This is a genomic window from Paenibacillus sp. 01T443 (assembly GCF_056398325.1).
Window position 1 is genome coordinate 230686 of record NZ_JBFTPE010000005.1, and the last position, 57671, is coordinate 288356.

Below are 57671 nucleotides of genomic sequence, written 5' to 3' on the forward strand. Positions count from 1 at the left end.
CTTGCATTTACGACACAGCCCGACGAAATCGTCGTTCACCATTTAGCGACATGTCTCCGGTGTGCTTCTTCATTAGCAAATGCAACGGGCATGGACTATGAGAGGCGACAAGTCTTCGATCTTCCCGCCCCTGCTATCCGAGTAACCGAGCATCGCGCAGAAAAGAAATGCTGTCAGGTATGCGGACTAGAGCAGAGAGCCGCGTTTCCAAAACAGGTAAGTGCCCCGATGCAGTATGGTGACGGAATCATGTACTATGCAACGCCCATTTACTGCGGGAGTGCCTGGGGATTACCGAGCATGACGGGCAAACATGGTCACAGCAAATGGTCGAATTGCTGCAAGAGAGCTGGAGGCTTGCAAAGTCTTTTAGAGCGGAGCAAATGGCCATTCCCGAAGATGTTCTTGGCGCTATTCGGGACCATTACGATTACATTCCGTTTGATAATAACCAAGCTGAACGAGACCTTCGGATGGTGAAGGTAAAACAAAAGATCTCCGGCTCATTTCGAACGATGTCGGGTGCCATATATTCGCTAGAATGCGGAGCGTTATTTCCACCCTCATTAAACAACAGATTTCTGTACTATCCTCACTCACTTCTGCACTAAGTGGTCAACTTCAATTTTAATGAATCGGAGCTAAGTAGTAACCTTTTTTGTCAGTAATGAAAAACTTTGCATCAATTGTGCAATATTATCCGATGTTTCATTTAGATTTAAATGCTCATTTCACAGGCGATTTTTCAGGTGAAGCTAGTCTGACCACTTCCATTCTATTGCTTATGATGACTAGTGTTATATGCGTAGGATGCAGCTTATGGAGGATAAAGACAAGGGATTTCTCGTAAATAAATAGACAGAACGGTAGAAGAGCTGTCTCTCCCTGACCAGATGCATACAGCTGATAAGAGGTGCAGGATTGGCATACAGACAAATAAGGAGCGGCCCACTAACCCGAGGACGCTCCTTATTCTATAGTCGATGAGCGCTTAAATTAGAAAGCCGCTACCTAGGGATTACTGTTTTGCTTGGCTTCCTTTTTAATTTTCAACCATTGGCTAAAAAATAGCAGAAGACAGCCTAAAAAGAGCAGAAGTCGGAAGTACGATATTTCACTGTGATCCATCCATCCTGCTATTAAATCATACCCATACACAAGACTTAATCCCCCGCCGATCATCATCCATATTTTATGATGCATGTCCTAGTCCCCTTTGATAAGGTTGTCACGAACAATATATACCAATTCAGCCGGTGTGATCAACCACATGTAATATCCATATATCTACATTTGGACCACGCAAAACCACTTTCGGAAAATACCAATCTATTTTTCGTTGCTTGCGGTCTATTGTGTCAAATATACTTTATCTACAAATAGGAAATAAGTCCCTGATTCTAAAGTATTGGTACCCTAAAATAAGCAAGGAGTGACCTCATGCAGCTCATACGTATATTAATTGTAGAAACTGATCCAGTATGGCAGAAATGTATTTCCAACTACTTGTCACTTATAGAAAATTTTCAAATCATCGATTGCGTGGATAGTAAGAAAAGCGCAATAGAACAACTCCCGCATGCCGACCTTGTACTAATGAAACTACATCACTCCGACAACAAGCTTGACGGCATCGAATTAGCAATGGAAATGAACGTTATTAAACCAACAAAAATTATTCTAATGACAGAGGACACAAAGAGAGAAACCATTCTAAAGGCATATAATGCGGGGGCCGTACATTGTTTACCCCAAACCAACTATTATGAATTACCCCATATCATTAGAACTGTCGTACTAAATGGAAATCCAATTGAAGTACTACTAGAAGATTATGCCAAGCTGAAAAAAGACGCCATTCTTAACCAATTATCGCCATCTGAGAGAGAAATCTTCGAATTACTGGAACGAGGTTTTACGCAAATCAGCATCACCCAAACTTTACATAAAGCAGAGAGTACTGTGAAAAACCAAGTGAGCAGTATTTTAAAAAAGATGAAAGTTCGTACCACCAAGCAAGCCATTGAAAAAATAAAATCCAATTACTATAGTAGTGAATACGCATGAAAAATAGTAGAAATAACATAATGAAGCTGTCCATTCCTCGTAATAGAATACATTATTCAATTGGGAATGATGGTGTATAGCTCAATAATAAGCTTATTCCTTGGAAGAATATTGTCCTTTATAATTTGAAGGAGTCTGATCGTTTCGATAATAGGTTCTCGTTAGAAATAAAGACAAATCATCAAATATTACGAGGGATTATCCACGCTGATTCGAAAACCAGAGTACTTGATTTACTTCAAAATAACATCAAGCAGCTTTAATGGGCATATGAGTGCTGACTGCAGACCACCCCGGTCCCCTTTGATTTATGTAGATAACTCTGAGACCAGCTCGCCGCTCTCCAACAGCATGCGATCCTTCGTATGAGCTTCGATAATCCGTTTGACGAGCAGCTCGAACGCTTGCTCAATGACCTCATCTTGCCTTGCAAAATTTTCGGCCGTCAGCAGGTTGCCCGGATCGATCACAACGCCGATTGAAGCCTTCGTTCATTCCTCATTTCGGTTACCAAGTTTTTGTCCTCGAGCATCTTCGGACCCCTTATTGTCTCGGCATTGTCCTCATCAACAAGGATTGGCCGTTTGCTGTGAAACTCTGGATGACGAATTTATCTGCCATCACGATCTTGCTTATGAATGAATATTCGGATCAAGGACCTGAGCCCGGGATCCTGCAACGCTATTCCGTTCTTACCTGTTTCTTCTCTTAACGAATCCGACGATAGGAGTCACTGAATGGGTCAATGAGTTAAAAATCACACCCATCTACGCAATTCTGAGCGGGTTCTCTCCAGATGATCTGACCGGAGTCAGGACGTTCTATGATTTCTTCGAACGCCTTTGGCCAGCATTCGATAAGAACCTGAGGCCTATCCTGCAGCGCAAACGCAAAGGCAGGAAGAAAGGCAAGAAGAGCTACACGATGAAAGGCGGAGCTATGTGGGAGGAAAAACGTTTATTTTTGTCTGACAGTTGAAACCAATGCTATGATTAAGATACATCCATCATTTCGCCTGGGAGGAAGCCGCATGACAAGCGAACGATTCGAACAGCCGGTCAACTCTGTCCTTGACGAGTTCACGAACCTGTTTTTGGCTGAATATCCGGTTCATTGCGAGCTTCGGATGGGACCGCTTGGCCGCAAGGAGCTGCACCATCACGATGGCTATGAAATTTATCTATGCTTACGCGGTACCGGCTCCTATATTGTGGAGGAGAATCTCTACCCGCTGCATGCAGGAACGCTCACCGTCATCGCTCCGCATGTGCTGCATCATCCGTTTTCCAAGCCGGGACAGGATTTTGACCGTTACGTGCTGTCCGTAAGCGACTCGTACTTGAATCGCCTCGACCAATCCTGTCCGGACATGAAGGAAGGAATCGGCAGCCTCCTGACGGACGGAGCGTCCGGCAGCCATTATTTCCTTCCTGCTCCGCAATTCGAGCATGCACGGCTGCTGCTGGAGGAGCTCAGCACTTCGCTCGCCTCGAACCAGCCTTGGCGAGAGCTCTCGATGCTGCGCTGCATGTCGGAGCTTGCGCTGCTCATAATAAGAAAGCATGAGGAACCGCTTGCGCAGCGGGAAATAATCTCCACCGATGAGAGGCTGATCGGAGACGTTGTCGCTTATCTAGTAGCCGCATACCGCGATGAGCTGCATATTGACGATCTGCTTCGTAAATTTCCTGTGTCGCGCTCCCGCCTGTTTCGTTTGTTTAAGGAAACGACCGGTTATTCGATCAAGCGTTTCTTGAATGAATACCGGCTGAACAAAGCAAAAGGACTGCTCGCCCAGACCTCCTTGCCTATGATAGACGTTGCCGGACAAACCGGCTTTGGAGATCTTTCGCATTTTTTTCACCAATTCCGCACTTCGACTGGAATGACACCGATGTCTTATCGGCGGCAGGCCGCGCTTAGCAGAACGCAAGGGTAAACGATTATCGCGGCTGCCTCCTGAAGCGGTTTAAGCCTATACATGATTAGGGTAAAGCCGAGCAACCGGAAGCTTCACCTCGTTGGTCCGGTATCGTTCCGTTGTTTGTCCCGGGGCGACGGATAACGCGACCGAAACAGTTTCGCCATCCATTTCGGCCGAAGCCTTGACGAGGTCCCCTTCCTGGCAGATCTGCGCGGCCGGCAGCTGCCCGGACTCATTCAGCCCGAGCTGGAACAGCCACACCGATTCCTGAACCGCATGAAAATCGAATTCGCGCTCATCCCCGCTATACAATACATAATCCGCATGAATCGCGTCATCCGTACGTTCGCAGCGCAGCTCCAGCTCCCCGTAATCGGAACGCTCATGAAGCAGCTTAACCGCCAGACTAGCCTCTCCAAGCCGCAGCTGCCATGCTTTGCCTTCATGTACCTCCGGCAACTCCAGCCCAGTCGTCACGCCGCCGATTTTCAAACGAATCCTTAGATCGCTTGACCGGAATCTACCGTTGATTTGATCCAGATCCGAGTGCCATGCTCCGTTATCCGTCAGTAAATTAAAACCGAACAGCACGTTCGTGCGCGCTTGTACGCCAGCAAACATCGCCGAGCAGAAATCACCGCCGTCCTTCAAAAATTGAAGCTGAACGTATACCGGCTCTCCTTCGACATTCACATAAGCGAGCATGTTCCGCCGCTGATTCCACATGACGCCTTTGCTGAATGTGCCCAGAGACAAGCGTTTATTCTGGAATAACGTCGCATAGACCTGATAGCCGGTGTCCGCCTCCATCAGTGTGGCTTCCGTCAGATAGCGGGTTTGAGCCGTTTGAAATAATCCGCGGTACGCCTTCGGACAACGGATGTTTTCTCCGAATTCGAAGCTTTCCTCGAGAAGCGCTTCGTACAGAAACTTGCGGTCATCCGGCTGCAGCAGCGTGCTGTAAGTCCGGCTGTGCGGCCCGCTCCACTCTCCCGTGCCAGCATGAAAATGCTCACCGGCCATTTTCCAAGCGAGCTCGATCAGCTCATTCGCGTAAGCAACTGCCTCCGCAGACGCCGAGCAGACGGCAATGCTGTGCAGCTCGCGGATCGAAATCGGCGTATAGCAAGGGCTGTTATATTCCGAAAACGTACCGATTCCTAACGTGAAATCATAAAACCGTTTGATGCGGGCCAGGCCGTACGCCTTATATTCATCATCTTGCAAAAGCTCGCCGCCGACCAGCGTAACGAATGCGCCCATGATCGCAATATTCGTGTAATGCGGACCTACGTTTCGTATAATGATAGCCCTGCACGCATGGGAAATCGCCGCTTCAATCTGCTCCGCCAGCTCCGTCCGCAGATGCTCCCTATGCTTCATCAATATAAGGATAAGCCGTTTGCCGTGAAAATCAGCCATGTTCCAGTCGGGCCGGTCCATTTGCTCAAGCGGCTCCTCGAAGAAATACGGCCATATCCCATAGGTGTCCGAGGCCGGATTCTTGTCCTGCAGCGGGACCACCCGCTCTAAAATCCCATTGGCTCTCGCAATATGCTCAGCCTCCCCCGATTCAAGCAAGTCGTAGGCGTAGCTGGCTGCTGAAAGCAGCGCATAGACCTCAGGGTGTTCGCTGCTCTTCAGCGCTGTATGGTAGGTAGCCGTTAGCGGCGTTCGGATGAGCTGCAGCGTCTCGTCATACGCTGCCGTTTGTCTTCGAATTCTTTCATCCAGCTGTTCTCTATTCATGAGACGATTCCCCTCTCCAAAGTGCTTCCGACAGAAGCATCAGCACTAATCCTTGCCCATAAAGCGTAGCATAGGTTGGTATGGCATTATACGCCTCAACGCTCTCCATCACCGGTGTTCCTCCAGATACGCCGGCCACGATGCCGTCTTCGCCAATATTCTCAATAATCGCCTTCAGCGCACGGCGAGCGGCTGTCTCGTAGCGCTCCTCCGGCAGAAGCCAGCCGCCATCGCTTGCCTTCCATAGCCCATATGCGATGCCTGCGCTTCCGGACACTTCGCGGTAATAATCCGGCTGATCGAGCACCGTACTCCACAAGCCGTCCTTGCGCTGAAACCGAACAAGTCCGTCCATCAAGCGGCGGTAGCGCGCCAACAGCTCCTCCGACACCTGCACGAGCGGCGCGATTTCCTTCAATATCATCGGCACGCCAGCAGCAATCCAGGCATTCGCCCTCGTCCAGCGTGCTGCGGACATATGGTTCGCGGTACTGCAGTTCCAGCCGTGGAACAGGACGCCGCTCTCTCTGTCCTCAAGCAGCGTCAAGTGAAGAAGCATCTGCTTCTGCGCTTCCTGCGCATAGGCTTCATTTTCGAGCATTGATGCCGTCCTCGCTAAAAAAAGCACAGCCATAAATACCGTATCCGCCCATACCTGCTCGGAGAATTCCACATTCTCAGTCACCGTATGCTCGAATGCCTGCTCTCTTGTGCGCGGCGCTTCCTCCATTAGCCACTTAGCGACACGCGCAGCCTCTTCCTTAAAGCCGTTATCTCCCGACACCTGGTACAAGGCGGGGAAAATCGCAAACGGGGCAATCGCGTTAATGACGAGCTCTGCCTCCTTTGCCATTTTGTTGCGCGCCGCCCATTCGGCCAAAAAACCTATAATAGCCGGATCGCCGGTCGTTTCGTAATAGTCCAGCAAACCAATGACGCCTACGCCCGGAACCCAATCCCACTTGTGAATGTCCATTCCCCAGTTACCGGTATAATCCCGCTTCATCTCGTTCCATACGTTCTCTGCATGTTGTTTTAACGACAATGCCCTCACGCCTTTCCCTTGATAATATGGTTATATTACCACTCTGATAGGGCTTAGCTCTTGGGCATGCGTCTTAAAAAAGCGGGGAAAAGTCCAGCTAATACTAACCGTGTCTTGCAGCAACGAATGCCCTTCTCCTCAATGCCGCGAAGCTCCGATTGCCCCTAGACAAAGGAGCCTGTCCCGTGTGATAATGACTTAAACGTTTAAGTCATTGATTGCGCTTTTGACAGCAGTGGCTGCTGCTCTTGGATGGCACTGTTAGCTTACTAGGCCGCATCGATTGATGAGGGAGCTGTTTTCACATTAAAAAAGCTACGCTTAAGGATATTGCAAAGCTTTCAGACGTTTCTGTCGCAACAGTCAGCTACGTACTCAATAACGTCACCAAGCAAACCATTCCCGACGAGACTAGATCCCGCGTGCTCGAAGCCGCGAAGCAATTAAATTATGTGCCTAATCTGGCCGCCAGATCGCTGGTGAAGCAAAAATCCGGCTTGATCGGCATTCTGATCAGCCGCGCAGAAAACGAAGGCTTTTGGCGACAGCTCCGTTACTCGCAATTTATAAACCGGCTGGAGCAGCTGCTCTCGAACTACGGCTACCACGTCGTATTATTTGGCCTCGATGCCGCAAGCCCAAAGCTCGATATCATCTCGGAACGCAAGCTTGACGGCGTATTCGTAGTCGATGTCAAAACGGAAAATTTCCACCTGATTTCAAGTCATTTTTCAGTTGGCGTACCGCTCATCGTGGTAGACAGCATCATCGACGATGCCTTATTTTATAAGGTTAACTATGATTACCTAGATGCTTTCGAAACGGTGCAGGCCACCACCTCCGTACAATACGAGTATGTGATCATTGATAATTTCAATAACAAAGAGCTCGTGGAGCATATTGCCACTGCTTCGAAAATGGGACCCGATTCTATTCATATTATGCAGAATGACCAAGCACTAGAGCTGTTTCTGAGAATGCACGAACATAAAAAAGGGATTATCCTGAACGAATTTGCAGCCATTTCGGCAGCCAAATATGTGGACCCTGCGAATTTAACGGTCATTTGCTCAGCAGGCTGTCCGGAGATCCTGCCTCTCTCCGCTGGCCGCTTCACTTTTGGAGATCGCAAGCCCGAAGCTGCTTTTCAGCTTATGCTGCAGCTGCTGAATGATTCAAAGAAAGGGCCGGAAAGCAGCTATATCTTAGTAAAAGCCGATAATGATTAATGACGTTACAAATTTTCATTTGATGACGATGACGGTGTTCGAATAGCAGATTTCGATCTGCTTTTTCCACGATAACTTAAACGTTTAAGTCGTTTGGTCGTTTTGTTGATGGTCCTGCTTACTGTTTAACGGTTTAAGGTAGACTACCAACGGAGTTGGTTAGCGAGGATTAATTTATTTGTTCCATACTTTCATTGAGGAGGCTGAAACATGCTTGAATTAGCTAAAGAATCCAAAAGCGGGACGCCGAATTCGACCCGGCAGCCGGGCAGTCATGCTGTGTCCTTATGGCGAAACCGGACATTTCTAGCGGTTTTCTCCAGCTATAGCTTATCGCTGCTTGGCAATACGTTTCACAGCATTGCCTTAAACCTTTGGGTGCTGCAAACAACCGGGAGCGCCAAACTCATGTCGGTCGTCCTTATCACTCATCTTGTCATCAGCATGCTCTTCGGCTCGTTCGCAGGCACTGTTGCGGATCGCGTGGACCGTCGCACCCTTATGTGGACAACGGATATTATCCGTTTCGTGCTTGTAGGGGCGATTGCCTTGCTCATTTTTTTGCCTCATATTCCGTTTGTCTTTATTGTCCTGCTAACTGCGCTTGTCGCATTTACCGGTGTGTTTCGAACGCCCGCTTTCCAAGCCTCGCTCATCGAAATCGTCGGTAAAGAACAGCTGACGCAGGCTGTAGGGGCAATCAGCATCTCAGACAATATCATTCGCATTTCCGGCTTTGCATTAGGAGGCATTGCCGTCGCTGCATTCGGCGGTGCTTTTGCAATAGCAATCGACGCTGTAACCTTCCTGCTCTCCGGCTTGCTGCTGCTCTTTGCAGGCAAATTTCCCTATAAAGCATCCAGGGACACGGCAGTATCCAAAAATTCCTTCAAGGAGGATCTCGCAGCCGGCTTTCGCTATGTGTGGAATGAGCCATTTGCCAAAGCCGCCGTTATGCTGCTTCCGCTTGTCATGTTCTTCTTTCTATCCACCTTCATGCTCATTCAGGTGATGGCCGTACAGGTATGGCAGGCTAAACCTTTCATTTTCGGGCTTATGGAAGCCTGTATTCCGCTAGGCTACGTGATCGGCTCCATTCTGATTATGAAGCTCGATACAAAGCTGAAAAGCAGAGGAAAATGGATCATAGGGAGTATGATCCTGATGGGGCCGTTATTCATCGCCATTTCGTTCATGACTGCGGCCGCCGCCGCGCTGCCGCTTATCCTGCTTGTGGGCTTCCTCTTCTCCTTCAGTACGACGATCATTTTTATCGTGCTCAGGGTAGCGATCGAACCATCCATGCAGGGCAGAGTGTTCGGACTAGTTGGCGCTTTAACGAGCGTTGCCCCGCCAATCGGCTTAGCCGTCTTCTCGACGCTGTCCGATCTTTACGGTCCGGCCGTCATTATAGCAGCAAGCGGCGCAGCTATGCTCTTGATGGGGATGATCGCCTACAATCAATTGAAAGCGATCCGCGACTTCGACTAAATGTAATCTAACCCTTCAATGAGCCTGCAAGCGCGCCGGATATAAAATAACGCTGGAGGAAAATAAACAACGCTATCATCGGCAGCGCCGTCACCACGACTCCGGCAAGCAGCACGGGGTAGTCCGTAATATATTCGCCGCGGAATTGCAGCATGGCGAGCGGCAGAGTAAGCTTATCTTTTCCGTTCAGAAGCAGCATCGGGAACAACAGGTCATTCCATACGATGACGAACAAAAAGGCAGCGGTTGCCGCAAGGTACGGCGCGCTGAGCGGAAGCGCGATACGCGCGAGCAGCGTCCATTCACCGGCGCCGTCGATCTCGCCTGCCTCCAAAATTTCCTTCGGCAAGGTTTTCATAAAACCGGATAGCATAAATACAGACAGGGGCAGCAGCACGGAGGCAGACACGATAATTAACCCCGTGAGCGAATTGCTCCAGCCCAGCTTATGCACAAAAGTGTAGATGGGAATCATATTGACTTGCGACGGCACCATCAAGCCAATTGCAAATAAGCCAAATACGGCTGCTCCCACACGGCGTCCCGATCGCATAATGCCGTAACCGATGAACCCGGCAAGCAGAAGCTCAAGACCTACCGTAGCCAGCGTAACGACAATGCTATTGCGAAAATATCCCCACATCGGCTGTCCGTCAAACAGCGCCTTAAAGTTGTGGAACGACAAGGATTCCGGCAGCCCCAGCGGATTCGCATAAAACTGCGGCGTTGTCTTTAATGACGTAAATAACACGATCAGCAGCGGGACGAGAATAACCGCTGCAAATAGCAGCAGCATGGACCTGCCTAACCATTTTAGAACCACATGAATTCACCTGCCTGCATACTAGTAGGATACGCGATCCGTCCGAAGCGCGCGGAATTGAAGAAAGGTTATGAACGAAATGAGCACAAGGAAATACACGGATGCCGTTGACGCTTTGCCAAACGTATAATTCATGAATGCTGAGTTATAAATGTAAGTCGATAAAATTTCGGTGGAATACGCCGGTCCGCCGCCGGTCATCGTAAACACGAGATCAAAGGCCTTAAACGATTGTATCGTCGTATAGGACACGACAATCGCGGCTGCTGGTGCCAGGAGCGGCCATATGACGCGGAAAAACAGCTGCAGCTTCGTCGCCCCGTCCAGCTTGGCCGATTCAACGAGCTCTTCCGGTATCGCCTGGAGTCCTGCGACGAACAAAATGATCATTTGCCCGATATGAGCCCATGCCTGAACGGCCGCAATCGAGAAAATCGCTATCCCCGTATCGCCCAGCCAGTTCTGCGTCCAAGAAGACAGTCCCACTGCCTCAAGCAAGCCATTTAACAGCCCAAGCGACGGATCATAGACGAAGGTCCAAATAAATCCGACCGATACCGATGACAAAATGGTAGGCACAAAATACAGCGAGCGCAGCGCGACATTCACCTTCGTTTGCTTCGAAAGCTGAAGCGCCAGCAACAGCGAAACGACTGTCTGCGCGATAACGACAGCGACCATAAACTTAATATTGTTAACGATGGATTTACGGAAAATAATATCCTTGGCTACATTGGCGTAGTTATCCGCACCGACAAACTGATAGGACGGCGATAAGCCGTCCCAATCCGTTAAAGAGTAATAGAAACCCGTTACCGTCGGATAGATGAATAGTGCGAGATACAGCGCAATGCCGGGCACGAAAAACGGTAACAGCTTCGCATACTTTTTCATCTGCTTATTTTCCTATCTGCTGGTCCACGATCGCTTGCGCGTCTGCCGCTGCCTTCGCTGGCTCCGTTCCGCCTAACACGGCTTGAATCGAGCTGGTGACCGCTTTTTGAACCTCAGCGTTTTTTATTGTGAAGCGTGGCTGGAAACGCGTTTTCTTCGCTGTCCATTCCGCTACGGCCTTCAGTTCATCGCTTGTATATGCGACATCCTTAATCGTTACGTTCTGGCCTGTGCCATTGGCATACTCTCCAGCAATATCCTTACGGCTTAGAAACTCAATAAATTTCTTCGCTTCCTCCGGGTGCTTCGACTTGCTGTTCACGGCGAGCATGAACGTCGTCGTATGAATCCCTTCGAACACCGCTTGGTCAGCCGGTACCGTAATCGGCGCAAGCAAACCTTGTTGAAGCTCCGGATTGTTTTTCTTATTGCCTACCAGCTGATAGGAGCCTGTTGCCAAAATCGCTGCTTTCTCCTGCACGAACAACGCGCCGGCCGCATCGCCCTTCGTTCCAAGCGCATCCTTCTGGAAGTAGCCCTTGTCGTTCAATTCCTTGAACTGGGAAAGCGTCTTAACCCACCAATCATCGGTAAGCTTTGCTTCGCCAGCTTCAAGCTTCACAAAAATCTCCTCATCCGGCGCATTATTCATCACCATTGGATTCATGAACTGCCCTGGACCGATATCGGCGCCCGGGAAAGCGATCGGTACGATCCCTTCCTGCTTCAGCTTCTCGGCCGCCGCAAGGAATCCGTCCCAATCCTTCGGAACTTCGATGCCGTATTTTTCAAACAGCTTTACGTTATAGATAGGAATGTTATAAACGAGCTGGTACGGGACCGCCAGCTGTTTGCCATCCTTTTGGCCCAATTCAATCAAAGATGGCGTGAAATTGTCCACGAAGGATGAACCGCTCAAATCGGAGAACAAGCCTGCTTTCGCGATGGCTTCAAACTGAGCGCCAGGAAATGAAGCGAACACGTCGCCTACAGAGCCGTCAAGCAGCTTCGCTTGGGCTGTCGATTGATATTGATCAGATGGAAACACCTGCGTTTCTACCTTGATGTTTTTGTTTTCTTCCTCAAACTTTTTAATGATGCCGTCAAGCACTGCAGCATCCTCGCCGCGCCAATGAATAAAGCTGATCGTCACAGGTTTATCGCCAGAGCTCCCTTCAGCTGCTCCTTCCCCCGTCTTATTTCCGTTTGCGTTCGTATTGGAATTGCTTGACCCGCAGGCCGAAAGCACAACACTTAATATCATCGTAAGCGCCAGCAGCGCTAAATGCGGTTTGCGTAATCGATTCATATTCATACCCCCAATGATTAAATAGTTATTCCCTTTGCGGCCAGCTTCTGCTTAACGAGCGGCAGCAGCAACTCGCCTGATATTTTCGCCTCTTCCAAATGCGGGTAGCCTGATAAAATAAAGGAGGTTACGCCGGCATCGATAAACTCGATGAACCGATCCGATACCTGCTCTGGCGTACCGACAAAGGTAACCGCCCCGCCGCCGCGAATGGCCGACAACCCTGACCAAAGATTGGGGCCAATCACGTAGTCCTGCTCCTTCGATTGGCTGAACAAATCCATTTGGCGTTTCTGATTCGTCGCATCCGTCTTGTTGTGCAGCTTTTCCTTGGCTTTCAGCTGCTCCGGATCCGCCTTGCTCAAAATGTTCCATGCGGCCGCCCAAGCCTCTTCCTCGGTTTCGCGTACGACAACCTGTGCTCTAATGCCGTATCGCAGCTCTCTTTCGATCCCCTTCTCTTCCTTCAGCTCAGCCAAATAGGTTTCCATCTCGGCAATCTGGCCTTGAATCCAATCCAGCGGCTCTGTCCACATTAAGTAAACATCAGCTGTTTCTGCTGCAACGCGCTTGCCTGCCACCGAGCTTCCGCCAAAATACAGCGGAGGATGCGGCTCCTGAACCGGAGCAGGCTTGCTTACGCCGCCTTCTACCTCGTAGTGCTTGCCAGCGAAATTAAATCCCGTTCCTTCGTCTGCCGGCTGCTGCCATACGCCTTTGACCACTTCCAGAAACTCTTTCGTCCGTTCATAACGCTCGTCGTGGCTGCCGTGCAGCGGATCTCCGGTTGCTTTAAGATCTGCCGGATAATGGCCGGTAACGACATTTATCAGTGCCCGGCCTCCTGACATGCGATCCAGCGTAGAAGCCATTCGTGCTGCCAATACCGGAGAAATAAGCCCGGGTCTCATCGCAATGAGCGGTTTCAGCTTCGTCGTTGCAGATGCAACCCACGAACCAACGATCCAACCGTCCCAGCAATCTCCGCCGGCCGGAATAAGCGCGAACTCATAACCCGCTTCCTCCGCCGCTTGTGCAACCTCCACAAAGTATTGCTGCGATGGCTCCCGTTCTGCCTTAACGCCTATATAGCGGCCATCTCCGTTGGTCGGAATAAACCATCCAAATTCCACTTTTGCCTGTTTGCCCATTTCTGTTGTCCCCTTTACGCTTCGAATCACCAGTTGACCGGTAGAAAACCGACAAACTTTATCGGATTAATTTGTTATTTGAATAATAGCAATCAATCCTTCTAGCGTCAATGTCAATTCGTAGCTTGAGTTATTTGTCATTTTGTGGTTTCATATTAGTGAATTGAATTGTTTCATAAGCAATATTCACCAAAACCAATGGCAAAAAGGGGTGGCTATCCTGTTTAACCATATGAAAGAGGATCACCACGAGCAGCTTGAAATTCACTACTTCACACCATCAGCCTTCGAGAAAGCAGGTCCTGCTTGGCCGATTAGACTCGGCGCCAATATAGCAAAAACGGGCTATCATATCGGTCCAAGAATTACGCCTTACTATTACTTGATTATGGTGCTTGAAGGGGAAGGCATCTTTATCCAAGGCGGCCAAACGTATACTCTTCGCAAACATGATCTTTTCTGCCTTTTCCCGCAGGTAACGCATGAATATTACACAATGGACCATGCTCTGCTGCGAAAAGCTTTCTTCGCCTTCGACGGCAAGCTTGCGCTGCAGCTTCTCGATCGAATCGGACTAGGCCCCTACCGTCCGCATCTGCCGAACGGATTGACCGCAGATGCGCTCACTTTGATGGAGCAGTTTTTCAGCCTTGTCTCCAATAAGGAAAAGCCTCCCTCCGACTTGTCGCGGCTCGCTATTTTCCATCAGCTGTTCGATACGCTCTCCGAGAGCAAAATCCCTCGCGGCACTCCTGCCTCGGCAGGCAGCTGGCTTCAAAAAGCCAAGGATTACCTCGAGATTCATTATGCTGACGGAATCACAATCGAAAGCGTAGCGGAATACGTAGGCATTGACCGTACCCATTTTTCCAAAGCCTTCAACAAAGCCTTCGGCTTGTCGCCCATGAAATTCGTGCAGCAGCTTCGGATGAACGAAGCGACCCTGCTGATGAAGCAAACGGATTACAAGCTGGCGGAAATCGCGCAATCCGTCGGTTACCCCGATTTATTTTCCTTCTCCAAGGCGTTTAAAAAGCAGCTTGGCGTATCGCCGAACACCTACCGCAAGCAGTAGCAGCCCACAACAAAAAGAGGGAACTGCACGTTTTGTGCAATTCCCTCTTCCGTTACTACTTTAAAATCACAGTGCTGTAAGGAGGCAGCGTCAGCTTTCCGCCATCAAGCTTCGCCCCGCTGCCCGTTGAGCGAGTAAGCTCCTTGAAGCTGCCGAACACTTCTGACGGCTGCAGATCCGTTGTTTGCTCCTCGCCTGATAAATTGTGAACGACGAGTACTCTTTCCTTGGCAACAGCCCGAACATATACGCTAAGCTTCTGGTTAGCAGGCACCAACTTATACTCGGCTATGCCGCCATCTCTTAAAGCAGCTTCCTCGTTCCGCCATTTAATCAGCTCACGATAATGATTCAGCATCGACTGCTCATCCTGCGTCTGCGCTTCGACGGAAACGGCGCCCGGATCGGGATTATAGCGCTGCTTCTCCCAAGTCGTCTGGCCCTCGCCCCCGCCTGAAGAAGCGTACCACGGCATCGGTTCCCGAATATATTCGTCCGGCTTAGCGCCTTTCATGCCAAGCTCCTCGCCGTAATAGAGATAAGGCGTGCCCGGAAGCGTCAGCAGCATCGCCGCCGCCATTTTAGCATGGTCGAGATTGCCGTTTAATACAGTCATCACGCGATTTTGGTCGTGGTTGCTAAGGAAAGGCGCATCTACGAACGTTCCGCCGGAAGACTTCTCGTAAACGCCGTAAGCGCGTCCGAGCGAAAACGCAAGATCCGCATCTTGCTCTTTATCCGCTGCGCTGAGCAAGCGTCCGGCAAGATCGAAGTGGAACGCCGAATTCAGCGCCTGATCAAAGTAAGGCGCAATCACGGTCAGCGAGTCCCATACCTCTCCAATTAAATAAGCATCCGGCTTCACCTTGGTCATGCCTGCGCGGAACTCCTGCCACCAAGCCTTGTTCTTTGCCTGGATTTCAGGCGTGCTTGCCGTAGAAGCGAAATCGCCGTAGATATGCTTAGCCGCATCCAGCCGGAAGCCGTCCAGCCCCTGCTCCAGCCAATATTGACCGATTTTGATCATTTCCTCCCGAGCCTTTGGCTCGTCAAAATTAAGGTCCGGCATGCCTTCCCAGAATACGCCCAGATAGTTGAGACTGCCATAGCTATGCCATGGGTCACCGCCTACTGCGCCGTCCGCTCTCACCTTTTCATCAGGCTTCGCAAAAGTATACCAGCTGCGGTAAGGGCTTTTCTCGTCCGCCAGCGCTTCCTTAAACCAAGGATGCTCCTTGCTCGTATGATTCACGACGAGATCCATAATGATTTTGATATCACGCTTATGCGCTTCCTCTAGCAGCTTCTTTAAGTCATCCAGCGTGCCGTACTCCGGATTGACGGCGTAATAATCCGTCGTGTCGTAGCCATGGTAGCTGGGTGAAGCATTAATCGGCATCAGCCAAATCCCGCCGACACCAAGCTCCTTTAAATAATCGAGCTTGGCGGTTACGCCGTTCAAATCACCGATTCCATCTCCATTCGTATCGTAGAAGGAACGGACAAAGATCTCATAATACACCTTACCCGGCTGCTCATCTACCGCGTAAGAAGCAGCTTCAGGTTCACCGTCCGCACTGTTTCCCACAGCCTCGATGGTTTCATCGTTTGGTTTATTAGCCGATAGCTCGCCGTTATTCCCGTTCTCAGATGAGCAGGCTGCGAGTATGGCAAACAACAATGAGCATAATAGAATAGCTCCCGCAAAGCGCAAACGTTTGTCCTTCATTCCTTTACCCTTTCGATGCGCCGGACATCAGCCCTTGCACTAGGAAGCGCTGCAGGAAGACGAACAGCAAAGTAATCGGAATGGCAATCAAGACCGCACCTGCGGCAAAGAGCGTAAAGTTACTATTTTGATAAGAGTTAACCAGGTCCCACATCCCGACGGCAAGCGTCCAGTTGTCTTTGCTGCGCAGTACCAATCTGGCAAAAATAAAATCAACCCATGAGCCCGCAAACGTCGTCAGCGCCACATATGTCAGCATCGGACGCGACAGCGGAAGCATGATTTTCACAAAAACCTGCAAATGCGAAGCGCCGTCGATTCGAGCCGCTTCATCCAAGCTCCGCGGAATCGTATCATAGAAGCCTTTGACGACAAATCCGCCAAGCACCGCACCTGCGGAATAAACGATAATTAAGGCTGCGTGCGTATCAAGCAGGTTTAGCTGCAGCAAGAAAATGAAGATCGCGATCATACTCATAAAGCCCGGGAACATGCCAAGGACGAGCATTAACGTCAATGTCATTTTACGACCGCGGAAGCGGAAACGCGATAAGGCATACATGCTGAGCGTGACAAGAATCGTGGAGAAAATCATCGTTAACGTCGCGATTTTCAGCGTATTCACGTACCAAACCCCATAGCGGAAGCTTGGGTTCGTGAACAATTCCTTATAATGCACGAGCGTAAAGGACTCGGGAATCAAGCTCGTGCTAAATAACGAGGTTCCCGGTCGGAGCGACGAAAGCAGCACCCAAAGGGCCGGATAGATCGCACAGATTGCTATCGCAATGAGCAGCAGGTAGCTTAACGTCAAACGGACAACATTTGCGGTTTTGCGTCCCATTTTCATTGAATCATATCCTCCTCTTTGAATGACCGCGAACGGCGATAGTTGTAAATCGAGAATGAAGCGACAACGATAAATATGATAATGCCGATGGCCGAGGCCATATTGTATTGACTGTTATTCAGCGTAAGCTTATACAGCCACGTTACGAGCAAATCGGTGCTGCCGGCAAATTGATAATCGCCTTTTACCGGATCGCCGTTCGTAAGCAAGAAAATGACGTTGAAGTTATTGATATTGCCTGCAAATTGCGTAATGAGAATCGGTGCCGTGGAGAACAGCACGAATGGAATCGTAATGATCCGGAATTTCTGGATACCCGTCGCCCCATCGACATCAGCCGCTTCGTACAGATCCTTCGGTATAGCCGTAAGTACCCCGAGAATAAGCACCATAGATACCGGAATACCCACCCACATATTAACTAAGATAACGGTTACCTTCGCCCAGAATGGATCTGTCAGCCATGGAAGCTTGCCCATGCCAAAATAACCTAAGTATTGATTGATCGGACCAAATTGCCCGTTAAACAAATTCCGCATTACAAGCAGGGAAATAAGCTGCGGAATGGCATAAGGGATGATGAAAAGCGTCCGCCATAGCTTTTTGAAGCGGATTCCTTTTTGCTCGATAAGCAGCGCGACCAGCAAACCGCCAAAATAAGTCGTCACCGTAGCGATAATTGCCCAGATAATCGTCCATGTAAAGACGCCTACGAATGTATGACTCCAAGTTTTAAGCGTCAGCAGGTTAGCAAACGTTTGGAAGCCTACCCAGTCCACCAGCTTAGCCGGCGGAATATGATCAGGCGACGCGTAGTTGGTGAAAGCAAGCATAATCATGAAGATAATCGGCATGATCGTTAGAAACAATACGCCGAGCGCCGGCAATGTCAGCATCAAATGCGGAAAATTGCGATCCGTCACATAGGCCAATGTTTGCCGAAAGCTTGCGGGCAGCACACCTTCATCTCTCTGCTTGCCGTTCCGATAGGCATCGCGGATATTCATAATGTAGATAATGATAAAAAGAATGAATAGGAATAACGTAATCAAACCGCTGATTAATAGAAAGATCGAATGATCTCCCTCCACGCGTACACTGATCTTACCGATCTTCTCCAGCCCCTGCGTTTTTTCGCCGAGCGTTACAATTCCCCAAATTGCTCTTCCTAAGTTCGGAATGAAATACATAAGCGCTGCCGCTTCGACAGCGAGCATAATTATGCCCTTTATAAATTGACGGTTATACAATTGTCCAAGACCCATTACGAGTAACGACAATATAGCCGCGGTGCTTCGATGACGATTCATCCCGCCTGGCTCCCTTCCTTTCATGTGAAAAACGCTTTAAGCCGCCATGCGCTCAAAAAAAGCTGCGGATTAATGAAATCGGTTCACCCGCCGAATCAGATTCGGCGGGCTGGACCCGATTAACTTATTATTTTGCTGCTGTACCGTTGTTTGCATCTTTGATTTGTTGAACCGCGTTATCAAGAGCTTCCTTAGCATCTTTGCCAGAGTTCCACACATCGGAGAACGCTGCTGCGATCGGGCTCCATACGTTGCCCATTTCAGGAATCGAAGGCATCGGCGTCGATTGGTTAAACTGAGCTACGAAACCTTTTACGATATCATTTTCTTGAACGGCAGGATCATTTGTAGCTTCGGTGTTAGCCGGGATAGCGCCTGTCAATTCAAAGTCTTTCAATTGCGCAGCCTTTGTGGATGCAAAGTTAGCAAACAAACGAGCTGCATTCGGGTATTTCGAGAATTGGTTAACATACCAAGCTTTAACGCCGGAGAAAGAAGAAGCCGGTTGACCGTTGATGCTTGGAATTGGAGCTACGCCGAAATCGATTCCTGCGTTTTTGTAATCTGCGATTGTCCAAGGACCGTTAATATCCATAGCAAGCGTTCCGCCTGTGAACATGCCTTTCTTGATGTCGTACGTGATATCGCCGGAGTTAAGCGGCAGAATGCTGTCTTTCAGGGAACCGTAATATTTCAATCCGCTGATTGCGCCTTCTGTGTTCAAGCCGATATCTTCTTTGTTTTGACCGTTCTCACCGTATACGTAACCTCCTGTGGAGATGAACGGATAGTTGAAGTAGAAGTTGCCTACTTCCCACATCAGAGCGAACTTGTTGTTTGGTACATCGTTGTAAGTTTTTGCGAAAGCAACGATTTCATCAAATGTTTTTGGAGCTTCTTTGATTAACGCTTTGTTGTAGAACAAAGCGTAAGTTTCGATCGAACGCGGGTAGCCATAAAGCGTGCCGCCGTAAGAAACTGCGTTTACAGCGATTTCAGAGTTTGCCGTTTTAGCTTGCTCTTCATAGAAATCATTCGGCAACACAAGGCCTGCCGTTACAGCTCTGCCTAGGTTATCATGAGGGAAAACGACAACGTCTGCGCCTAGGCCTGCAGGACCGTCAGTCGTCAGCTTCGTCACTTGGTCAGCTGCGCCAACCTCTTCAAATTTCACTTCGATTCCATATTTTTCGGTAAATTCTTTTGAAATTGCTTCAACAAAAGGACGCTCTTCTTTACTTTCCCATACAAGCAAGGATGCGCCTTCCTCTGGAGTTATCTCTTCGGAATCTGCTGCTCCTTCATTCGCATTCCCTGCTGTGTTGTTCGTGTTCGCAGGAGCATTTGTTGCGTCAGCCGCATTTTCCGTTTTTCCACCGTTGTTCGAGCCGCCGCATGCGGATACGATAAATAAGGCAACAATTAATGACATTACAAACCACTTTTTCATGCTAGGTGATCCCCCTCCATAATGTGTTCCATGCCTTTACTGAATCGGCGCCGTTCAAACGGTTCTTCATGATCCTTTTTTACAGCAGAATTCCTCGTACAAACTATTTGATTATCGCTCGCAGCCGCTTGTTTCCGTTAGGAACAGCTCTTTTCATACGTTGCGCAAACGTTTGTACAAACTGTTGTAAAAAATGCTCCGCAATCAGCATTTTTGCCGTTTTTCGCGATGCATGTCTGAAGGAACTGCTTTGAAAGCGTTCTATTCGTGGCTTCATCATACAACAAGGCAGTGCATTTGTTAAAACGTTTGCACAGTTCAATATTCAGAACAAATAATCGGTTATCTTCTCTTTTCTTCGCTTTTCTCTCTCTCATTCAGTTTTTTATCATTTGTGAAACGCTTTCCTAACATATATATTTACTTTTAGGCAACAATTGCATTAGGATGAAGCATATAAAGCATGCATGATTGCGCAATGGGGGAAGGGCTTAATATGGTAACCATTAAAGATATTGCTAAAGCTGCCGGAGTGTCGCCTTCTACGGTTTCCAGGGTCGTTTCAAATCACCCTCGCATAAGTAAGGCTACAACGCAGAAGGTCAAACGGTTTATGGAGGAAATGGGCTACCATCCAAACGTGATGGCGAAGAGCCTTGTCTCAAAAACAACCCAAACACTGGCTATAATGCTGCCCCGCCCTGCCGAAGAGCTTTTTCAGGATTTTTTCTTCGGTGAATTGCTGCGCGGCATACTGACTCAATCGACAAGAGCAGGCTACGATATGCTGCTTACAGCTGCAACTTCTCCTAGTGATGAAATGGAAACGGTATCTCGCCTTGTGTTCGGACGCCGGGTAGACGGCGTAATTTTGTTATCGTCACGGGTAAATGACCCCTTAATCGACCTGCTGAATAAACATAGCTTCCCTACCGTATTGATTGGCCGGACCGAGGATCGTCCTAATATATTATCCGTCGACAATGACAATGAGTTGGCCGCCTATGATGCGACTCAGCATTTAATTTTGCAGGGCCATGAAAGAATCGGCTTCGTCAGCGGACCGCCAACGCTTACTGTTGCGCATGATCGGATGGAGGGTTACCGACGGGCGATGCATGAAGCCGGCTTGCCGGTCCGATCGGAATGGATTGTGGAGGGCGAATTTCTTCAACAAAGCGGCTATCGCGCCATGTCCTTCATGATGAGCTTGCCTGAGCGGCCAAGCGGCCTCGTTGTCATCGATGATGTTGTCGGATTCGGCGTACTGCGCGGCCTGACGGAGCTAGGCTATAAGGTTCCGGAAGATTTGAGCATTGTCAGCTTCAACAATATTGCCCTATCAGAACTGGCTACACCTCCGATCAGCTCCATTGATATCGGAACCTATCAGCTTGGCTATACGGCATCGCAAATGCTGATCCGTTTTATCCAAGAAGAGAGCGTGCATCAAAACCGAATGATTATTCCGCACAGACTAATTGTTCGCGAATCGTCCATACAGAACATTTCCAAAAGGAGCTGACCCCATGTCAGATAAAAAACCTTATTTAGTAGACGCTATTATCGGCAATTCCAAATTTCTTGCATCGCTTGGCCGCACCGGCAAAATGTATCGCCTGTGGTGGCCGAATATTGATCTGCCTCAGCATGTTGACGCCATTCGCACCGGTATTCAATTCGAGCAATCATCTGTTTCTTGGTTTGATGAAGAGGCAGATGGCTGGCAGCATACGGCTGAATATGTGGCCAAAACGAATATTTTCCGCGTTAATGCCCGTTCTGAGCAGCAGCCTCTTCACGTAAGAAGCCTGCATCTCGCGGTTCCCGGCCAAGATACGATTGTACGCGAGTATACCTTTACGAATTCAAGCGATCAACCCGTTTCCTTCTCGTTTATCGTTCATTCCTCCTTCCTCGTAAGCGAAAATCAGCTGTACAACACAACGTTGTTCGCTGCCGCTGACGATGCATTGGTTCATTTTCGCCATAAGTATTATTTTGCGCTTTCGAGTGCAAACGTATGCACAGGTTACCAAGCAGGCCTTACTTGGGACTCCGCGCAGAGCGGTCAATTGAATGGAAATAACATAGATATGAAGCCAGACGGGGCTTTAAAATGGCAGATTGACACGCTTGCAGCGGGTGCGTCCGTAACCGTTCCCGTATACCTGACAGCCGGGCATGACGAACAAAGCGCATTGCAGCAAATGCGGACTGCGAAAGAAAAGGAAAGCGAGCAATGGATCGCGGAAACCACGGCTTATTGGCATGATTTTTTGGCAGCGGCTGCCCCTTGCCCAATTGAAGATACTGAAATTTCAGAGCTGTACGACCGTTCCCTGCTTATGTTTAAGCTTATGTCCGACGAGCAAACCGGCAGCATTATCGCTGCGCCGGAATTTGATGAAAATTTTGTCCGCTGCGGCGGATATTCGTTCTGTTGGGGCCGAGATGCCGCATTCATTACAACTGCGCTTGATAGAGCAGGTCTTGGAGCCTTGTCCGACAGCTTCTATGCATGGACGCTCACAGCGCAGTCGCCTGACGGCTCATGGCAGCAGCGCCACTATCACGACGGCAGCCTTGCTCCGTCATGGGGGCTTCAAATCGACGAGGGCTCGTCGATTATATGGGGAATGTGGCAGCATTACTTAGAGAAGAAGGACGGGAAGTTCGCAGAGCAGGTTTGGCCCGCAGTCGAGAAAGGTGCAGCCTTCCTCATTAGCTTCCTCAATTCGGAGAACGGCCTGCCTAAGCCAAGCATTGATTTATGGGAGGAACGTGAAGCTTCGCATACTTACTCCTCTGCCGCTGTATACGGCGGTTTGACGGCGGCTGCGAGCTTTGCTGAGCTTGCCGGAAAGCCTGAGCTCGCTGCCGAATGGACGGCCGCAGCAGAACGGATTTCTGCTGCCATTAAAGAGTTGTGCTGGAATGAAGCAGGCGGAAGCTTCTACCGCGGCGTAGAACTCACCGTTCATTCAAGCAAATACGTGCAGGCCCTTGCGGACGGCGCAACCGGCTATGTGACTGAAGGCAACAAAGGCTACCAAAAACACATCATCAACCATGACGACGTACTTGATATCAGCCTGCTCGGCATCTCCGTTCCGTTTGGCGCCGTACCTGCTGATCACCCATATATGCGCAGTACGGCCGACGCTGTAGAGGCTGCATTAACTGTTCCAGGCGTGGGCGGAATTAAGCGTTATGAGGATGACATCTATATCGGCGGCAATCCGTGGATTCTCACGACGTTGTGGCTCGCACACTATCGTATTCAAACGGGAAGCCTTGACGAAGCAAAGCAATTGCTCAAATGGGCAATCGATCATCGCACCGAAACCGGCCTGCTGCCTGAGCAAGTAGACAAAAACACCGGCGAAACCGCATGGGTCGTGCCGCTTACTTGGTCACATGCGATGTTTATTCTCACGATCTTTATGCTCGCAGACGCGGAAGCTGCAGCATCCCTTGAAGCAGCAGTTAACCATTCGCAAGTATAAACTTAGCTGCTGATCTGAGTGAGACTGCCCTAGCGCAGTCTCACTCAGCTCTCAGCTCAGCCGTACAGTGTATAAAATACAACAGACGCCTTTGCCGGATCTCCAATTCATAGCCTACATTGCAGTTTATGCAGCCTAAAAGGTCCTTTGAGCGCCAAATGCGCCTTCAAAGCGCCAAACCACTGCATAAACTGCATCGTAGCTAGAGAAGGCTTGGCTAACATTCGATTCTGTTGCACAAACTACAATGTAGCTTTACACGTGGCATTATTAGAACTGGAACAAACCATTTATTAGCTTGATCCAACTCCGACACGTACAGTGTATAAAGTACAACAGAAGCTTGGAGCGTTGTATTACCGGAACAAACCTTTTATGACCTTGTCCCAACTCCGACACGTACAGTGTATAAAATACAACAGATGCCTTTGCTGAATCTCCAATTCATAGCCTACATTGCAGTTTATGCAGCCTAATCGGCCCTTCGAGCACCAAATGCGCCTTAAAAGCTCCAAACCATTGCATAAACTGCATCGTAGCTAGGGAAGGCTTGGCTAACATTCGATTCTGTTGCACAAACTACAATGTAGCTTTACGTGTGGCATTATTAGAACTGGAACAAACCATTTATTAACCTGATCCAACTCCGACACGTACAGTGTGTAAAGTACAACAGTAACCTTGCCGACTCTCCTATTTATCGCCTACACTACAGTTTATGCAACCTAATCGGCCCTTTGAGCGCCGAATGCGCCTTCGAAGAGCCAAACTACTGCACAAACTGCATCGTAGCTAGGAAAAGCTTGGCTAACGGTTCATTCTGTTGTACAAACTACAATGTAGCTTTACACGTAGCATTATATTAAAACTGGAACAAACCATTTATGATCTTGTTCCAACTCCGACGCGCACAGTGTATAAAGTACAACAGAAGCTTGGCGCGTGGCATTACCGGATTTATGACCTTGTCCCAACTCCGGCACGCACGTACAGTGTATAAAATACAACAGAAACCTTGCCGACTCTCCTTATTTATCGCCTACACTGCAGTTTATGCGGCCTAAAAGGCCCTTTGAGCGCCGAATGCGCCTTAGAAGAGCCAAACTACTGTAGAAACTGCATCGTAGCTAGGAAAAGCTTGGCTAACATTCGATTCCGTTGCACAAACTACAATGTAACTTGGCGCGCGGCACTGACTTTTGTTCTGATTAACAAGCTAAGCTTAAGCTCATTCAGCGTTTGAGCAGGCAATTCCGAGGAAATGTTAATCCGTTAAATATTTAATAGCATGACTGTATATAAAAAAGCGCACCGGCTGAGTCAGCCGATGCGTTTTTCTCTTTCCGCTCGAGCACCAATGGATCCCTTAATTCATCCGTACCATACCCATCTGCTGCTTCCCCTCTACTCCATAAACCTTTTTTCCACATCATATGTTCGGCTACCTGTTTCACTTCGTGATAAAGCGTGTATTAATATTGACAGGAAACATGTAATTTGTAATAATTATAAATAAGGAATTGATCTAAATCAAATCCATCGTATTTATCCTTTTATCATTATTTATTTCGTATTCACTTCCTGTTAATAGCACAAACTACCCTCAGAAAGGATGATCAATATGACTACAGCAACAACTGCAAAATCGACAACCGTACAAGAGCACTTGAACCATCAAATCGCCAACTGGAGCTTGCTTTACATCAAACTCCATAACTATCACTGGTATGTGAAAGGCTCTCAGTTTTTCACTTTGCATGTTAAGTTCCAAGAGCTATATGAGGAGGCTGCGCTCCACGTTGATGAGCTGGCAGAGCGTTTGCTCGCCTTGAAGGGCAAGCCTATTGCGACGATGAAGGAGCATATGAAAACCTCCAGCATTGAGGAAGCATCTAATAAAGAGGATGCTACCCAAATGGTCGATCAATTAATCGCGGATTTCACAACAATTATCGGTGAGCTGAAGGAAGGCATGCAGGCAGCCCAGAAGGCTGAGGATGAAACAACAGCTGACATGCTGCTGGCGATCCATACAGCACTTGAGAAGCATGTGTGGATGCTGAGCGCATTTAACAGCAAATAAGCTGTTATCATCGTAAAAAGAGGGTGTCTCAGTGGCGAATACGCTGCTGGGGCACCCTCTTTTGTCCGATTGGCTCTAACTGAGCATGAGCCGCATTCGGTTTTAATCATTGCTCATTCTAAGCGCATCTACCGCTTTCACCCTAAGCGCCGCCCTCGCGGGCGCGATATTAATCATTAAAGAAGCAAAAAGCAAGCCTCCTATAATCGGCAGAAGGATAGCATATGGATAATGAAAAACGAACGGCTCCTCAAAGACGCGTACATCCTTCATGACGTTCTCCGCAAATATACGTACCCCGCTCGCTCCGATCGCCGATCCCACCAGCAAACCAACAGCGCTTATAACAAAGCCCTCGATAAGAAACATCCAATAGATAGACTTGCTCGGTACCCCGATACAGCGAATCATCCCTACCTGCTTGCTTCGTTCCCGCACTGCTCTAAACTGAATAATCGCGAGCCCCATCAATCCGATAAAAGCCGATATCACCGAAAAACCGACGAAACCATACCCAACCTGCTTGTTCATGAGCTGCGCCGATGAGTTTTTCAAGTAAGGAACGGTAAAGGTCAGGACACCTTGAATGGCGAACCTTTCTTCCAGCGACTGCGCGAGCAGCACATCCTTATAATCAAATTTGAACAAAACAAAACCAAGATCATCTTGTCCTGGCCATTTATGTCCAAAAGGACGAAGCTCCTCAGCAACTGCCTTATGCATAAAGGTAGCGCCGTAGAAGTCCATGAGCAGCGGGGCTGTGTCATTTGGCACAAATCCGGCAACAATAAACTCGCGTTTCTCAGCCGGTTCCCATGTGTCCTGACTCGTTCTAAGTTTATTTTCGTAAATGGGGAGCGTAACGGAGTCGCCTGCTTTTATAAGCGTGATATCCCCAATAGTCAAAGGATCCTTCATCATATAAAAATGTGGGAGCATAATATACTTAGGGTCATTTAATACCGCTTCCCACGCAGCTTCATCACTCGAAAAGGCTGGCGACCTGCCTAGCAGACGAACATGGTTATCCCGCAGAAGCTCCTCGGTAACCGGAACAACGGCTTGCGCCATTCCCCGCTCCATCATCGTGAGCATATAGGGCTCAACGTTTAGCGATCCCTTTAGATGCTCCTGAATAAACGGATCCTTTGCGGCCGCTGTCTCAATTTTCACCTTTTCCTGAGCCGTACGGTACGAAGCATAGCCCCCAAAACCAAATAAAGTTTGGTTAGTCCGATCTACATTGCCATTCGCGAGAATCAACTGCATGATACAAACGACAAAGGTGATCGTCATCATAACTAGCGCAAACAAAAGCGCAGCTGTATATGTTCTCCTACTGTGCCGACGCGGATATTTGATCGCCATCATCAACGATAAAGGAGGTATGCCGATCAGACGCAGCAGCTTTTGCAAAGGGATCGCCAGCTTGTCTAGTACTGACAGAACAATAAAAAGCACGAAACAACAAGCTATTAGCCAGGTCGTTGCTATGAGGAGCAAATTTCCGCCATCTAAAGCAGGGGTTTGAACGAAAGCAAAAGTAAAATGAATGCATGAAGCTGCCAGCCCTATCATGAAAATAATAGAGGTTTTCTTTCGTCTGCCGCCTTTGGCCCGTTCTCTCTCCTCCCCTTCTGAAGGTCCGCGCAATGCTGCTGCAATAGAAAATCTGCTTACTTTACGTGCCGTAAAGACGGTAATCATGCTGAGAAAAAAGAGCGTTGCCGCGAAAATGGCTGCCACGCTTCCCAGCGATACATAAGGATGAACCGGCATTGGGCTGCCTGCCATACGTGCCAGTTCAGCTGCATATGCCCCATAAAATAATCGAACAAGGCCGTAGCCGCCTGCAATCCCGATAATCGTCCCAAGCAGCGCACTGGCAAGAGAGAGCAAAATCGCTTCCACTGTAAACATCGCTGCTATGTTTCCTTTAGTAAAGCCAATCGTCCGCAGGATGCCGTACATTTGTTGTCTAGACTCGCCAATCATCACCAGCACCTGGCGCATGAACAGCATACAGGAAACGATCGCAACGATACTGATCATGCCGATAATGAACGAATAATTCATCTGCTTGACCTTAATTTTGAAATCATGCTTTAAGTACTCAATCTTGTAAGGGTAGTCCGGATCGATATACATTCCTTGCAAGTCTACTGATGGATCCGCGGCTCCTGCCAAAATGGCTGCATAACCATCGCCCGCTTGACCGGACAGCTCCCGAACAGCATGCTCCGTGCCAATAACCGTACCGGCGAATGCACCGGATTCCTGATAGCCCGTCAAGCCCCGCTGCTGCACCACGGCATGAATTCGAAATAGCTGATCTCGTTCGGAAGTAGTGACGGATAAGACATCGCCGACATCGACGCCGAGCAATCTGGCCATATCCCGATTGATAATCAGCTCGTCATCAGCGAGGCCTTCTTTCCATAGCTCCGCGTCAGCCGGATCAAACCTCGCCGCATCCTCCATGGGAAACCCCATGAGCAGGATGTTTTTCAATGCTGCTTCCTCACCCGTATTCGCCGCCGTCGTAAATAACGCAGCTTCCGTCTTCACATAGGGCAGCAAGGTAAAGCCATCATTTACCCTGCGGGCATTCTCCAGCAAATGAGTGACTTCTTGCCCTGTAAAATCGCTGCCATCATGCGTTTTCGGTGTCAGCTCCCAATGGATGGGACCGAGATGCGTCTCGATCCATACTTCTCCGCTGCGCTGTATGGATTCATAGTTTACCACGCTGATAGCAATCAGCATGGCTCCGATAGCTCCCGCCATTATCGTGATCAGCGTCTGCTTCCATTGTTTTTTCAAATGCCCAAGCGCCATACGCCAAACAATCCCGGATATAATCAATGCAGACCGCCTCCGTCATGGACGACACGGCCATTCTGCAAGCGAATCGAACGAGAGGCCCGATTCGCAACCTGAGGATCATGAGTGACCATGACGATAGTCGTTCCATGATGACGATTCAGCATTTCCAGCATCCCAATAATTTGTTCAGACGTCTCGGTATCCAGCGCCCCGGTCGGTTCGTCCGCCCAAAGGATTGCCGGCTTTCCTACAATGGCGCGGGCAATGGCTACCCGCTGGTTTTGACCGCCTGATAGAGCACCAGGGTATTGTTTGGCTTTTCCCTCAAGGCCAACCTCTTTGAGAGCTTCAAGCGCTCTCGTTTTGGCCTTATTCGCCGGGACGCCCGAGGCGATCAGCGGAAGAGCCGTATTTTCCCAGGCGTTTAATACCGGCACGAGATGGTACGCTTGAAAGACAAACCCCATTTTCGCAAGCCGCAGCTTCGCTATTTTTCGATCATCCCACTGGTGAATGGGCGCGTCGCCAATCCATATCTCGCCGCTGTCACAGGATTCAATGCCCGCCAAAATATGCAGCAGCGTCGATTTCCCGCCGCCGGATGGGCCCGTGATGGAGACCATTTCACCGCTGTTGATCGTTAATGAAACATCGCGGAGCGCCCTGGCCGCCGCTTCTCCTTTGCCATACGTCTTCGTTAAGCCTTTTACCGTAATCATTGTTCTTTGTTCACCTCTTGTTCCATCGAATGCTTTCACTCTAGCAAATCGATATGCACTCATCATGGAGCAAATATGCAGAACTTGTGCAGATTTCTAGCCTTCAATAACTGGCAGGCATAACGTAAATGCGGCCCCCGCTCCATACTGGCTTGATACGCTTAGCCTTCCGCCATGCGCGAGCGTGAATTGCTTAGCTATCGCCAGCCCCAGACCAAGGCCCGACCCGCGCTTGCTCGCTTTGAGCTGATCACCGCCTCGATAAAAGCGGTCAAACACAAAGGCAAGCTCCTCCGCTTCGATCCCGAGACCATCATCAGCAATCGTCAGCTCAGCCTGTCCGCCCTTTAATCGGAGCTCCATTCGCAGCTCATCGCGCGCATGCTGGAGCCCATTGCCGAGCAGATTGATAATAATTTGGCGAACCCGAGCCTCATCCGCATAAACCCGAATATCCTGATCCATGGCGATGCTCATCTGTATTTCTTTCTCCTCCGTCCCGACAGCCAGTGTCTCGGCAACATCTGCAGTAAGCTTCGATAATGAAAACCAGCTTTTGCTCAGAGGCAGATGACCCGATTCAGCGAGTGACAGCTCCTGCAGATCACGAACATGCTTCGTGAGTCTTAGCGTCTCATCATGAAGAGGTACGATTCGCTCTAGCGGCAGCGGCTTCCCCTCTTGAATGGCATGATCCAGCTGCGCCCGCATAACGGCAATCGGCGTTCGAAGCTCATGGGCGATATCCGCCACCATGGTGCGCCGCACGGTTTCCAGTCGTTTAACCCTTCGCGCCAGCTGATCCACCTGTTCCAACACACGTTTTAGAGAAGCTTCGCGATGATACGCATGCTTCTCGCCCGTTAGATCTGCCCGCTCCGCTATCGCAGCAGCAATGCGCTGCTCCGTTTGCCTTGCTTCTCGCTGCGAGCGGCGAATCGCCCAAGCACCGATAACATAGGCAAGCAACAGGGACACAAGCGGCGGAATAACAATGCGAATAGCGGATGATTTAGGGGTCTTTACCATTGCCTGCGTATAACCGACAATTTTCCCATTCGAGAGAACAGCTATTTTGCGCGCCTGAGGATTGTCCTTTTTATCGACATTCCATCCCGCTATTGCAGATCCTCCATCAAGGACATAGGCTTTGAGCATCAGAGACTTATTGGAAGCAACCATATAACGATCGGATTGAAGTCGTTCTTCAAATCCAGCCCAGCTCCCCGTTTTCTCATAAAATAATTTGGCATACCCGTTCCAAAAAAGCGCCAGCTTCTCTTGCTCTGCCCGATCGGCGCTAAACGACAGCCATAGTGAGCAAGCAAGCGTCAGCAAAGCAGCCCCTGCGCTTACGAGTACTAACGAGCGCTTCTCTCGCCGCGAAAAGCCTGCGTGACTCCCGCTCCTCATTTGAACGCCTCCGTAAAGCGGTAGCCTACACCGTATACCGTTTGAATAAGCTCAAGCCTTTCATCTCCGCTTTCCAGCTTCCGCCGCAAATTGCGAATGTGAGAGTCCAGCGTCCTCTCATAGCCTAGAAAACCGTCACCTAGCGCTTCATCCATTAGATGCGTGCGGGTAAACACCCTTCCCGGATTGGCTGCCAGCTTCCAGAGCAGCAGAAATTCCGTGCGGGTCAAGTCAAGTTTTTGCTCTCCGAGCTCGGCCATGAAGCGCTGACGGTCCAGCATGAGTGGACCCTGATGAATAACGGAAGCCTCCGCAGCAGGCAAAGAAGCCTCCCCCGGCTTGCCTGCTCTGCGCATTACCACTTTTATTCGCGCACTTAGCTCACGAAGCCCAAACGGCTTCGTCAAATAATCATCCGCGCCGAGCTCAAGCGCCAGCACCTTATCAAATTCATCCCCCTTCGCTGTAACCATAATGAAGGGCAGCTGCCACTCTTTTTCATTCCGCTTGCATATCTCTATTCCGCTCACTCCGCCAGGAAGCATCCAATCGACCAGCAGTAAATCCGGACGCACCTGCGGAATAAGACGCTCAGCTTCCATGAGTGAAGAAGCGCCATACACCTCTACCGATTCCTTGCTCAAATAATCAGCGCATTCCTGCAGCAGCTGTTTCTCATCCTCAATCCATACCACTTTCAACATCCACTCACGCTCCCATATGCAAATTGTTACACAAGTGTAAACACTTGTCACTGTAATATGGCAGCAAAAGCTCGTTTAGCGGTGAATATAAGCTTCGTTTAATATTAAAATTCATACTTTCTTATAGATTAAAAAGAAGACAGCTCTTCCAAGTAAGGAAGAACTGTCTTCTTGTAAACATTATTTAGACTTGAAAGCATTTCCCCAATTTATACAAACGTTACGCTGCAGCTGCCCACAGGCTTGCCCGCCCACAGGGCTTGCAGCTGATCGTCTTCATGCAAAGCCGCTACGCCGGCCGGCGTTCCCGTATACAGAATATCGCCTTCGCCCAGCCCATAATTCTCGCCTACATATTGAATCAGCTCAGCAACACCGAACAGCATATCGCTTGCTTTGCCGCGCTGCGCTTCTTCTCCATTGCGCAAAAGCACGAATTCATTCTCCGCCAGCGCAGTCGCACCCGGATATGGCAGCCACTCGCCTAGCGGAGCGGAATTCTTGAAGCCTTTTGCAGCAAGCCACGGCTGGCCCTTTGCCTTCAGCTTAGACTGCACATCGCGAAGAGTTAAGTCGAGGCCCAGCGCCATGCCGTCAATGCATTGCTCTGTATCGATACCCGGCTCGTAAGCCCGGCCGATACGCAGCACGATCTCCAGCTCAAAATGCACCTCGCCCACATTCGCCGGAAGCGAAACGACATTGCCGGCCATCGGGACAATGGCGTGAGACGGCTTCGTGAACACAAGCGGCTCCTCAGGAACCTCGTTGCCCAGCTCCAAAGCGTGGAGCCTATAATTGCGGCCAATACAATAAATATTACGAACCTCGTTATTGCTCATGAACAATGCCGCCTCTCTGTCCTATAAGTTATCATACAGCAGCTTATTTCTGAGCTGCGATCTGCTCGGCCAATTCGTTCAGCTCTGCCCAGCGGTCCATTAGCTTCTCCAACTTCTCTTCCAACTGCTGCTGCTCAGCAGCAAGCTCCTGCAAACGTGAAGAGTCGCTGCTTGCCGCTTCCATGCGTCCTGCGATTTCAGTGATTTCGTTTTCCGCGGCTTCAATCCAGCCGTCGATTTGTTCGAAATCCTTCTGGTCCTTGTAGGACATTTTGAGCGTACGTTCTTTGACTACCGCTTTCGCAGGAGCTTCCGTGCTGCTCGGGACAACAGCCGCAGCCGTTTTCGGAGCGGCAGCTGCAGCCGGCGCAGCTGCGCCGTGCTTCGCGACAAACTCCTGATAATCCGAATAATTGCCGGTATGATGCGTAATCACGCCATCGCCTTCGAAAGCGACTATTTTATCGACCGTACGGTCGAGGAAGTAGCGGTCATGGGAAACCACGAACACGACCCCCGGAAAATCGTCTAAATAATCCTCAAGCACCGTAAGCGTGGAAATATCGAGATCATTCGTCGGCTCATCCAGCAGCAGTACATTCGGCGCATTCATTAACACGCGCAAAAGCTGCAAACGGCGTTTCTCTCCGCCGGACAGCTTGGAAATCGGCGTCCATTGCATCGTCGGTGAGAACAGAAAACGTTCCAGCATTTGGCCCGCCGATATTGTGGTTCCATCTGCCGTTTTCACCTGTTCCGCAGCCTCGCGAATATATTCAATCACGCGCAGCGATTGATCCATTTCTTCGTGCTCCTGCGAGAACCAGCCCAGCTTAACCGTTGCGCCAAGCTCAACCGTGCCCTCATCCGGCGTTAATTGTCCGGTTATCAGCTTCAGCAGCGTCGATTTCCCGCTGCCATTGCGTCCGACGATGCCTACCCGATCCTCGGGAACCGCAATATAGCTGAAATCACGAATCAGCGTCCGGTCACCGAAGCGCTTCGTTACGTCTTCGATTTCAACGATTTTCCTCCCCAGTCTAGTAGAAGCCACTGATACGTCCATCTTCCCGCCCGCTTGCTTCGGCGAATCCGCTTTAAGCGCTTCAAACCGATCAATACGCGCTTTTTGCTTCGTCGATCGCGCCTTTGCGCCTCGTCTAATCCATGCAAGCTCGTTACGCAGCAGATTCTGACGCTTCGATTCCGTTGAAGCTTCCCGTTCTTCACGGTCCAGCTTCAGCTCCAGAAAGCGGCTGTAGTTCGCTTGATAGAAATGGGCTTGCCCTTTATCCAGCTCGATCACTCTATTGCTGACACGATCAAGGAAATAACGGTCATGCGTAATCATGAGCAGCGCGCCTCTGCGCTTTTGCAGCATGCCTTCCAGCCAGGCGACGGAGTCATTATCAATATGGTTCGTAGGCTCATCGAGAATAAGCACATCGGATGGAAGCAAGAGCGCAGCCGCCATAGCGACACGCTTGCGCTGACCGCCCGATAAGGTCTCTACCTTCGCCTCGAAATCATAAATGCCCAGCTTGGATAATGCCATCTTCGCGTCGCTCTCCAGCTGCCACGCATCAAACTCATCCATGAGCTGGTTGGCTTTGATGAGCTGCTCCTGAAGCGCAGCATCGCTAGGCTTCAGCTCAATGGCTTCCATTGCCGCGGCATAGGCCTGTACTGCTCTGAGCTGCGGGGAGTCTCCGCCCAGCACATGCTCGAGCGTTGTTTCATTTGGTGCAAAAACCGGATCCTGCGACAGCATTCTGACTGTTACCCGGTTACCGATGGATATCGTGCCCGAATCTGCTGGCTCGAGGCCCGCAATCACCTTAAGGAAGGTCGACTTCCCGGTCCCGTTCACGCCAATGATGCCGACTTTATCGCCATCCTCTACGCCGAACGTGACATTTTCGAACAATAGCTTCTCGCCATAGCTCTTCGTTATATGTTCTACAGACAATAAATGCATGAGGCAAACCTACTTTTTTGAAATAGTATAGCTGCAAAAGCAGCCACTCGTATCATACCACAAAAAGGCTTTATCTTCACTTTACGCAAGCCTTGGCAGCCCCATCTCCCCTTGCAAAATACTAATCAATATTCCCACGGTTAATGTCGATATAATTAGTAAGAGGAAGGAGTGATCCCGAATGGGTAAGCCCTATTTATTTCTATTTACCGGCACAAGCGGTTCCGGCCGCAAGACCTCGGCGCATAAAGCCTTGAAAGGCTCCGGTATCCTGCATATCCCCTCCTGCACCGACCGGCCGCCGCGTGATAGAGAACATCCTGATATGGATTACCGATATGTCAGCAAGGAGCAATTCGATCAATTGGCAGCGGACGGCTTCTTCACCGAACTGGTCAAAATCGATCAGCACCGCTATGGAATCGGCCGACGTTATCTCGATTTGGCGCTTCAAGCCGGCAACAGCGTCTATCTTATTCTCAACCGTGAGGGCGCGGATACGATTCGCAAGCTGTACGGTGAGCGCGCCATCCGGATTTTCCTCTACGTGGATAAGAAAACGGTGTACGAGCGGCTGGAAAGCAAAGGCACGAGCTATGAGATTATTGACAGCTACCTCAGCCATTATTCCGAAGAAGTCACATACCGCAAATCCTGCGAGCATATTATCGAGAACCTGTCGCTGGAGCGGACTGCTCAGCAAATCCGAGTCATTATAGACAGCTATCTAAAACCAAGCGAATAGAAACCTTGTTTATTTAGGCAAGAGCAAGCGGCTTTCGCCGTCCTCTGTGGCAAATGGCAAAAGCAGACGTATAACGGAGATATATAAGCACATTTATAATGTGTAAACGTTTAAACTCTTATATATAAAAAAAGGGCCTGCATTTCGTCTTCAAAAGACGGTGCAGGCCCTTTCAGCTATAAATTAACGTTTGCCGATCATGTTCTCAGGTCGTACAAATTCGTCGAATTGCTCGGAAGTAAGCAAGCCGCTTGCAATTGCTGACTCTTTTAAAGTAAGACCTTTTTTATGGGCGTTTTTCGCGATTGCAGCCGCATTCTCGTAGCCGATGTGCGGGTTAAGCGCCGTAACGAGCATCAGCGACTGATCGAGATTGCGCTTGATTGCCGCCTCGTTCGGCTCAATGCCAACCGCGCAATTATCGTTGAACGATACCATGCCGTCAGCAAGAAGCGCTACCGATTGCAGGAAGTTATAGATGATAACAGGCTTGAATACGTTAAGTTCGAAGTTACCTTGGCTTGCCGCCATCGAAATCGCCGTATCGTTACCGATAACTTGGCAAACCGCCATCGTCAACGCTTCGCTTTGGGTCGGATTCACTTTACCTGGCATAATCGAGCTGCCCGGCTCGTTCTCAGGAATCGAAATTTCGCCGATTCCGCAGCGAGGCCCACTTGCGAGCCATCTCACATCATTCGCGATTTTCATCAAATCCGCTGCCAGCGCTTTAACTGCGCCATGCGTGTACACGATTTGATCATGGCTTGTCAGCGAGTGGAATTTGTTCTCAGCCGTCACGAAGGTTTTGCCCGTAAGCGCCGTTACTTCCTCTGCTACCACGACTGCAAAGTCAGGATGTGCGTTAAGGCCCGTACCCACCGCTGTACCGCCGAGCGCTAGATCACGCATAGTTTCCACGCTTTGAACAAGCATGGCACGCGTTCTGTCCAGCATCGAGTACCAGCCGCTAATTTCTTGACCGAGCGTGATTGGCGTAGCATCTTGCAGATGCGTACGGCCGATTTTCACTAGATCGTTAAACTTCTCCGCTTTCGCGCGGAGTGTACCGTTAAGCAGGTCAAGCGATGGAAGCAAACGATCCTCCAGCGCGATAACGCCAGCGATGTGCATCGCTGCAGGGAAGGTATCGTTCGAGCTTTGCGAGCGGTTTACATCATCATTCGGGTGAATGCGCACATCGCTTCCGCGTTCAGCAAGCAAACCGTTCGCACGGTTAGCGATGACCTCGTTTACGTTCATGTTCGTTTGCGTGCCGCTGCCTGTTTGCCAAACGACTAGCGGAAAATGGTCATCCCATTTGCCTGCAACGATTTCATCTACGGCCTCGCCGATAATGGCTGATTTTGCCGCATCCAGTACACCAAGCTTCTCGTTGGCTTGCGCTGCTGCTTTTTTGATATAAGCCATAGCATATACGACTTCGATCGGCATGCGCTCGCCGCTGATTTTAAAGTTTTGCAGGCTTCTTTGCGTTTGAGCGCCCCACAGCTTGTCTGCAGGAACTTGAATTTCACCCATTGTGTCCTTCTCAATCCGATAATCCATTAATTGAACGACTCCTTTAATCAATTGGTTTGTCTCTAATGACCCTGTTTCTGTTATAACGCTATTCCCGCTCAGAATCAAGCAATGCTGCGTAATCTGCTTCAACAAGCAGTGGAAATTCCAGAGCGAAGCACGAACCATCCCCGCTTGATCAGGCGTAGGATTCCTCGTTATCAACAACCAATCCTTCATCCAAAATCATATTTTCACGGTTGTACGACCTCAGAACCGTTGTCGTTAACCTGTCATTTATAGCAATGCAAAACGTATTTGCCGAAATCATCGCGCTGGCCGTGCTCATGACCTGCGTGGCCGAATCGTAAATGTTGCGTGAGACGATTGTTAGCATGTCCTCAATCATTGTAGATCTCATACTATCCATCCCATCGTGTATATATATGACTAATAAGCCAAGACTTCAGGCATCTATAAAGCATATACCTCTGAGATGGAGATGTCTAAACTTTTTCATGTAAGTTTCACTCAGGATTTTCTTTGCAGCGTTCCATTTGTTTCAATAACTTCAATAAAGACAGCCCGTTCCTCCGGCTGATTGTTTGGCGTATGCATAGCCAGCATTAGTCTTCCCTCCAAGGATCGGAACAGCATGCCGTGTCCGCCGTCCTCAGGAAACAGCGTTTCTTCATCCTGCTTCCAAGGTCCTTCTACCTTACCGCTCTCCGAACGTGCGATCCCAATCGCATAACCGTTCTTCGATCCGCTTGACCACAGCATGAGCAGTTCACCCGCCTGATTTCTGAACAGGAACGGTCCATCCGTTACATAGACATCCTTGTCATCCCCGCCAGCTACCGCCCAAGGCGCTTCCGAAGCAGCGAACAGCGTGATCGGCTCTCCTGCTGCTTCGCTCAGATCCGAAGTGAGCGGAATGGCGCACATTTTCCCATCCCTCACCTGCACCCACTCATGGCAAAATACCATCCAAGGCGTACCATCCTCGTCAATATGCAGCGTTCCGTCCAGGCATTCCCATTCGGCCGGCGTAACCGGCTTTTTGCCGAGCGGCTCAAAGGGGCCTACAGGGCTTTCGGCTATCAACACTTGCGTTGCCCGGCGCTTGTCGTCCGACTTAAAGGAGGCAAACATATAATAGCTGTCTTTATAAAAATACACCTCAGGCGCCCAGAAATGATGATCCGCCCAAAATCCGGGCTCCGGTCTGAATGCCGGGAAAGGGCCCTCCCACTGCTCCAGATCCGTGCTGCGATACGTATTAAAGCCCGTTCCCGGACCAGACCACACCGTCTCGTCTGTCGTACCGTAAAGGTAATAACAGCCCGCCTGCTCATCAACAAAAATATATGGGTCCCGAATGCGAATATCTTCACGTTTTATCAATAGCTCATGTCTCCTCCAGTGAATTGATGTTTTTGCGCACGCACTTGAAAAAAATACCCTGACAGAGGTTTAGCTTCTCTATCAGGGTATTAGGCTACAGCCCTTTCGCTTCGCGATAAGCTGTGATATAAGCAGCCGCCTTCTTCTCGACGAGTGAGAAATCGCCGGTTTTCACAGCATCCTTCGTCAGATCGGAGCCAATACCGACCGCAACTGCGCCGGCCTTGATCCAGTCCTTCAAATTGTCGAGCGATACGCCGCCTGTCGGCATAACGTTCGCCTGGGGCAGCGGTCCTTTTATAGAAGGAATCACGCTCGGAGAGTAAAGGTTGCCCGGGAATAGCTTCACGATATCAACACCAAGCTCCAATGCGGTTTGAATTTCGTGAATCGTCATCGTGCCTGGCAAAATCGGAATCGCATAGCGGTTACAAAGCTTGATTGTATCCGGGTTAAGAGCTGGAGATACGACATATTCAGCACCAGCCAAAATAGCCGCGCGCGCCGTTTCCGGATCAAGCACGGTCCCTACGCCGATAATAGCAAAGTTATCCGCATCTGGTGACACGGAGCTAGAATATTCCTTCGATAATTGCTCAATCGCGCGAAGCGCGAAAGGTACCGTCATCGTAATCTCGATGGCTTTGATTCCGCCCTTGATCGCGCGGCGCGACATTTCCACAACTTCCTCTGGCGAGTCTGCGCGCAGCACAGCTACAACGCCGGCATCCGTCAGCTGCTGCAGCACTCTAAGCTTTTTCATCCGTTTGTCCCTCTTCCCATTATGTTCGTATTTGTTCGAAAATGTGCTATCTCTAACGCTCATTATATGATGTTTTAAACAATTCTTCAATCATTGTCCTACTTCGCGTAATCGATCTCTAAAAACTTTTCGACTTCGGTTACCCAGCGTTCATTCACAAATTGCACATGGAGCGGATGCTCGTTGTACGCATCATAATCAGCCTGATTCGCAAATTCCATTGAAAAGCCGTGACGGAAGTCATTTTTACCGCTTACCTGCTTATAAACTTGAAAGTTCGTTACCGTCGGGATCGAAGTTAAAATCCGCTCGCCGTCCTCCAAAAACTGACGCTCCGCCTCCGAGCCCTGCTCATGCTTTAAGTTGAAAATAACCGAATGCAAGATCCACTCTTTTGTATGCGCTGACATCTAGATCGCTCCCTTTGTTTAATGAAATGAAATGATTCCTTTAAAAGTAACATAAACAAGCTGTTTAGTGGAACGTTTTCATTCAATAATCGCTTTACAGCAATCGGCTGTGCCCCCATCCCGCTGTTTAGCAAATACAGAATAAGTTTAACTACATGGGGTAAGACTAGGTAAATCTTAGGAGGTTAATAAACGAATGTTTACACGTATGGATGAGATTATGATCGAGATCCCGAATGTTGAAAAACCGGACCCGAACGCTGCGGCTGCCATACAAGAGCTGCTTGGCGGTAAGTTTGGAGAGATGTCGACGTTAAACAATTACCTGTATCAATCTTTTAACTTCCGTTCAAAAGATAAACTTAAGCCATTCTATGACTTGGTGATGAGCATCACAGCGGAAGAGCTTGGCCATGTCGAGCTTGTATCGCATGCTATCAATAAATGCTTGAGAGGCTCAACTGACTATAAAGAGCCGGACAAAACGCCGCTTGGCTCCATTCAAGACGCACGCTTGTCCTATCACTTCCTTTCCGGCGCGCAAGGCGCTATGCCATTTGACTCCATGGGAAATCCATGGACAGGCGCCAATGTGTTTAACAGCGGAAATCTGGTTGAGGATTTGCTGCATAACTTCTTCCTCGAATGCGGGGCTAGAACGCATAAAATGAAGGTATACGAAATGACGGACCATCCCGCTGCGCGCGCAGTCGTAGGTTTCCTCCTCGTTCGGGGCGGCGTTCACGTCGTTGCATATGCCAAGGCGCTGGAAATTGCAACAGGCGTTAATGTAACGAAATTAGTGCCGATTCCTTCCTTGAGCAACAAATCATTTAACGAGGCTAGGAAATACGAAGAAAAAGGCGTGCATACGAAGCTTTACACTTGGAGCGATACTGACTTTTCCACGATCGATCAGATTTGGAAAGGAACGCATCCCGAGGATGATCTCCCACTTGAGGTTATTCAAGGTTCGCCTAAAGGTTTCCCAATTCCTGAAGCCCCTTCCGTAGAAGAGGAATTCGCGCCTGGAATCTCCGCAGAGGAATTTAAAGCGATCGCCAAACGGCTTAAGCAGGAAGGTAATATTAAAGAGTAACGGTAAAGATACGTTGGAAAAGAGAGATATGATCTGCTAGCTGGGCTAGTAGGACAGCTTCATCTATCTTTATTAGATATGCTTGGTCCTTAACCATATGAATGATATACTTGCAGCAGACGAAGAACGTCCTAAAGCCATTCTGTTGGCATTGGGGCGTTTTCTTATTTTCAGAAGGAGGCCTGTTGCAATGAGTGACTTTGAGCAATCCTATTGTGATTTTTTAGAGCAGCATGAGCGGAAAAGATCCGGGGAACGCAAAGGAAGGTTGGTAAGAGGACATGGTTATGCGGAGAAGCTGCTGCTCCAAAACGTATGGTGGCCGCTTTTCGGTAATTTCCATAACCTGCATCCCGAATACGAGATTTATGATTGGAACCGCAAGTCGCAATTTCTCGATTTTGCTTTTCTTCCTGAGTTTGGTCAGTTTGGGCTGGAATGCGACGGTTTTCAGAGCCACATTAAAGATATGGACAGAGAAAAGCACAGCTATGCCGTGAATCGTGATAACTTTTTAACCGCAATGGGCTGGAAGATGTTCCATTTCACGTTTGATGATGTACAGAAGCGCCCTGAAATATGCCGCATGCTGCTTCAAATGTCCCTTGCTCCTCATCTAATACGCAGCAGCTCCAGCACACCAATCAACCTGAAAGAGCGAGAAGTCCTTAACTTAGCTTGGTCATTAGGCCGCAAAATACGCCCCAAGGATGTCCAGAATCATCTAAATTTGAATTTTCGCACAGCTCGAATTAGACTACATTCGCTAGTCGAGAAAAAACTGCTCCGTCCCATAGTTAACGGCAGAGACATACGTTTCTACGAACTCGCCGAAGGCGCCTTAGAATCTTTGTTGTAGATCCAGCAAAGACCCGTTTAGGCTAAAACGCTATTAGATTTTTGTTTGACCCATTTTTAGTCCTTTGTTTGGCCCTTATTTGGCCCTTATTTGGCCCTTATTTGGCACTTGTTCGACCCTTGTTTAGTCCGTTGTTCGTTCCTGTGTTTACCTGGTGCTACGTAGCATTTAGTACACTCTAATCGTCTGTTAAGTAACCACGCTCTTTCTACACTGCAGTTTCTGCAGCAGAATCCGACCATTGAGACTCTTTAGTCTCTTAACAGGCTGATTCTGCTGTACTTTCTGCAGCGTAACCCATCCTGCGCTCCGCATATGCGTTTTCTGTTGTACAAAGTGCAATGTACGCAGTGATTGGTTAGTTGTTACCGATATTCAGCACTACCAGCACTATCAACACTATCAACACTATCAGCACTATCAGCACTACCAGCACTACCAGCACTACCAGCACTACCAGCACTACCAGCACTACCAGCACTATCAGCACTACCAGCACTATCAATACTATCAATACTAGTAACACTAGCAACACATTCCTAACACTAACCTGTGCTACGTTGCAGTTTGTACACTCTAATCGTCTGTTAAGTAACCACGCTCTTGCTACACTGCAGTTTCTGCAGCAGAATCCGACCTTTGAGGCTCTTTAGTCCCTTAACAGGCTGTTTCTGCTGTACTTTCTGCAGCGTAGCCACTCGTTCGCTCCGCATTTGCGTTTTCTGTTGTACAAAGTGCAGTGTACGCAGCGATTGGTTAGTTGTTACCGATATTCAGTAGTATGAACATTACTAGCAGTATGAGCATTACCAGCAGTATGAGCATTACCAGCAGTATAAGAGCATTACCAATAGTATGAGCATTACTAATAGGAGCAAGGCGTTAGCACACTCCATTACGAAGCCAACCGCAGCGAGTAAAAAAAAATAATTCTTCGACACTAACCCTGCCATAATGCTGTCAGGGTTGATGAAATATAATTAAGCTCATAATGAGGAATAAGGAAGTTATGAGGAGGTTTTGGAGAATGCGTATGGAGACATCTCAGCACACCGGTGCTGCTTCGGCAGCCATTCTTAGCAAACGGCAACTAAATCGCGCATTGCTGGAGCGGCAAATGCTGCTGCAGCGCTCACGCGTTTCCGTACTTGAGGCTATTGAACAGCTCGTTGCGATTCAAGCGCAGGCTCCTAATCCGCCATACTTCGCATTATGGTCACGACTTGAAGGCTTCCACCACGAGCAGCTCTCTAACTTATTGATTGAGCGGAAGGTCGTGCGTATTGCACTTATGCGTTCTACAATCCATATGGTTAGCGCGCGAGATTGCTTGGTAATGCGCCCCTTGCTAGCAGAGGTTTCGGAAAAGGGGCTACGAAGCGCTTACGGCAAAAAGCTGGTGGAATTAGATCTGGACGCTATTATCGCAGCTGGCCGCGCATTAGTCGAAGAGCATCCACGCACCTTCAACGAGCTAGGCAAGGTGCTCGGAGAGCAATGGCCCGATGCGGAGCAAGCTGCTCTTAGCGCGATCATTCGGACCCATATCCCGCTAGTCCAAGTGCCGCCGCGCGGAATATGGGGTTCAAGCGGTCAAGCCGCGCATACTTCTGCTGAAGCTTGGCTTAGCGAGCCTCTTGCCGCGGCTCCTTCTTTAGATAAGCTGCTACTCCGCTACCTCGCGGCCTTTGGCCCAGCCACCATCAAGGATATGCAGGTATGGTCGGGTCTAAGCAAGCTGCGCGATACGGTAGAAAACCTTCGCCCTAAGCTGCGTACCTTCTCCGACGAGAACGGCAATGAATTATTCGATCTGCCTAATGCATCCTTGCCGCCAGCAGACACGATAGCTCCGCCGAGGTTCCTGTCTGAATTTGACAATATGCTGCTCTCTTACGCTGACCGAAGCCGCATCATGGATGAGAAGCATAAACCGCAAATATTCACGATAAACGGCATTATTCGGTCAACGTTTCTTGTAGACGGATTTGTGCGAGGCACTTGGAAAATAGAACAAACGAGCAAATCAGCTGCTTTGCTTATTCAGCCATTCGAGCCGCTGAGCGCGGCTGATCGAGAAGCGTTGGCACAGGAAGGAGCAAGGCTGCTCGCATTCGCAGCTCACTCCGCCAGCACGCAGGACATTCACTTCATGGAATCGCAGCCAGTCAATAAGTAAACACTGCTGCTAACACGTTCTGTTAACACGCCCTAGACTCATCAAAAAAAGAAGCAGACTATACGGTCTGCTCCTTCCTGTTTGTTTGCTGCTCATATCATTTATCTCCAGCTGTATTAAAATAACACTGTCGAGACCTGCTGCACTTCATTTTTCCTATTGTGAATAGGATGTACTTCTCCCGTTCATTGCTTATATCCTTTTATCCAGTTCCTATAATCTAACATCCACTACTGGATGATCTGCTATTTTCCGTGTCGACCGAGGTTTGCCGTTAACAGACCAATACGTCCACATCCGCAGCAGTCGCTCAAGCGGTCCATTTTTGAACCTGAACAATAGAAAGCTGGACACGACAGCCTGAACAGCATAAATGAAAAGTGCCAGCAGCATGCCATTTAACACGCCAATTTCTCCGAACCAGCTGAGACCGTAGCCGTAAAACAAAGTCGTACAAATGACCGTTTGCATCAAATAGTTGGTCATGGACATCCGCCCAACCGCTTCAAACGCCGATATAACTACCGAGCTTTTTGCTGCATACGATAAAACGAGCGCCAGTCCGAAAATATATCCGAGAGCCAGCATGCTCGTCCCAATATGCAATGCCACACCGCTCCAATCCCAATCCTTCTGCAGCACGCCCAAGCTCTTTAACAATAGGCCAAGCGGCAGCATGATGGCCGTTGCTAAGGCGTACCTTTGCCTCTCTCGTTTCGGGTTATGGAACCACTGCACTTTTGCAGCCGCTATTCCAAACAGAAACATGGGCAGCATTATCAGCGGCATAAAGATCATTAAAGCCACCATGCCGGCCACGGGTAGATCTAGTGGATCTTCATTTAAGCGAAACTCCATAATCTCCTCATGTGTCCCTTCTCCGTATATAGTGATAGACTGCATCACATACTCCTGCATGCGCTCTTGCTCTTTTGGCGTACCTTCACCTATCCCATAGTTGATTCCTGCTAACAACAAAGTTAAAGCGATGCCCCATATGATAAGCGTCTTTGGCTTCCTTTTCACAAATAACAACAAACAAAAGCCCGTAACTCCGTAAGCGAGCAAAATATCCCCCTCCCAAATCAAGAGGCTGTGCATAAGGCCAAGCGCGATCAGCATGATAAAACGCCTTACCAAAGACCCACCCGGTTTTATCCCCTTCGACATCAAACCTTCTCGCAGCTTATACAGGCTGTATCCGAACAAGAACATAAAAATTGGCATGAAGCTGCCCTCGACTACTATTAACAGCGACTGATGCATGAATTCATCCAGCTTGGAAGGGCTAAAATACTGCATTTCATCTTTCCCGTATATCCCATATTGGAAAATGAGCATATTCGAAAGCAATATGCCGAGCAAGCAGAAGCCTCTAATTACATCTATAATGCGAATTCGGCTTCTCGTTTCTAATTGATTAATCATCCCCATCACCTCTCCCATAATGATAATGACTCTTGTTGAACGGCAAGCAAACAGAATCATAACAGCAGCTTAATTTTTCCGATTTCGTTCAACTGCTGTTAAGGTTTGTGTGATAGCATGAAAACGGGTGATAACTATGAATAAAATTTTAATCGTTGATGATGAGCCTTCTATCGTTAAAATGCTGCAGCTGGTGCTGCAGAAAGAAGGCTTTCAGCACATCTATACAGCGGGTACCTGCCAAGAGGCTCTTGATACAATTTCCCGTTTCGGAGCCGATATTGTCCTGCTTGATGTGATGCTGCCGGACGGCAGCGGATTCGAGGTTTGCCCCAAAATAAGAAAGCTGGGCAATCCGCATATATTATTTTTAACAGCAAAGGCATCTGACCTGGATATTCTGACGGGGTTCGCGATGGGAGCGGATGACTACATAACAAAGCCCTTTAACCCGCTGGAAATTGCAGCACGCATAAAAGCGCGATTGCGCCGCTTCGATGAAATGGGCAGCCTTAAAGGTGATACGACTGCTTCACCTTTAACAATAACCGCTGCCGCACGTAAAATATTTAGCTTTGGCCGTTTTCAACTGGATGAAGCAGCCGGCGAGCTATTAGTCGATAGCATGCCAGTGTCCTGTCCTGCGCAGGTCTTTCAGCTGCTGTTATATTTCTGCAAAAATCCCGGTATCGTCTTCTCCAAAGGCCAGCTCTACGAAGCTGTATGGGGCATTGACGGAATTGGCGATGATAATACGGTTATGGTACATATCCGTCGAATACGCGAAAGAATTGAATACGATCCCAGCATGCCGACCCATTTGCTCACCGTTCGAGGATTAGGCTATAAACTAGCTAAGGAACCCCTACACATATGAAGGTTCAGCGCAGATTAGCATTTCATTTTATATACCAGCTTATTGTATATTCAGTCCTAATCATCGTCACAATGGTCGTCCTTTTGCTTGCTCTCATTAACAAAATTACGAATGAGGATCTAAAGCGTTCCTTTCCTGCCGGGGCACTTGAAAAGATCGTCACGGAAACGTACTACGAGAAGGAAGAAATTAGGCTGACAGCGCATTGGAAGAAGCTTATCGAGGAGCGTGGTATTTGGCTTCAGGTTGCTGACGCTAAGGGCAATGTTATTTATGCTGCCAATACACCAGCCGACCAGCCCAATACCTATTCCATCACCCAGCTTTTAGCAATTCAACAATCTGGTAAATATGGGCCCTACATTGTCGCTAACCAGCTCGATCAAACCTACGACACGCCGCTGCTGTTTCTTCTCGGTTACAAAAGTCCACAACAGGAACAGCTTGCAGCGTGGTACGAAAACTATCAGGATAATGGTCTCGTAAACGCGGCTTTTCAAACTAAACTTCTCTCACAGCTGCGGGAAACGGACAGCTACCTGCTTGTTGTCGATCAGGCAGGCAAGAACGTACAGACATTTGGCGAACAGGCTTCTGCTGTCAAGGATTATGAGCCTTTGGAGATTTTGGCTATGCAGCAGAGGCCTGGCGATTACGATACAAATATTGCTGTATATCAGCCGCCAACAAGTCAAATGACATGGATTATGTACACCCCGAATAAACCAGGAACATTTACCAAACAGCCTGTATTCAAAGAGATCATTCGTAGCTTTATTTGGGTAGGCGGCACGATTCTCCTGCTGTCTCTCGCCATCTCGATATGGCACGGCTATCGCTACGGTCAACCTCTCATCCTATTTGCCGGTTGGTTTGAACGCATGGGCAGCGGGCTTCAAGGGGACGTATTTACGACTAAAGACCGCAGAAAAATATTTCGCCGTAACGGTAAAATCCGCGTTCGCTATCGTCTTTACCGAGAGGTTATCGGAGCCTTCCATCAAATGGCCGAGCGACTTTCGGAAACGGAAAAGGATCGGCTTCAGCTAGAGAAGACAAGAGAAGAGTGGATGACCGGGATATCGCATGATCTGCGTACGCCACTTTCCACGATTCAAGGGTACGGGTACATTTTGGAAAACTCGCCTGCAGACTGGAGCCCTGAGGAGCTTCAGGATATGGGCAATATGATTCGCGAAAAAAGCGACTATATGCTGGAGCTAATTTCTGATTTCTCGCTCATCTTTCAATTAAAACAAGGTGCCGTGCTTATAGATCGGACGAAAATTGAGCTTGGCGAGCTCGTTAGAAGATCCGTATTAAAGTATGTTAATGATGCTACTCTCACGGATGTCTCCTTCCATTATGAGGAGGATGAGCTTCTGGTTGCCATATTCGGAAATGACAAATGGCTGCAGCGGCTTATGGATAACCTGCTATCCAATGCAGTAAAGCATAATCCTCCCGGTATCACTGTTACAGTAGTAAGCGGCATGCTGAACGATGAAGCTTATATTCGCGTCTCTGACAACGGAACAGGTATGAATGAGGAGACCATTCAAAAGCTGTTTGAGAGGTACTACCGCGGGACAAATACGGAAGAATCAAGCGACGGCACTGGCCTTGGCATGAGCATAGCCAAAATGATCGTAGAGGCGCATAACGGCAGAATTGAAGTATGCTCTGCTCTTGGTGAGGGCACATCGATTGTTATTTATTTTCCAAGTGGCTAATTTCAATAATAGGGAGGAAGCATGCGCTTGCTCCCTTTTCTTGTCGCCTTACATACCTGAAGCACGCAAACAGCGATCCATACGATCCAGCGCTTCGGTTAGTCTCGCTACCGAGGAGGCATAGGAGCAGCGAAGAAAACCTTCTCCACCCCGTCCAAACACATGCCCGGGAACCGTCGCCACCCCTGCTTCAAACAGCAGCTTCTGCGCAAAAGCATCGGAATCAAGTCCCGTATGCGCAATCGACGGAAAAGCATAAAACGCCCCTCGCGGCTCATGGCAAGGCAGGCCGATATCCCGTAAACCCTTGACGAACATCCGCCTGCGCTGCGCGTAAGCATCGATCATCATATCCTTTTCCTCCAAGCCATTCCGAAGCGATTCAATCGCCGCAATTTGACCGAGTATAGGTGCGCACATGACCGTATACTGATGAATTTTCAGCATAGCGGCGATGAGCTCCTGATGTCCGCAAGCATAGCCGATCCGCCAGCCTGTCATCGCAAAAGCTTTTGAGAAGCCGCTGATAAGCAGCGTTCTTTCCTTCATGCCCGGCAGCGAAGCAAAGCTAACATGCTTCTCATCATAGGTGAGCTCTGCATAAATCTCATCCGATATGACGATCAGGTTGTTCTTCTCCACCAATTTAGCGATCGGAAGCCAGTCTTCATACTTCATGATTCCGCCCGTCGGATTGTTAGGGTAGTTAATAATAAGCACCTTCGAGCGCGGAGTGAGCGCAGCCGTCAACGCCTCTGCCGTAAGTTTGAAATGATCCTTCGCAAACGTCTCCACCTCGATGACCTTCCCGCCATTCAACTGCGCGATCGGGGAATATGCGATATAGCTCGGAACGGGAACTAAGATTTCATCGCCTTGCCCGATCAATGCCCGCAGCGCAAGATCAATGGCCTCGCTGCCTCCGACGGTAACGAGAATCTCGCTTGCTGGCTCATATTGCACTTGAAAGCTATTGTGCAAATAGCTCCCGATCTCTTCCCTCAGCTCAAGCAGTCCGGCATTTGGCGTATAGGAGGTTTTCCCGAGCTCCAGCGCTCTCACGCAAGCCGCCCTCACATGCTCCGGCGTAACGAAATCAGGCTCCCCTACGCCGAGCGAGATAATATCCTTATTCCCCTCTGCCAAGCTGAAAAACTTACGAATGCCCGAAGGCGGAATTTGCTGTACCAGCGGCGAGATCTGCTCGCTCATCGACCATGTTTTCATGTCTGTTCCTCCTAAATTTAGGTTGCTGTGAAAACAAAAAAGAGACCCATCCCTATAAAGGGACGAGTCTCTACCCGTGTTACCACCCTAGTTTCACGCCAAAGCGCGACACTCTGCCCATGCATCAATCAATGCATGTTCCCGTTAACGCTGGAAATGCGGCAGAGCTTACTCTCGTTCAGCCTGCTTCTCGGAGATGGCTTTCCGTTAGTACCCGAACGTTGGTTTTCAGCTGCCCCAACTCTCTGTTCGATCAGGCCCATAACGTACTCTTTCTCGTCATAGAATGTAAAAGCTATTTAGCTTGTCATTTAGAATTAACGATCATCGTGAAATTTTCACCAATAATAACATCAAACAGCCGGATACGCAATACCCATTTTTTAACTTTCGAACTCCCTCTTATTCATAGTCAATACCTATAAAGATTATTCGTTTTATATATTTACGTAATGAAGAAAGAAACTGTAAAATACAATTTAACTTAACCCGGAAGCGCAGCAGGAGCACATTTTAATTTCAAGGAGGCTATTTTATGAGAGATATCGTAAAAAAACATTTCGATGCCGTCGCCCCCAATTACGATCGGCAGCGCAGGCAGCTTATCCCTTGCTTCGATGACTTTTACGGCATGGCAGCCGATGCCGTTGCATGCATGAATCAGGCTCCCCGCATTTTGGATTTAGGGGCAGGAACAGGACTTTTTTCAGCCTTTATACACTGTAAATATCCGCTTGCCTCTTTCACCTTAATCGATCTGAGCGAGGAAATGCTGAAGGAAGCACGCGTTCGTTTTGGCGATAATCCTGCATTTAACTATGTTGCGGCTGATTATTCGAATTACCCCTATACGGAGAAATACGACGCCATCATTTCCTCCCTCTCTATCCACCATTTGACGCATACCGCCAAACGGGAGCTTTTCTCCACCATTCATGAACGGTTAGTCGACGGCGGCGTATTCGTTAATGCCGATCAAGCCGCGGGCTCGACTCCTTTTTGGGACGACTACTACATGTCGCAGTGGGTAAGCACGATTCAAAAAAGCGGCTTGTCTAACGACGCGATTGAAGCGTCGATTGAACGCCGCAAGGTCGATATCAACGCGAGTGTGCAGGATCAGATAAACTGGCTTTGCGAGGCTGGCTTTGTCCATGCCGACTGCATTTATAAACATCATGGTTTTGCTGTTTTTTCCGCTTTTAAGAACGGATCGGCCGCTTCAATTAACTCCCTCTAGAATCTCAGTAAAAACACGCTGTTAATTCCGATTAAATAAATTGGAATTAACAGTGTGTTTTTCATAAGAAAAGCCTTAACGCCATAAACCTCGCCGCACCGGGGATTCTCCTTGCAACAATCCTACAAAAAATCATCAAACAAACCACTTGCAATCCCTTTAATTCCTAGTATAATACTAGGTATAAGAACACTACAGAGATTGGAGCTGCTCCGCATGACTTATTCCGAAAAACAAATTGCCGCAAAATGGGTTGACGATTATCTGGACCTCTATAACTTTGCCGTAACCGTTCAGGATACCGAATGGCAGCAGCAAATCATCCAAACTCTGCATGCAAAGGATAACCACATCCGCCTTGAAATCGAGCACGGCATTCGCGTGGATTTATGGCTTCGTTTTGATAACATTAACCGGAAAATGCTCGATATCTACGAACAGCTTCGGAATGCACAAAATTCAGAGCAGCTGCAGAAACAGCTTAGAGAGAAAGTTTGGGAGTTTAAGCTTCAACGGGTGATGATTGCCAGCAAACTAAAGGCTCACTATGCACTATAAGGTGGTTAAACGGGGCTGTATCATAAATAACCATTCGGAAATAAAAAAAAGCCTGCATGCAGTGGTCTGCTCTGCTTAGCTATGTAGGGTAAAGCTATTAACGAGGGCATGCAGCGACCTGCTCTGCCGATCAAGTCTATGAATGGCTAGATTCATAGATTACATGCATTACATCGATACTTGCTCCATGTCACGCATCATCTTCATCATCATCGTCGACATTTCGTCACACTCTTGCATCTTCATCATCATCATGTTCATATCCATGCTGTCCATCATTTTCATTTCCATCATCATGTCCATCATCATCTTCATAGACTTCATCTTGCACATCATTTCTTCCATACACATGTTCATCATCATTTGCATTGCCATCTTTTCCATGCTCGTTCACCTCCCTGAGTCATATCCTATACAGAAGATACTACAGCCTGGAAAATAATTCAAGGCTTTTTTTGTTTTTTTATTGATTTTCAAATTAATAATATGATATAAATAAAGATTACACATTATTTCTTATTACTCCGCTTGGAATTATAGAAATTATCGGACATTAGAGATAAAGAATCAAAGAAATAAATCACACACAAAAAAAAAGCAGCTATTAGACTTAAAAAAGTCCGATCAGCTGCTTTTATTTTAAACAAGTGTTATGCGTTTGTTTCCGGCTCCGGAGCGACATTCTCTTTATGCGCTTCGATAAATGCCTTCGTATCATAAAGAATGGCCGCTGCTTCCGCACGAGTTAAGACATGTGCAGGATCAAAGTTTCCTTCTTCATCCAAGGAAATGATTTTGTACAAGAGCGCACGTTGAATGGTGCCCTGGTAATCAATCGTAATATCCTTCTCGTCTTGAATCGGGATAAACATTTTGACCGTTGGATATTGGCCCGTAAGCTCAAGCGCTTGGACGAGATAATGCGTAAACTGCTCTTTCGTAAGCGGTGCAGAAGGATCAATATCCGCTGGGATATCAAGACCGTTGTAATGCGCAATAATAAAATCCTCCGCATACCACGCTTCATTTTTCACCTTTGTATAATAGTCGTCCGCGACAGGCGCCCTTTTGAAATCAATGGCAGCCAGGCTGATCTGCGTTGTTCTCACGATTAAGGAAATGCCCTGCGCGGCAGTTAGATTGTCCTCTGGATGGAACGCCGTATCGCTCACCCCTTTTATGATCCCTTGCTGCTGTAGGGCTTCAATTTTGGCTTTGTTTCCTGAAGCAGCGATATCGTTAAAAGGAGCAGCCGCGAAGGCTTGTGATGTGATTGATGCAGAAAGCATGACTGCGACCGCTGCAATGACTGTGCTCATTCGTTTCTTCATGGTCGTCCACCTCTTCTGTTCGGTTTTGGCCGTTCCCTTATTTGAACGGACCTGCGGCCAAAAAGGTTGCAGTCACACTATATCTATGCTCCTATCCTGATTCGTATATACCTTTCTTCGCAGCTGCATGTACAGCAAGCAAAAGCCGGCTATCCCTGCCGCTGCCAATATGCCGCATAGCTGATACATGGACTGAGGGCCGGCTTCCTCAAACATCCAGCCACCGATAATACCCGCCGCGATTCCGGATAAGCCTCCCCAAGTAAGCGCATAGACAGCCTGGCCCGAGGCTCTGAATTCAGCAGGCACCAGCAGGACGGTTAGCTGCGTGCCAATATAATAATAGCCGCCAAAGGTTAAGCAATGGAGCACCTGAATGAAAATGATTTGCTGCGCGCTGTCCGCACCAGACATGAGAAACCAACGCAAGGCAAACAGCATGCTGATTACCACAAGGCACAGCACCATGGTTCGCGAATTCTTTTTTAAATAACGGTCAAGCAGTAAAAATACCGGTATTTCAAAAATCGATGACCAAAAAGCAGACCAACCGATTAATGAAGCTTCTCCGCCTAGCTCTCTGATATAGAGGGAGATGAATGTGGTATTCATTGAATTTGGGATGGAGATGACTAATCCAATCATCAAAAACAATAAGAAAGATCGGTTAACAAACATGGATCGGTAATTAACTTTGCCCGCCGGAGCGGCCCCTCTCACCTCGCCCTTTGGAAGCGCAAAGGCAAATACTAGTGAGATCAGCATCATAGCCGTATAAATCATCCAAAGACGATCAATACCGATCTGTCCAATGACAGGCCCGGCCGCAACAGCCATCAGCGCCCAGCCAAGCGAGCCGAACAAGCGAAAAGCCCCGAATTTATGAGTTGTTCCCTCAATGCTGTTTAGAATCAGGCTGTTGCTCTGCGAAAATAAAGGCATTTGAAAAAAGAAAAAGAACAGCATGCTCGCGTAAATGATCGTGTAGGATTGATACAAAAAGACGAGCTGCATGATGAGCATGCTTCCGGTAAGCATCACAATGAGAATAAGCCTAACGTTCCGGAGCCGATCGCTCAAATAACCCCATAAAGGATTTGCGATAATAGAGACGATAGGGCCTCCTGCCATCAAGGCACCGATCTCGAGCGTAGTCATTCCTATGGATTGCAAATACAATGCAAAAAAAGTGCTATAGACGGCGATCGCGCCGTATACGAAAAAGTTAAACGCCTTAATCAAATGAAAAGTCCGATTCGAATGGTTGTTCATATCCCTGTCCTTTATCCAGCTGCCGGCTCTCCTTGTCTTTATAGCTCGACCGCGGACGTTCGGGAACGCGTGATCACTTCCTCTGCGCCCACCTCACGTCCAAGCTCCTCCGACATATAGATGCCTTCGCTAATTAGCATGGTATTCAGCGCAATTTCCGCCGTTGGAAGCAGTGGCACTCTGCCTTGAAGCGCCGCAACCCAGTGATGCTGAGAGCTGCTGTAAGCATCCTCATTCTCATAAAGGCGATGCCTGCGTAAATCCATCATATCCAAATCCACCGTGCTGTCCATATCCATATCGCAAACGGTGCTGTGGAAGCTGAACGGCTGCGCGCCTGCTCCTGTCAGCTCATTCGGCAGGCGTATGCCGCCTTTTGAGCCCGCGATGCTGCTGCCCTCGAAGCCGCCAAGATGCACAGCCCATGCCTCTACGATATCAAGCGTCAAGCCGCCTGTGAAACGGATAAAGCCCGCAGCCAATTCCTCTACATCAAAGCCGCTTTGCACTCTTCGCTCCTGCAGCATCTCCGTTTCTTGATACACTTTGCCTGAAATTCTCTCGACCTTCGGATTTCCCAGCAGATAGAGCAGCTGAGCAATATGATATACGCCCATATCCAGCAGCGCGCCTCCGGCCGCCGTCTCCTTACGCGTAAAATAAGGCGTGCCGTAGCCATCGACGAACGGCCGATTCCTTCTGCGGAAGCCTGTCGAGCGCGCATGGTACAGCTTTCCGAGCATACCGCCGTCAATCAGCGTCATAGCCGCCTTCGTGTCTTTACCATATAACGTAAACAGCTGCACATGCAATTGCTTTCCATTTGCTTTGGCCGCATCGACCATCGCTTTGCCGTCCGTATAGGTTCCCGCTATCGGCTTCTCGCAATAAACATGCAGTCCCGCTTCCAGAGCGGCAATCGTTACCGGAGAATGAAAGTTGTTGTGCAAACATACATCAACCGCATCCAAATCCCCGCGCTTCAGCAGCTCGCGGAAATCCGCATAGGCGTGCGGGATGCCATATTGCCCGGCAACCCGCTTAGCCTCCTGCTCATTGACGTCACACACGGCAACGAGCTCCGCGCCAGCGATTCCTTTATATTTTTCGATATGCATTTTGCCGATTTGCCCAGCGCCAATGATACCGATTCTTATATTATTCATCATGCCGCGCCCCTCTGCCTGATTGTTGTTTAGCATCGATCAAGAGCTTCTTCACCTTGGAAATAAGCAGCTCCGTTTCGGCATATTGATTGCGAGGCGCGTTATACTCCACGCCAAAGTAACCCTTATAGCCTGCTACCTCCAGCATAAGAATGGTCTCCACAGCTTGGTCTCCATCCGCCGTTTCCTCGTCGAAATGGGTATGGTAAGCCCAAGGAGCAACAATGCTGTCGCCTTCCGCCTGGTTCTCTTTCCAGCGTCCCAGATGCACGAGAAAGCCAAAGGACGGATGATCAACCGCTTCTGCGAGGCGCTTCATCTCATTTGGATTCAGCGATGCCCCCATATGATTTTCCGGTCCGATAAGAAAACCATGCTCCGCCGCATAAGCCGCAAACTCCCGATAGCGCTTAACCGTGTATTCAAATTGCTCTTCACTCATTTTTTCTTCGTTTTTGTAGCTGCCGCCCGTATCGATCCGTACGGTTTCGGCACCCAATAGAACGGAAGCGCGCAGATGAAGAATCGCATTATCGTAAAGGTACTGGCGCATCTCCTTGTCCGGGTCCCATAAATGCGCTCCGTCGATTGCAAAATTAACGACACGCATTTCTTTTTCATCCAGCGCCTCGCGTATTTTCCGAATATAGCTTTCATCCGCCAGCTTCATGATAGGCTTGCTGCTGCGGTTAATAAAAAAACCGTTCCACAAATCGACTGTATCCATCCGATATCGGTATTTGACGGTTTCCAAATAGCCGAATACATCCATCTTTCCTTCCAAATACATGTTGTTAAATGAATAACCTCCGATAGAAATGTTCATCGATTGATCCTCCAATTATGAATTAGATTCGCGTTCATACCCATTATAAACCTCGTTTGAAGCTGGCTATGGTGCACTTTCTACTTATAAGGGGGGAAATTTCTATTCTCCTGTCGGTGTATCAAAATCTAGTTCGATATACCTCCTTTTATTTACAAATTCAATACAATTTCTAAATAATGGGATAATAAATAGCTGATAAGATCTAGTAGAAATGAACGACATGCTATAAACATGTTCCGAACAAACGCTGCCTGGGAGGGATCAAGCCACATACATACCGACCAAGGCGTCGGAGACTCGGTTTATACTAAAATACCCATTTGAGAAAGGTGATCCTATTCCATGCAAATGAAAAAAGCAATGGCCATCTCTATGATCGCAGCAGCAATCAGCGCATCGGCAGTCACTCCGGTTTTCGCACAAACGGCAGCAGGAAATCAAGCTGTACAAATCAGCGCTTCAAGCTTTCTCGTTAACGCGAACCCGGTATCCATCCGCACGATTGTAGATGGGGGCGTCACACTCGCTTCCGTTCGCGACATCACGAACGCTATTGGCGCTACGCTGCATATCAACAGTGACCACACGGTTGTCGTTAAGTTCGGCGAGAACACGCTGAAGCTAAAAAACGCTTCGAAATCCATTACGGTTAACGGCGCAGCTACTCCGCTTTCGCATCCGGTGAAGGAAGTCGCATACTCCACTTTTATCGAGCCTGCCGCATTCGTTAAAGCGCTTGGTGGCAGCTTTGAAAATAACGCGATCAGCACGGTGAAGCTGCTTGACGGAGCAGAGCATGCGGTTTGGGTTAATGCTTCCCAGCTGATTGTGTCGGGCACAGCGGGCGAAGGACGCGAGGATTTCTTAGTTGATGCCGCTACTGGCAAAAACGAGCTGCTGCTGAAGTCCGAAGGCGCTTCCGAGCTCGTTCTTTCTCCTGATGGCAAAAGCGTCGCTTACTCCGATGCGAACGGTGCCGTATTCACGATTGACCTGAGCAAGAAGCAATCGAAGCAGGTAAGCACGGACACCTCGATCAAAAATGAGCTGCAATGGTCAAGCGACGGCTCTTCCCTCTTCTTCCTGCAAGGTGACAAAAGCTCGGTTATCGCAAAGGTTGCCCTGGCTGATGGTAAAGTGACCAAGGTATTGGAAGACAAGGTCGACTACAAAGCGAACCTTGAAGTATCCGCTGACGGTACGCAATTTGCTTTCTACGTCTTCAAGCAACCGAAAGTAACAGCAGACAGCAGCAAGGACGTTGAGCTTGATGATGTCGCTATCGATGATACGGGCACTGAGCCGCAAATCTACTTCTACAACGCTAAAGCGGCAGACAACAAGCCGCTGCAGCTTACTAAAGATACCGCAGATAAGGTTTTCCTAGCACTGTCAGACGACGGCTCGAAAGTCAGCTACGTCAGCGTAAGCGCAGACGAGGCAAGCATCGGACAACTTGTAACAGTAGACAATGCAGGAAAAGCAAGCACGCCCCTGTTCGCTGACAAAGATGTTTATCAGCTCGTTCAAGGCGGAAGCAAACTCTATCTGTTAACAGCAGACGGAAACAACACCAATGCGATCTATGAGATCGACAGCGCAACGGGCGCAAGCAAGCTTGTACAAACGGTATCGGACAGCGCTTCGGAGCTGGTGGTTTCGAACAGCTCGAATATCGCGGCACTTATCGACGGTCAACTGGCTGTATTAACGAACGGCAGCTGGAAAAACATAACTAACTAATTTATGGAGGTTATTCCTAATGAAATGGTTTAAACAATTAACGATCGCAGCGCTCATCGCCGTAATCGGCTTCAGCTCCGTTCCTGCTTCCACGCCTACTGTTACCGCTGCTAGCAAGCTAAGCGGCAAAATCGTCATCAACGGCTCCTCTGCCCTTCTGCCGCTGACGCTTCAAGCAGCCAATGAGTTCAAAAAGCTCAATCCTAAAGTAAAAATTTCAGCTTCCGCTGCCGGTTCGATCACAGGGCCACAAGCTGTGCGCAAAGGCATCGCTAACATCGGAGCTGTTGACTGGGATGCTTCGAAGGATGTTCCCGGCTTCAAAAAATTCGAAGGCCAAGTTGCTCATAAAGTAGCCATTATTCCTTTCGCTGCTGTTGTAAATAAGAACGTAACGGCAACAAACCTAACGACAAAAGAGCTGCAAGGCATCTTCTCCGGAAAAATTAAAAACTGGAAAGAAGTTGGCGGCAAGGACGCTGAAATCATCGTTGTAAACCGTACGTTTGGTTCAGGCACTCGCGTAAACTTCCAAGACAAAGCGCTTGACGGTACCGATTTCATGACGAAGGGCGATAACTACAAAGAAGTAAAAACGAGCGGCGACATGAAGTCCGCAATCGAAACTACTCCTAATGCCATTGGTTATATGGACCTTGCTTATGTAACCGACAAAATGACGGCTGTAAAAATCAACGACATTGCTCCTACTGAAGCGAATGTCATCAACGGAAAGTACAAAGTATGGGGCTACGGCTACTATATGACAAAAGGCCAGCCGACAGGCGCAACGAAAGAATTCATCAAATATGTACAAAGCACGAAGTTCCAAAATGGTTCATTGAAGAAGCTTAAATTCATTCCGATCTCGGCAATTAAATAGTCTTTCTTCAAAGGAGCGGTCGGCTTGCGCGAATAAGCGCCTGAGTCGGCCGTTCTTTCCTTCAATGGCATTAATCATTATTCCCATTTATATTTCATAGCGAAAAGCTCTGGGAGCCTAAAGACAAGGCCGGCTTCAGAATGCTTTTGCTTAGAGGAGCTTACCGTATATGTTGGAATCCACTCATGCCGGACCGCAGTCGCGGCCGCGGCTTTCCGCCGAGCTCGGCAA

At 48.7% G+C, this 57671-nt stretch carries 50 protein-coding genes, 1 pseudogene and 1 other annotated feature (2 of these 52 only partly in view); of the genes and pseudogenes, 22 read left to right on the forward strand and 29 right to left on the reverse strand.

All coding sequences use genetic code 11. The features are described from left to right. The 4 genes and pseudogenes from AC1DLI_RS08710 to AC1DLI_RS08725 form a co-directional block, all read left to right on the forward strand. Nucleotides 1–480 carry the 3' portion of a DUF6444 domain-containing protein gene (locus tag AC1DLI_RS08710; protein WP_477602339.1) on the forward strand. Its footprint begins 186 nt before the window's first position, so the window shows 480 of its 666 coding nt (coding positions 187–666); its start codon lies off the left edge, out of view; the stop codon is at nucleotides 478–480. Next, complete coding sequence (locus tag AC1DLI_RS08715) at nucleotides 474–611, forward strand: hypothetical protein (protein WP_477602341.1); 138 nt, start codon at nucleotides 474–476, stop codon at nucleotides 609–611. Before AC1DLI_RS08710 ends, AC1DLI_RS08715 begins: the two co-directional genes overlap by 7 nt. Before the next feature lie 829 nt (nucleotides 612–1440). Further along, nucleotides 1441–2067: a response regulator gene (locus AC1DLI_RS08720; RefSeq protein WP_477601541.1), complete on the forward strand. Its 627-nt coding sequence runs from the start codon at nucleotides 1441–1443 to the stop codon at nucleotides 2065–2067. A gap of 92 nt (nucleotides 2068–2159) precedes the next feature. After that, nucleotides 2160–2330, forward strand: a pseudogene (locus AC1DLI_RS08725) (hypothetical protein); the annotation flags it as partial. Nucleotides 2331–2375: 45 nt separating this feature from the next. Here AC1DLI_RS08725 and AC1DLI_RS08730 read toward each other — a convergent pair. Then, nucleotides 2376–2537 carry a hypothetical protein gene (locus AC1DLI_RS08730; protein WP_477601543.1) on the reverse strand — a complete coding sequence of 54 codons (162 nt, stop codon included), beginning with the start codon at nucleotides 2535–2537 and terminating at the stop codon, nucleotides 2376–2378. Between the two features lie 560 nt (nucleotides 2538–3097). Here AC1DLI_RS08730 and AC1DLI_RS08735 point away from each other — a divergent pair. Further along, on the forward strand, nucleotides 3098–4006 hold the full coding sequence (locus AC1DLI_RS08735; RefSeq protein ID WP_477601545.1) for an AraC family transcriptional regulator: 909 nt from the start codon (nucleotides 3098–3100) through the stop codon (nucleotides 4004–4006). A gap of 36 nt (nucleotides 4007–4042) precedes the next feature. On the opposite strand, the gene AC1DLI_RS08740 is transcribed toward AC1DLI_RS08735, so the two are convergent. After that, nucleotides 4043–5740 (reverse strand): hypothetical protein, encoded by a 1698-nt coding sequence (locus tag AC1DLI_RS08740; RefSeq protein ID WP_477601547.1) that lies wholly within the window; start codon nucleotides 5738–5740, stop codon nucleotides 4043–4045. Then, on the reverse strand, nucleotides 5733–6785 hold the full coding sequence (locus tag AC1DLI_RS08745) for a glycoside hydrolase family 88/105 protein (RefSeq protein WP_477601549.1): 1053 nt from the start codon (nucleotides 6783–6785) through the stop codon (nucleotides 5733–5735). Before AC1DLI_RS08745 ends, AC1DLI_RS08740 begins: the two co-directional genes overlap by 8 nt. Nucleotides 6786–7114: 329 nt before the next feature. Between AC1DLI_RS08745 and AC1DLI_RS08750 the strand changes: the two genes are divergently transcribed. Then, on the forward strand, nucleotides 7115–8014 hold the full coding sequence (locus AC1DLI_RS08750) for a LacI family DNA-binding transcriptional regulator (RefSeq protein ID WP_477602343.1): 900 nt from the start codon (nucleotides 7115–7117) through the stop codon (nucleotides 8012–8014). Nucleotides 8015–8224: 210 nt separating this feature from the next. Next, nucleotides 8225–9505, forward strand: coding sequence for an MFS transporter (locus AC1DLI_RS08755; RefSeq protein ID WP_477601551.1), 1281 nt, complete (start codon nucleotides 8225–8227; stop codon nucleotides 9503–9505). Between the two features lie 7 nt (nucleotides 9506–9512). On the opposite strand, the gene AC1DLI_RS08760 is transcribed toward AC1DLI_RS08755, so the two are convergent. Genes AC1DLI_RS08760 through AC1DLI_RS08775 form a run of 4 tightly spaced genes read right to left on the reverse strand, consistent with a single transcriptional unit; the run spans nucleotide 9513 to nucleotide 13682 of the window. Next, a complete protein-coding gene (locus tag AC1DLI_RS08760; protein WP_477601553.1) occupies nucleotides 9513–10328 on the reverse strand; it encodes a carbohydrate ABC transporter permease in 816 nt (271 codons plus the stop codon). 21 nt (nucleotides 10329–10349) lie between these two features. Continuing rightward, a complete protein-coding gene (locus AC1DLI_RS08765; RefSeq protein WP_477601555.1) occupies nucleotides 10350–11222 on the reverse strand; it encodes a carbohydrate ABC transporter permease in 873 nt (290 codons plus the stop codon). Between the two features lie 4 nt (nucleotides 11223–11226). Continuing rightward, nucleotides 11227–12531: an ABC transporter substrate-binding protein gene (locus AC1DLI_RS08770; protein ID WP_477601557.1), complete on the reverse strand. Its 1305-nt coding sequence runs from the start codon at nucleotides 12529–12531 to the stop codon at nucleotides 11227–11229. 17 nt (nucleotides 12532–12548) lie between these two features. Further along, a complete protein-coding gene (locus AC1DLI_RS08775) occupies nucleotides 12549–13682 on the reverse strand; it encodes an LLM class flavin-dependent oxidoreductase (protein WP_477601559.1) in 1134 nt (377 codons plus the stop codon). 211 nt (nucleotides 13683–13893) lie between these two features. On the opposite strand from AC1DLI_RS08775, the gene AC1DLI_RS08780 reads away from it, so the two are divergent. Continuing rightward, nucleotides 13894–14757, forward strand: coding sequence for a helix-turn-helix transcriptional regulator (locus tag AC1DLI_RS08780; protein ID WP_477601561.1), 864 nt, complete (start codon nucleotides 13894–13896; stop codon nucleotides 14755–14757). Nucleotides 14758–14812: 55 nt separating this feature from the next. Here AC1DLI_RS08780 and AC1DLI_RS08785 read toward each other — a convergent pair whose 3' ends face one another. The 4 genes from AC1DLI_RS08785 to AC1DLI_RS08800 all read right to left on the reverse strand — a co-directional run bounded on the left by AC1DLI_RS08785 (nucleotide 14813) and on the right by AC1DLI_RS08800 (nucleotide 20096). Beyond that, nucleotides 14813–16486: an alpha-amylase family glycosyl hydrolase gene (locus AC1DLI_RS08785; protein WP_477601563.1), complete on the reverse strand. Its 1674-nt coding sequence runs from the start codon at nucleotides 16484–16486 to the stop codon at nucleotides 14813–14815. A 4-nt stretch (nucleotides 16487–16490) separates the two neighbouring features. Beyond that, nucleotides 16491–17330 (reverse strand): sugar ABC transporter permease, encoded by an 840-nt coding sequence (locus AC1DLI_RS08790; RefSeq protein WP_477602345.1) that lies wholly within the window; start codon nucleotides 17328–17330, stop codon nucleotides 16491–16493. Nucleotides 17331–17332: 2 nt separating this feature from the next. Continuing rightward, nucleotides 17333–18646 carry a carbohydrate ABC transporter permease gene (locus AC1DLI_RS08795; RefSeq protein WP_477601565.1) on the reverse strand — a complete coding sequence of 438 codons (1314 nt, stop codon included), beginning with the start codon at nucleotides 18644–18646 and terminating at the stop codon, nucleotides 17333–17335. Between the two features lie 127 nt (nucleotides 18647–18773). Continuing rightward, nucleotides 18774–20096: a sugar ABC transporter substrate-binding protein gene (locus AC1DLI_RS08800; protein WP_477601567.1), complete on the reverse strand. Its 1323-nt coding sequence runs from the start codon at nucleotides 20094–20096 to the stop codon at nucleotides 18774–18776. A 496-nt stretch (nucleotides 20097–20592) separates the two neighbouring features. Between AC1DLI_RS08800 and AC1DLI_RS08805 the strand changes: the two genes are divergently transcribed. The 3 genes from AC1DLI_RS08805 (at nucleotide 20593) to AC1DLI_RS08815 (ending at nucleotide 25688) form a co-directional block, all read left to right on the forward strand. Beyond that, entirely contained in the window at nucleotides 20593–21621 is a 1029-nt protein-coding gene (locus AC1DLI_RS08805; protein WP_477601569.1) for a LacI family DNA-binding transcriptional regulator, read from the forward strand. Between the two features lie 4 nt (nucleotides 21622–21625). Further along, nucleotides 21626–23605 carry a glycoside hydrolase family 15 protein gene (locus tag AC1DLI_RS08810; protein WP_477601571.1) on the forward strand — a complete coding sequence of 660 codons (1980 nt, stop codon included), beginning with the start codon at nucleotides 21626–21628 and terminating at the stop codon, nucleotides 23603–23605. 1621 nt (nucleotides 23606–25226) lie between these two features. After that, a complete protein-coding gene (locus AC1DLI_RS08815) occupies nucleotides 25227–25688 on the forward strand; it encodes a Dps family protein (RefSeq protein WP_477601573.1) in 462 nt (153 codons plus the stop codon). A gap of 102 nt (nucleotides 25689–25790) precedes the next feature. Here AC1DLI_RS08815 and AC1DLI_RS08820 read toward each other — a convergent pair whose 3' ends face one another. From AC1DLI_RS08820 to AC1DLI_RS08845, 6 genes are all read right to left on the reverse strand, one after another. Next, on the reverse strand, nucleotides 25791–28553 hold the full coding sequence (locus tag AC1DLI_RS08820; protein WP_477601575.1) for an ABC transporter permease: 2763 nt from the start codon (nucleotides 28551–28553) through the stop codon (nucleotides 25791–25793). Beyond that, complete coding sequence (locus AC1DLI_RS08825) at nucleotides 28550–29233, reverse strand: ABC transporter ATP-binding protein (protein WP_477601577.1); 684 nt, start codon at nucleotides 29231–29233, stop codon at nucleotides 28550–28552. The genes AC1DLI_RS08820 and AC1DLI_RS08825 overlap by 4 nt, the downstream gene beginning before the upstream one ends. 96 nt (nucleotides 29234–29329) lie before the next feature. After that, nucleotides 29330–30646, reverse strand: a complete 1317-nt coding sequence (locus AC1DLI_RS08830; protein ID WP_477601579.1) for a sensor histidine kinase — start codon at nucleotides 30644–30646, stop codon at nucleotides 29330–29332. After that, nucleotides 30643–31350, reverse strand: coding sequence for a response regulator transcription factor (locus tag AC1DLI_RS08835; protein WP_477601581.1), 708 nt, complete (start codon nucleotides 31348–31350; stop codon nucleotides 30643–30645). The genes AC1DLI_RS08830 and AC1DLI_RS08835 overlap by 4 nt, the downstream gene beginning before the upstream one ends. A gap of 209 nt (nucleotides 31351–31559) precedes the next feature. Continuing rightward, nucleotides 31560–32192 (reverse strand): fumarylacetoacetate hydrolase family protein, encoded by a 633-nt coding sequence (locus AC1DLI_RS08840; protein WP_477601583.1) that lies wholly within the window; start codon nucleotides 32190–32192, stop codon nucleotides 31560–31562. Between the two features lie 43 nt (nucleotides 32193–32235). Further along, nucleotides 32236–34170, reverse strand: a complete 1935-nt coding sequence (locus AC1DLI_RS08845; protein ID WP_477601585.1) for an ABC-F family ATP-binding cassette domain-containing protein — start codon at nucleotides 34168–34170, stop codon at nucleotides 32236–32238. 181 nt (nucleotides 34171–34351) lie between these two features. Between AC1DLI_RS08845 and AC1DLI_RS08850 the strand changes: the two genes are divergently transcribed. Continuing rightward, nucleotides 34352–34915 (forward strand): guanylate kinase, encoded by a 564-nt coding sequence (locus tag AC1DLI_RS08850; RefSeq protein WP_477601587.1) that lies wholly within the window; start codon nucleotides 34352–34354, stop codon nucleotides 34913–34915. Between the two features lie 183 nt (nucleotides 34916–35098). Here the strand turns inward: AC1DLI_RS08850 and fumC are convergent, their stop codons facing one another. From fumC to AC1DLI_RS08875, 5 genes are all read right to left on the reverse strand, one after another. Then, nucleotides 35099–36484 carry a class II fumarate hydratase gene (gene fumC / locus AC1DLI_RS08855; RefSeq protein ID WP_477602347.1) on the reverse strand — a complete coding sequence of 462 codons (1386 nt, stop codon included), beginning with the start codon at nucleotides 36482–36484 and terminating at the stop codon, nucleotides 35099–35101. 151 nt (nucleotides 36485–36635) lie between these two features. Continuing rightward, nucleotides 36636–36857 (reverse strand): hypothetical protein, encoded by a 222-nt coding sequence (locus tag AC1DLI_RS08860; protein WP_477601589.1) that lies wholly within the window; start codon nucleotides 36855–36857, stop codon nucleotides 36636–36638. Between the two features lie 110 nt (nucleotides 36858–36967). After that, complete coding sequence (locus AC1DLI_RS08865; RefSeq protein WP_477601591.1) at nucleotides 36968–37843, reverse strand: glycoside hydrolase family 43 protein; 876 nt, start codon at nucleotides 37841–37843, stop codon at nucleotides 36968–36970. A gap of 94 nt (nucleotides 37844–37937) precedes the next feature. Beyond that, nucleotides 37938–38606 carry a bifunctional 2-keto-4-hydroxyglutarate aldolase/2-keto-3-deoxy-6-phosphogluconate aldolase gene (locus AC1DLI_RS08870; protein WP_477601593.1) on the reverse strand — a complete coding sequence of 223 codons (669 nt, stop codon included), beginning with the start codon at nucleotides 38604–38606 and terminating at the stop codon, nucleotides 37938–37940. Between the two features lie 98 nt (nucleotides 38607–38704). Further along, complete coding sequence (locus tag AC1DLI_RS08875; RefSeq protein WP_477601595.1) at nucleotides 38705–39016, reverse strand: Dabb family protein; 312 nt, start codon at nucleotides 39014–39016, stop codon at nucleotides 38705–38707. A 196-nt stretch (nucleotides 39017–39212) separates the two neighbouring features. On the opposite strand from AC1DLI_RS08875, the gene AC1DLI_RS08880 reads away from it, so the two are divergent. The 3 genes from AC1DLI_RS08880 (at nucleotide 39213) to AC1DLI_RS08890 (ending at nucleotide 43153) form a co-directional block, all read left to right on the forward strand. Continuing rightward, entirely contained in the window at nucleotides 39213–40115 is a 903-nt protein-coding gene (locus AC1DLI_RS08880) for a manganese catalase family protein (RefSeq protein ID WP_477601597.1), read from the forward strand. 190 nt (nucleotides 40116–40305) lie between these two features. After that, nucleotides 40306–40974 (forward strand): hypothetical protein, encoded by a 669-nt coding sequence (locus tag AC1DLI_RS08885; protein WP_477601599.1) that lies wholly within the window; start codon nucleotides 40306–40308, stop codon nucleotides 40972–40974. A gap of 1027 nt (nucleotides 40975–42001) precedes the next feature. Continuing rightward, entirely contained in the window at nucleotides 42002–43153 is a 1152-nt protein-coding gene (locus tag AC1DLI_RS08890; protein ID WP_477601601.1) for a winged helix DNA-binding domain-containing protein, read from the forward strand. Between the two features lie 213 nt (nucleotides 43154–43366). Here AC1DLI_RS08890 and AC1DLI_RS08895 read toward each other — a convergent pair whose 3' ends face one another. Next, nucleotides 43367–44581, reverse strand: coding sequence for a DUF418 domain-containing protein (locus tag AC1DLI_RS08895; RefSeq protein ID WP_477601603.1), 1215 nt, complete (start codon nucleotides 44579–44581; stop codon nucleotides 43367–43369). Nucleotides 44582–44717: 136 nt separating this feature from the next. On the opposite strand from AC1DLI_RS08895, the gene AC1DLI_RS08900 reads away from it, so the two are divergent. Next, nucleotides 44718–45458 carry a response regulator transcription factor gene (locus AC1DLI_RS08900; RefSeq protein WP_477601605.1) on the forward strand — a complete coding sequence of 247 codons (741 nt, stop codon included), beginning with the start codon at nucleotides 44718–44720 and terminating at the stop codon, nucleotides 45456–45458. Continuing rightward, the gene (locus tag AC1DLI_RS08905; RefSeq protein WP_477601607.1) at nucleotides 45455–47191 is read left to right on the forward strand and encodes an ATP-binding protein; all 1737 of its coding nucleotides are present in this window, start codon (nucleotides 45455–45457) and stop codon (nucleotides 47189–47191) included. The genes AC1DLI_RS08900 and AC1DLI_RS08905 overlap by 4 nt, the downstream gene beginning before the upstream one ends. 48 nt (nucleotides 47192–47239) lie before the next feature. Here the strand turns inward: AC1DLI_RS08905 and AC1DLI_RS08910 are convergent, their stop codons facing one another. Beyond that, nucleotides 47240–48418, reverse strand: coding sequence for an aminotransferase class I/II-fold pyridoxal phosphate-dependent enzyme (locus AC1DLI_RS08910; protein ID WP_477601609.1), 1179 nt, complete (start codon nucleotides 48416–48418; stop codon nucleotides 47240–47242). A 55-nt stretch (nucleotides 48419–48473) separates the two neighbouring features. Further along, nucleotides 48474–48710, reverse strand: a binding site (T-box leader). A 243-nt stretch (nucleotides 48711–48953) separates the two neighbouring features. On the opposite strand from AC1DLI_RS08910, the gene AC1DLI_RS08915 reads away from it, so the two are divergent. Further along, nucleotides 48954–49658 (forward strand): class I SAM-dependent methyltransferase, encoded by a 705-nt coding sequence (locus tag AC1DLI_RS08915; RefSeq protein ID WP_477601611.1) that lies wholly within the window; start codon nucleotides 48954–48956, stop codon nucleotides 49656–49658. Between the two features lie 216 nt (nucleotides 49659–49874). Then, entirely contained in the window at nucleotides 49875–50216 is a 342-nt protein-coding gene (locus AC1DLI_RS08920) for a hypothetical protein (protein WP_477601613.1), read from the forward strand. 168 nt (nucleotides 50217–50384) lie between these two features. On the opposite strand, the gene AC1DLI_RS08925 is transcribed toward AC1DLI_RS08920, so the two are convergent. The 5 genes from AC1DLI_RS08925 to AC1DLI_RS08945 form a co-directional block, all read right to left on the reverse strand. Further along, nucleotides 50385–50600 (reverse strand): hypothetical protein, encoded by a 216-nt coding sequence (locus AC1DLI_RS08925; protein WP_477601615.1) that lies wholly within the window; start codon nucleotides 50598–50600, stop codon nucleotides 50385–50387. Nucleotides 50601–50866: 266 nt separating this feature from the next. Beyond that, nucleotides 50867–51547: an S-layer homology domain-containing protein gene (locus AC1DLI_RS08930; RefSeq protein WP_477601617.1), complete on the reverse strand. Its 681-nt coding sequence runs from the start codon at nucleotides 51545–51547 to the stop codon at nucleotides 50867–50869. A 72-nt stretch (nucleotides 51548–51619) separates the two neighbouring features. Then, nucleotides 51620–52819, reverse strand: coding sequence for an MFS transporter (locus AC1DLI_RS08935; protein ID WP_477601619.1), 1200 nt, complete (start codon nucleotides 52817–52819; stop codon nucleotides 51620–51622). 38 nt (nucleotides 52820–52857) lie between these two features. Beyond that, nucleotides 52858–53985 carry a Gfo/Idh/MocA family protein gene (locus AC1DLI_RS08940; RefSeq protein WP_477601621.1) on the reverse strand — a complete coding sequence of 376 codons (1128 nt, stop codon included), beginning with the start codon at nucleotides 53983–53985 and terminating at the stop codon, nucleotides 52858–52860. Continuing rightward, the gene (locus tag AC1DLI_RS08945) at nucleotides 53978–54811 is read right to left on the reverse strand and encodes a sugar phosphate isomerase/epimerase family protein (RefSeq protein ID WP_477601623.1); all 834 of its coding nucleotides are present in this window, start codon (nucleotides 54809–54811) and stop codon (nucleotides 53978–53980) included. The genes AC1DLI_RS08940 and AC1DLI_RS08945 overlap by 8 nt, the downstream gene beginning before the upstream one ends. Nucleotides 54812–55156: 345 nt before the next feature. On the opposite strand from AC1DLI_RS08945, the gene AC1DLI_RS08950 reads away from it, so the two are divergent. The 3 genes from AC1DLI_RS08950 to pstC form a co-directional block, all read left to right on the forward strand. Next, entirely contained in the window at nucleotides 55157–56557 is a 1401-nt protein-coding gene (locus AC1DLI_RS08950; RefSeq protein WP_477601625.1) for a stalk domain-containing protein, read from the forward strand. Nucleotides 56558–56576: 19 nt separating this feature from the next. After that, nucleotides 56577–57440, forward strand: coding sequence for a phosphate ABC transporter substrate-binding protein (locus AC1DLI_RS08955; protein WP_477601627.1), 864 nt, complete (start codon nucleotides 56577–56579; stop codon nucleotides 57438–57440). 169 nt (nucleotides 57441–57609) lie between these two features. Continuing rightward, nucleotides 57610–57671, forward strand: the start of a protein-coding gene (gene pstC, locus AC1DLI_RS08960) for a phosphate ABC transporter permease subunit PstC (protein ID WP_477601629.1). It continues 907 nt past the right edge of the window; 62 of the gene's 969 nt are visible here — the first part of the coding sequence; it begins with the start codon at nucleotides 57610–57612; the stop codon falls past the right edge of the window.

Bases quoted from the DNA above. Each gene is read 5' to 3' on its own strand.
- AC1DLI_RS08715 (WP_477602341.1), top strand. From the start codon at position 474: ATGGTGAAGGTAAAACAAAAGATCTCCGGCTCATTTCGAACGATGTCG.
- AC1DLI_RS08720 (WP_477601541.1), top strand. From the start codon at position 1,441: ATGCAGCTCATACGTATATTAATTGTAGAAACTGATCCAGTATGGCAG.
- AC1DLI_RS08735 (WP_477601545.1), top strand. From the start codon at position 3,098: ATGACAAGCGAACGATTCGAACAGCCGGTCAACTCTGTCCTTGACGAG.
- AC1DLI_RS08740 (WP_477601547.1), bottom strand. From the start codon at position 5,740: ATGAATAGAGAACAGCTGGATGAAAGAATTCGAAGACAAACGGCAGCG.
- AC1DLI_RS08755 (WP_477601551.1), top strand. From the start codon at position 8,225: ATGCTTGAATTAGCTAAAGAATCCAAAAGCGGGACGCCGAATTCGACC.
- AC1DLI_RS08765 (WP_477601555.1), bottom strand. From the start codon at position 11,222: ATGAAAAAGTATGCGAAGCTGTTACCGTTTTTCGTGCCCGGCATTGCG.
- AC1DLI_RS08770 (WP_477601557.1), bottom strand. From the start codon at position 12,531: ATGAATCGATTACGCAAACCGCATTTAGCGCTGCTGGCGCTTACGATG.
- AC1DLI_RS08775 (WP_477601559.1), bottom strand. From the start codon at position 13,682: ATGGGCAAACAGGCAAAAGTGGAATTTGGATGGTTTATTCCGACCAAC.
- AC1DLI_RS08785 (WP_477601563.1), bottom strand. From the start codon at position 16,486: ATGAAGGACAAACGTTTGCGCTTTGCGGGAGCTATTCTATTATGCTCA.
- AC1DLI_RS08790 (WP_477602345.1), bottom strand. From the start codon at position 17,330: ATGGGACGCAAAACCGCAAATGTTGTCCGTTTGACGTTAAGCTACCTG.
- AC1DLI_RS08795 (WP_477601565.1), bottom strand. From the start codon at position 18,646: ATGAATCGTCATCGAAGCACCGCGGCTATATTGTCGTTACTCGTAATG.
- AC1DLI_RS08800 (WP_477601567.1), bottom strand. From the start codon at position 20,096: ATGAAAAAGTGGTTTGTAATGTCATTAATTGTTGCCTTATTTATCGTA.
- AC1DLI_RS08805 (WP_477601569.1), top strand. From the start codon at position 20,593: ATGGTAACCATTAAAGATATTGCTAAAGCTGCCGGAGTGTCGCCTTCT.
- AC1DLI_RS08810 (WP_477601571.1), top strand. From the start codon at position 21,626: ATGTCAGATAAAAAACCTTATTTAGTAGACGCTATTATCGGCAATTCC.
- AC1DLI_RS08815 (WP_477601573.1), top strand. From the start codon at position 25,227: ATGACTACAGCAACAACTGCAAAATCGACAACCGTACAAGAGCACTTG.
- AC1DLI_RS08825 (WP_477601577.1), bottom strand. From the start codon at position 29,233: ATGATTACGGTAAAAGGCTTAACGAAGACGTATGGCAAAGGAGAAGCG.
- AC1DLI_RS08830 (WP_477601579.1), bottom strand. From the start codon at position 30,646: ATGAGGAGCGGGAGTCACGCAGGCTTTTCGCGGCGAGAGAAGCGCTCG.
- AC1DLI_RS08835 (WP_477601581.1), bottom strand. From the start codon at position 31,350: ATGTTGAAAGTGGTATGGATTGAGGATGAGAAACAGCTGCTGCAGGAA.
- AC1DLI_RS08840 (WP_477601583.1), bottom strand. From the start codon at position 32,192: ATGAGCAATAACGAGGTTCGTAATATTTATTGTATTGGCCGCAATTAT.
- AC1DLI_RS08845 (WP_477601585.1), bottom strand. From the start codon at position 34,170: ATGCATTTATTGTCTGTAGAACATATAACGAAGAGCTATGGCGAGAAG.
- AC1DLI_RS08850 (WP_477601587.1), top strand. From the start codon at position 34,352: ATGGGTAAGCCCTATTTATTTCTATTTACCGGCACAAGCGGTTCCGGC.
- fumC (WP_477602347.1), bottom strand. From the start codon at position 36,484: ATGGATTATCGGATTGAGAAGGACACAATGGGTGAAATTCAAGTTCCT.
- AC1DLI_RS08860 (WP_477601589.1), bottom strand. From the start codon at position 36,857: ATGAGATCTACAATGATTGAGGACATGCTAACAATCGTCTCACGCAAC.
- AC1DLI_RS08870 (WP_477601593.1), bottom strand. From the start codon at position 38,606: ATGAAAAAGCTTAGAGTGCTGCAGCAGCTGACGGATGCCGGCGTTGTA.
- AC1DLI_RS08875 (WP_477601595.1), bottom strand. From the start codon at position 39,016: ATGTCAGCGCATACAAAAGAGTGGATCTTGCATTCGGTTATTTTCAAC.
- AC1DLI_RS08880 (WP_477601597.1), top strand. From the start codon at position 39,213: ATGTTTACACGTATGGATGAGATTATGATCGAGATCCCGAATGTTGAA.
- AC1DLI_RS08885 (WP_477601599.1), top strand. From the start codon at position 40,306: ATGAGTGACTTTGAGCAATCCTATTGTGATTTTTTAGAGCAGCATGAG.
- AC1DLI_RS08890 (WP_477601601.1), top strand. From the start codon at position 42,002: ATGCGTATGGAGACATCTCAGCACACCGGTGCTGCTTCGGCAGCCATT.
- AC1DLI_RS08895 (WP_477601603.1), bottom strand. From the start codon at position 44,581: ATGATTAATCAATTAGAAACGAGAAGCCGAATTCGCATTATAGATGTA.
- AC1DLI_RS08900 (WP_477601605.1), top strand. From the start codon at position 44,718: ATGAATAAAATTTTAATCGTTGATGATGAGCCTTCTATCGTTAAAATG.
- AC1DLI_RS08905 (WP_477601607.1), top strand. From the start codon at position 45,455: ATGAAGGTTCAGCGCAGATTAGCATTTCATTTTATATACCAGCTTATT.
- AC1DLI_RS08910 (WP_477601609.1), bottom strand. From the start codon at position 48,418: ATGAAAACATGGTCGATGAGCGAGCAGATCTCGCCGCTGGTACAGCAA.
- AC1DLI_RS08915 (WP_477601611.1), top strand. From the start codon at position 48,954: ATGAGAGATATCGTAAAAAAACATTTCGATGCCGTCGCCCCCAATTAC.
- AC1DLI_RS08920 (WP_477601613.1), top strand. From the start codon at position 49,875: ATGACTTATTCCGAAAAACAAATTGCCGCAAAATGGGTTGACGATTAT.
- AC1DLI_RS08925 (WP_477601615.1), bottom strand. From the start codon at position 50,600: ATGGAAAAGATGGCAATGCAAATGATGATGAACATGTGTATGGAAGAA.
- AC1DLI_RS08930 (WP_477601617.1), bottom strand. From the start codon at position 51,547: ATGAAGAAACGAATGAGCACAGTCATTGCAGCGGTCGCAGTCATGCTT.
- AC1DLI_RS08935 (WP_477601619.1), bottom strand. From the start codon at position 52,819: ATGAACAACCATTCGAATCGGACTTTTCATTTGATTAAGGCGTTTAAC.
- AC1DLI_RS08940 (WP_477601621.1), bottom strand. From the start codon at position 53,985: ATGAATAATATAAGAATCGGTATCATTGGCGCTGGGCAAATCGGCAAA.
- AC1DLI_RS08945 (WP_477601623.1), bottom strand. From the start codon at position 54,811: ATGAACATTTCTATCGGAGGTTATTCATTTAACAACATGTATTTGGAA.
- AC1DLI_RS08950 (WP_477601625.1), top strand. From the start codon at position 55,157: ATGCAAATGAAAAAAGCAATGGCCATCTCTATGATCGCAGCAGCAATC.
- AC1DLI_RS08955 (WP_477601627.1), top strand. From the start codon at position 56,577: ATGAAATGGTTTAAACAATTAACGATCGCAGCGCTCATCGCCGTAATC.